This window comes from Limosilactobacillus vaginalis DSM 5837 = ATCC 49540 (genome assembly GCF_000159435.1).
In the GTDB taxonomy this organism is placed as follows: Bacteria; Bacillota; Bacilli; order Lactobacillales; family Lactobacillaceae; genus Limosilactobacillus; species Limosilactobacillus vaginalis.
The window spans coordinates 1-57,671 of sequence record NZ_GG693415.1 but is presented as its reverse complement, the minus strand read 5'-3'; the positions used below and the strand labels follow the sequence as shown (position 1 = coordinate 57,671).

General features: G+C 40.2%; 56 protein-coding genes, 7 tRNA genes and 2 other annotated features (1 of these 65 running past the window's edge). Of the genes, 10 read left to right on the top strand and 53 right to left on the bottom strand.

Annotation, left to right across the window (positions count from 1 at the left end; genetic code table 11):
* Nucleotides 1-1,275, bottom strand: partial view of a M20/M25/M40 family metallo-hydrolase gene (locus HMPREF0549_RS06830; RefSeq protein ID WP_003717539.1) — the 5' portion only. It extends 60 nt beyond the left edge of the window; the window shows 1,275 of its 1,335 coding nt (coding positions 1-1,275); it begins with the start codon at nt 1,273-1,275; the stop codon falls past the left edge of the window.
* Between the two features lie 111 nt (nt 1,276-1,386).
* Between HMPREF0549_RS06830 and HMPREF0549_RS06825 the strand changes: the two genes are divergently transcribed.
* Nucleotides 1,387-2,244, top strand: coding sequence for a LysR family transcriptional regulator (locus HMPREF0549_RS06825; protein WP_040531572.1), 858 nt, complete (start codon nt 1,387-1,389; stop codon nt 2,242-2,244).
* A 131-nt stretch (nt 2,245-2,375) separates the two neighbouring features.
* Here the strand turns inward: HMPREF0549_RS06825 and HMPREF0549_RS06820 are convergent, their stop codons facing one another.
* The 3 genes from HMPREF0549_RS06820 to HMPREF0549_RS06810 are packed head-to-tail and all read right to left on the bottom strand — an operon-like array spanning nt 2,376 to nt 4,073.
* A complete protein-coding gene (locus tag HMPREF0549_RS06820) occupies nt 2,376-3,140 on the bottom strand; it encodes a DUF4097 family beta strand repeat-containing protein (protein WP_003717537.1) in 765 nt (254 codons plus the stop codon).
* Complete coding sequence (locus tag HMPREF0549_RS06815; protein ID WP_003717536.1) at nt 3,124-3,753, bottom strand: DUF1700 domain-containing protein; 630 nt, start codon at nt 3,751-3,753, stop codon at nt 3,124-3,126. Before HMPREF0549_RS06815 ends, HMPREF0549_RS06820 begins: the two co-directional genes overlap by 17 nt.
* Complete coding sequence (locus HMPREF0549_RS06810; RefSeq protein WP_003717535.1) at nt 3,753-4,073, bottom strand: PadR family transcriptional regulator; 321 nt, start codon at nt 4,071-4,073, stop codon at nt 3,753-3,755. The genes HMPREF0549_RS06815 and HMPREF0549_RS06810 overlap by 1 nt, the downstream gene beginning before the upstream one ends.
* 168 nt (nt 4,074-4,241) lie before the next feature.
* On the opposite strand from HMPREF0549_RS06810, the gene mscL reads away from it, so the two are divergent.
* On the top strand, nt 4,242-4,616 hold the full coding sequence (mscL, locus tag HMPREF0549_RS06805) for a large-conductance mechanosensitive channel protein MscL (RefSeq protein WP_003717534.1): 375 nt from the start codon (nt 4,242-4,244) through the stop codon (nt 4,614-4,616).
* A gap of 156 nt (nt 4,617-4,772) precedes the next feature.
* Here mscL and HMPREF0549_RS06800 read toward each other — a convergent pair whose 3' ends face one another.
* The 3 genes from HMPREF0549_RS06800 to rplJ form a co-directional block, all read right to left on the bottom strand.
* The gene (locus HMPREF0549_RS06800; RefSeq protein WP_258409009.1) at nt 4,773-5,804 is read right to left on the bottom strand and encodes a DUF5692 family protein; all 1,032 of its coding nucleotides are present in this window, start codon (nt 5,802-5,804) and stop codon (nt 4,773-4,775) included.
* Nucleotides 5,805-5,995: 191 nt separating this feature from the next.
* Nucleotides 5,996-6,361, bottom strand: coding sequence for a 50S ribosomal protein L7/L12 (rplL, locus tag HMPREF0549_RS06795; RefSeq protein ID WP_003717532.1), 366 nt, complete (start codon nt 6,359-6,361; stop codon nt 5,996-5,998).
* Nucleotides 6,362-6,424: 63 nt separating this feature from the next.
* Nucleotides 6,425-6,925, bottom strand: a complete 501-nt coding sequence (rplJ, locus tag HMPREF0549_RS06790) for a 50S ribosomal protein L10 (RefSeq protein ID WP_003717531.1) — start codon at nt 6,923-6,925, stop codon at nt 6,425-6,427.
* A gap of 31 nt (nt 6,926-6,956) precedes the next feature.
* Nucleotides 6,957-7,074, bottom strand: a sequence feature (ribosomal protein L10 leader region).
* A gap of 123 nt (nt 7,075-7,197) precedes the next feature.
* Between rplJ and hemH the strand changes: the two genes are divergently transcribed.
* The 3 genes from hemH to HMPREF0549_RS06775 are packed head-to-tail and all read left to right on the top strand — an operon-like array spanning nt 7,198 to nt 10,104.
* Nucleotides 7,198-8,133: a ferrochelatase gene (gene hemH, locus HMPREF0549_RS06785; protein WP_003717530.1), complete on the top strand. Its 936-nt coding sequence runs from the start codon at nt 7,198-7,200 to the stop codon at nt 8,131-8,133.
* Complete coding sequence (locus tag HMPREF0549_RS06780) at nt 8,133-9,437, top strand: Nramp family divalent metal transporter (RefSeq protein ID WP_003717529.1); 1,305 nt, start codon at nt 8,133-8,135, stop codon at nt 9,435-9,437. The genes hemH and HMPREF0549_RS06780 overlap by 1 nt, the downstream gene beginning before the upstream one ends.
* 10 nt (nt 9,438-9,447) lie before the next feature.
* Entirely contained in the window at nt 9,448-10,104 is a 657-nt protein-coding gene (locus HMPREF0549_RS06775; protein WP_003717528.1) for a phosphatase PAP2 family protein, read from the top strand.
* A 54-nt stretch (nt 10,105-10,158) separates the two neighbouring features.
* On the opposite strand, the gene HMPREF0549_RS06770 is transcribed toward HMPREF0549_RS06775, so the two are convergent.
* The 15 genes from HMPREF0549_RS06770 to HMPREF0549_RS06700 form a co-directional block, all read right to left on the bottom strand.
* Nucleotides 10,159-10,233: transfer RNA gene (locus tag HMPREF0549_RS06770), tRNA-His, on the bottom strand.
* A 172-nt stretch (nt 10,234-10,405) separates the two neighbouring features.
* Complete coding sequence (gene rplA / locus HMPREF0549_RS06765) at nt 10,406-11,098, bottom strand: 50S ribosomal protein L1 (protein ID WP_040531567.1); 693 nt, start codon at nt 11,096-11,098, stop codon at nt 10,406-10,408.
* Nucleotides 11,099-11,193: 95 nt separating this feature from the next.
* The gene (gene rplK / locus HMPREF0549_RS06760; protein ID WP_003717526.1) at nt 11,194-11,619 is read right to left on the bottom strand and encodes a 50S ribosomal protein L11; all 426 of its coding nucleotides are present in this window, start codon (nt 11,617-11,619) and stop codon (nt 11,194-11,196) included.
* Nucleotides 11,620-11,923: 304 nt separating this feature from the next.
* Nucleotides 11,924-12,469, bottom strand: a complete 546-nt coding sequence (gene nusG, locus HMPREF0549_RS06755; protein WP_040531564.1) for a transcription termination/antitermination protein NusG — start codon at nt 12,467-12,469, stop codon at nt 11,924-11,926.
* A gap of 120 nt (nt 12,470-12,589) precedes the next feature.
* A complete protein-coding gene (gene secE, locus HMPREF0549_RS06750; RefSeq protein WP_003717524.1) occupies nt 12,590-12,766 on the bottom strand; it encodes a preprotein translocase subunit SecE in 177 nt (58 codons plus the stop codon).
* A 16-nt stretch (nt 12,767-12,782) separates the two neighbouring features.
* A complete protein-coding gene (rpmG, locus tag HMPREF0549_RS06745) occupies nt 12,783-12,932 on the bottom strand; it encodes a 50S ribosomal protein L33 (RefSeq protein ID WP_003717523.1) in 150 nt (49 codons plus the stop codon).
* A 179-nt stretch (nt 12,933-13,111) separates the two neighbouring features.
* Nucleotides 13,112-13,609, bottom strand: a complete 498-nt coding sequence (locus HMPREF0549_RS06740) for a sigma-70 family RNA polymerase sigma factor (RefSeq protein WP_050754872.1) — start codon at nt 13,607-13,609, stop codon at nt 13,112-13,114.
* Between the two features lie 567 nt (nt 13,610-14,176).
* Nucleotides 14,177-14,923 carry a 23S rRNA (guanosine(2251)-2'-O)-methyltransferase RlmB gene (gene rlmB, locus HMPREF0549_RS06735; RefSeq protein ID WP_003717521.1) on the bottom strand — a complete coding sequence of 249 codons (747 nt, stop codon included), beginning with the start codon at nt 14,921-14,923 and terminating at the stop codon, nt 14,177-14,179.
* The gene (locus tag HMPREF0549_RS06730) at nt 14,913-15,326 is read right to left on the bottom strand and encodes a Mini-ribonuclease 3 (RefSeq protein ID WP_003717520.1); all 414 of its coding nucleotides are present in this window, start codon (nt 15,324-15,326) and stop codon (nt 14,913-14,915) included. The genes rlmB and HMPREF0549_RS06730 overlap by 11 nt, the downstream gene beginning before the upstream one ends.
* A gap of 15 nt (nt 15,327-15,341) precedes the next feature.
* Nucleotides 15,342-16,760, bottom strand: coding sequence for a cysteine--tRNA ligase (gene cysS, locus HMPREF0549_RS06725; protein ID WP_003717518.1), 1,419 nt, complete (start codon nt 16,758-16,760; stop codon nt 15,342-15,344).
* A 152-nt stretch (nt 16,761-16,912) separates the two neighbouring features.
* The gene (locus tag HMPREF0549_RS06720) at nt 16,913-17,578 is read right to left on the bottom strand and encodes a Fic family protein (protein WP_003717517.1); all 666 of its coding nucleotides are present in this window, start codon (nt 17,576-17,578) and stop codon (nt 16,913-16,915) included.
* Between the two features lie 596 nt (nt 17,579-18,174).
* The gene (locus HMPREF0549_RS06715; protein WP_003717516.1) at nt 18,175-19,833 is read right to left on the bottom strand and encodes a formate--tetrahydrofolate ligase; all 1,659 of its coding nucleotides are present in this window, start codon (nt 19,831-19,833) and stop codon (nt 18,175-18,177) included.
* A 111-nt stretch (nt 19,834-19,944) separates the two neighbouring features.
* On the bottom strand, nt 19,945-21,108 hold the full coding sequence (locus tag HMPREF0549_RS06710) for a PIN/TRAM domain-containing protein (protein WP_003717515.1): 1,164 nt from the start codon (nt 21,106-21,108) through the stop codon (nt 19,945-19,947).
* Nucleotides 21,109-21,129: 21 nt separating this feature from the next.
* Nucleotides 21,130-22,509, bottom strand: a complete 1,380-nt coding sequence (gene radA, locus HMPREF0549_RS06705) for a DNA repair protein RadA (RefSeq protein ID WP_003717514.1) — start codon at nt 22,507-22,509, stop codon at nt 21,130-21,132.
* A 172-nt stretch (nt 22,510-22,681) separates the two neighbouring features.
* Complete coding sequence (locus HMPREF0549_RS06700; protein ID WP_003717513.1) at nt 22,682-23,218, bottom strand: dCTP deaminase/dUTPase family protein; 537 nt, start codon at nt 23,216-23,218, stop codon at nt 22,682-22,684.
* A 104-nt stretch (nt 23,219-23,322) separates the two neighbouring features.
* Here HMPREF0549_RS06700 and HMPREF0549_RS06695 point away from each other — a divergent pair, with 104 nt between their 5' ends.
* Both HMPREF0549_RS06695 and rpiA read left to right on the top strand, forming a co-directional pair.
* On the top strand, nt 23,323-23,616 hold the full coding sequence (locus HMPREF0549_RS06695) for a GNAT family N-acetyltransferase (protein WP_003717512.1): 294 nt from the start codon (nt 23,323-23,325) through the stop codon (nt 23,614-23,616).
* 11 nt (nt 23,617-23,627) lie between these two features.
* A complete protein-coding gene (rpiA, locus tag HMPREF0549_RS06690) occupies nt 23,628-24,320 on the top strand; it encodes a ribose-5-phosphate isomerase RpiA (protein WP_003717511.1) in 693 nt (230 codons plus the stop codon).
* 93 nt (nt 24,321-24,413) lie between these two features.
* Here the strand turns inward: rpiA and HMPREF0549_RS06685 are convergent, their stop codons facing one another.
* Nucleotides 24,414-25,304 (bottom strand): LysR family transcriptional regulator, encoded by an 891-nt coding sequence (locus tag HMPREF0549_RS06685; RefSeq protein ID WP_003717510.1) that lies wholly within the window; start codon nt 25,302-25,304, stop codon nt 24,414-24,416.
* 131 nt (nt 25,305-25,435) lie between these two features.
* On the opposite strand from HMPREF0549_RS06685, the gene HMPREF0549_RS06680 reads away from it, so the two are divergent.
* Both HMPREF0549_RS06680 and HMPREF0549_RS06675 read left to right on the top strand, forming a co-directional pair.
* Nucleotides 25,436-27,055, top strand: a complete 1,620-nt coding sequence (locus tag HMPREF0549_RS06680) for a malolactic enzyme (protein WP_003717509.1) — start codon at nt 25,436-25,438, stop codon at nt 27,053-27,055.
* A gap of 95 nt (nt 27,056-27,150) precedes the next feature.
* Nucleotides 27,151-28,491 (top strand): C1 family peptidase, encoded by a 1,341-nt coding sequence (locus HMPREF0549_RS06675; protein ID WP_003717508.1) that lies wholly within the window; start codon nt 27,151-27,153, stop codon nt 28,489-28,491.
* Between the two features lie 655 nt (nt 28,492-29,146).
* Here HMPREF0549_RS06675 and HMPREF0549_RS06670 read toward each other — a convergent pair.
* The 22 genes from HMPREF0549_RS06670 to HMPREF0549_RS06565 form a co-directional block, all read right to left on the bottom strand.
* Nucleotides 29,147-29,938, bottom strand: a complete 792-nt coding sequence (locus HMPREF0549_RS06670) for a transporter substrate-binding domain-containing protein (RefSeq protein WP_003717507.1) — start codon at nt 29,936-29,938, stop codon at nt 29,147-29,149.
* Nucleotides 29,939-29,953: 15 nt separating this feature from the next.
* The gene (locus tag HMPREF0549_RS06665) at nt 29,954-30,703 is read right to left on the bottom strand and encodes an amino acid ABC transporter ATP-binding protein (RefSeq protein ID WP_003717506.1); all 750 of its coding nucleotides are present in this window, start codon (nt 30,701-30,703) and stop codon (nt 29,954-29,956) included.
* A 14-nt stretch (nt 30,704-30,717) separates the two neighbouring features.
* Entirely contained in the window at nt 30,718-31,413 is a 696-nt protein-coding gene (locus HMPREF0549_RS06660) for an amino acid ABC transporter permease (RefSeq protein WP_003717505.1), read from the bottom strand.
* Between the two features lie 21 nt (nt 31,414-31,434).
* Complete coding sequence (locus HMPREF0549_RS06655; protein ID WP_003717504.1) at nt 31,435-32,577, bottom strand: trans-sulfuration enzyme family protein; 1,143 nt, start codon at nt 32,575-32,577, stop codon at nt 31,435-31,437.
* Nucleotides 32,578-33,121: 544 nt separating this feature from the next.
* On the bottom strand, nt 33,122-33,991 hold the full coding sequence (locus HMPREF0549_RS06650) for an alpha/beta hydrolase (RefSeq protein WP_003717503.1): 870 nt from the start codon (nt 33,989-33,991) through the stop codon (nt 33,122-33,124).
* On the bottom strand, nt 33,978-34,676 hold the full coding sequence (locus tag HMPREF0549_RS06645) for a 2,3-bisphosphoglycerate-dependent phosphoglycerate mutase (RefSeq protein ID WP_003717502.1): 699 nt from the start codon (nt 34,674-34,676) through the stop codon (nt 33,978-33,980). The genes HMPREF0549_RS06650 and HMPREF0549_RS06645 overlap by 14 nt, the downstream gene beginning before the upstream one ends.
* A 168-nt stretch (nt 34,677-34,844) precedes the next feature.
* Nucleotides 34,845-35,804 (bottom strand): beta-galactosidase small subunit, encoded by a 960-nt coding sequence (locus tag HMPREF0549_RS06640; RefSeq protein ID WP_003717501.1) that lies wholly within the window; start codon nt 35,802-35,804, stop codon nt 34,845-34,847.
* On the bottom strand, nt 35,788-37,737 hold the full coding sequence (locus HMPREF0549_RS06635) for a glycoside hydrolase family 2 TIM barrel-domain containing protein (RefSeq protein ID WP_003717500.1): 1,950 nt from the start codon (nt 37,735-37,737) through the stop codon (nt 35,788-35,790). The genes HMPREF0549_RS06640 and HMPREF0549_RS06635 overlap by 17 nt, the downstream gene beginning before the upstream one ends.
* A 201-nt stretch (nt 37,738-37,938) precedes the next feature.
* A tRNA-Leu gene (locus HMPREF0549_RS06630) sits at nt 37,939-38,024 on the bottom strand.
* Nucleotides 38,025-38,081: 57 nt separating this feature from the next.
* Nucleotides 38,082-38,540, bottom strand: coding sequence for a SprT family protein (locus tag HMPREF0549_RS06625; RefSeq protein ID WP_003717499.1), 459 nt, complete (start codon nt 38,538-38,540; stop codon nt 38,082-38,084).
* Entirely contained in the window at nt 38,533-40,710 is a 2,178-nt protein-coding gene (locus HMPREF0549_RS06620) for a Tex family protein (RefSeq protein WP_040531556.1), read from the bottom strand. Before HMPREF0549_RS06620 ends, HMPREF0549_RS06625 begins: the two co-directional genes overlap by 8 nt.
* 20 nt (nt 40,711-40,730) lie before the next feature.
* Nucleotides 40,731-41,558, bottom strand: coding sequence for an NAD(+) synthase (nadE, locus tag HMPREF0549_RS06615; protein WP_003717497.1), 828 nt, complete (start codon nt 41,556-41,558; stop codon nt 40,731-40,733).
* A gap of 11 nt (nt 41,559-41,569) precedes the next feature.
* Complete coding sequence (locus HMPREF0549_RS06610) at nt 41,570-43,036, bottom strand: nicotinate phosphoribosyltransferase (protein ID WP_003717496.1); 1,467 nt, start codon at nt 43,034-43,036, stop codon at nt 41,570-41,572.
* Nucleotides 43,037-43,086: 50 nt separating this feature from the next.
* The gene (locus HMPREF0549_RS06605) at nt 43,087-43,788 is read right to left on the bottom strand and encodes a GntR family transcriptional regulator (protein ID WP_003717495.1); all 702 of its coding nucleotides are present in this window, start codon (nt 43,786-43,788) and stop codon (nt 43,087-43,089) included.
* Nucleotides 43,789-43,941: 153 nt separating this feature from the next.
* Entirely contained in the window at nt 43,942-44,655 is a 714-nt protein-coding gene (locus HMPREF0549_RS06600) for an aspartate/glutamate racemase family protein (protein ID WP_003717494.1), read from the bottom strand.
* 37 nt (nt 44,656-44,692) lie between these two features.
* Nucleotides 44,693-46,342: an aspartate-alanine antiporter-like transporter gene (locus HMPREF0549_RS06595; RefSeq protein ID WP_003717493.1), complete on the bottom strand. Its 1,650-nt coding sequence runs from the start codon at nt 46,340-46,342 to the stop codon at nt 44,693-44,695.
* A 91-nt stretch (nt 46,343-46,433) separates the two neighbouring features.
* A complete protein-coding gene (locus tag HMPREF0549_RS06590) occupies nt 46,434-47,834 on the bottom strand; it encodes an MFS transporter (RefSeq protein WP_003717492.1) in 1,401 nt (466 codons plus the stop codon).
* Between the two features lie 84 nt (nt 47,835-47,918).
* Nucleotides 47,919-48,560, bottom strand: a complete 642-nt coding sequence (locus tag HMPREF0549_RS06585) for a hypothetical protein (RefSeq protein ID WP_003717491.1) — start codon at nt 48,558-48,560, stop codon at nt 47,919-47,921.
* A gap of 75 nt (nt 48,561-48,635) precedes the next feature.
* Nucleotides 48,636-48,707, bottom strand: a tRNA-Gln gene (locus tag HMPREF0549_RS06580).
* A gap of 10 nt (nt 48,708-48,717) precedes the next feature.
* Nucleotides 48,718-48,800, bottom strand: a tRNA-Tyr gene (locus HMPREF0549_RS06575).
* Nucleotides 48,801-49,069: 269 nt separating this feature from the next.
* Nucleotides 49,070-50,566: a peptide MFS transporter gene (locus tag HMPREF0549_RS06570; protein WP_003717490.1), complete on the bottom strand. Its 1,497-nt coding sequence runs from the start codon at nt 50,564-50,566 to the stop codon at nt 49,070-49,072.
* Nucleotides 50,567-50,905: 339 nt separating this feature from the next.
* Nucleotides 50,906-50,978 (bottom strand) — tRNA-Asn (locus HMPREF0549_RS06565).
* Nucleotides 50,979-51,157: 179 nt separating this feature from the next.
* Between HMPREF0549_RS06565 and HMPREF0549_RS06560 the strand changes: the two genes are divergently transcribed.
* Nucleotides 51,158-51,649, top strand: a complete 492-nt coding sequence (locus HMPREF0549_RS06560; RefSeq protein WP_003717489.1) for a flavodoxin — start codon at nt 51,158-51,160, stop codon at nt 51,647-51,649.
* 148 nt (nt 51,650-51,797) lie between these two features.
* On the opposite strand, the gene HMPREF0549_RS06555 is transcribed toward HMPREF0549_RS06560, so the two are convergent.
* From HMPREF0549_RS06555 to HMPREF0549_RS06520, 8 genes are all read right to left on the bottom strand, one after another.
* Nucleotides 51,798-51,870: transfer RNA gene (locus tag HMPREF0549_RS06555), tRNA-Thr, on the bottom strand.
* A 233-nt stretch (nt 51,871-52,103) separates the two neighbouring features.
* Nucleotides 52,104-53,093 carry an SIS domain-containing protein gene (locus HMPREF0549_RS06550; protein WP_003717488.1) on the bottom strand — a complete coding sequence of 330 codons (990 nt, stop codon included), beginning with the start codon at nt 53,091-53,093 and terminating at the stop codon, nt 52,104-52,106.
* Between the two features lie 2 nt (nt 53,094-53,095).
* Nucleotides 53,096-53,956 carry a PfkB family carbohydrate kinase gene (locus tag HMPREF0549_RS06545; RefSeq protein WP_003717487.1) on the bottom strand — a complete coding sequence of 287 codons (861 nt, stop codon included), beginning with the start codon at nt 53,954-53,956 and terminating at the stop codon, nt 53,096-53,098.
* Nucleotides 53,957-53,960: 4 nt separating this feature from the next.
* Nucleotides 53,961-54,692, bottom strand: coding sequence for a GntR family transcriptional regulator (locus HMPREF0549_RS06540; protein ID WP_003717486.1), 732 nt, complete (start codon nt 54,690-54,692; stop codon nt 53,961-53,963).
* A gap of 20 nt (nt 54,693-54,712) precedes the next feature.
* Nucleotides 54,713-55,447: an amino acid ABC transporter ATP-binding protein gene (locus HMPREF0549_RS06535; RefSeq protein ID WP_003717485.1), complete on the bottom strand. Its 735-nt coding sequence runs from the start codon at nt 55,445-55,447 to the stop codon at nt 54,713-54,715.
* A complete protein-coding gene (locus HMPREF0549_RS06530; protein ID WP_040531553.1) occupies nt 55,440-56,099 on the bottom strand; it encodes an amino acid ABC transporter permease in 660 nt (219 codons plus the stop codon). The genes HMPREF0549_RS06535 and HMPREF0549_RS06530 overlap by 8 nt, the downstream gene beginning before the upstream one ends.
* Before the next feature lie 23 nt (nt 56,100-56,122).
* Nucleotides 56,123-56,929, bottom strand: coding sequence for a transporter substrate-binding domain-containing protein (locus tag HMPREF0549_RS06525; RefSeq protein WP_003717483.1), 807 nt, complete (start codon nt 56,927-56,929; stop codon nt 56,123-56,125).
* Nucleotides 56,930-57,144: 215 nt separating this feature from the next.
* Nucleotides 57,145-57,379, bottom strand: a binding site (T-box leader).
* A 213-nt stretch (nt 57,380-57,592) separates the two neighbouring features.
* Nucleotides 57,593-57,665 (bottom strand) — tRNA-Asn (locus HMPREF0549_RS06520).
* Nucleotides 57,666-57,671: the final 6 nt, after the last annotated feature.

The window sequence follows — 57,671 nt, the reverse complement described above, 5'->3', positions numbered from 1 at the left end:
ATCAATTGTTATATTCTCATTTGGTGCATGATTATGCTGATCATAATTTGCCAATGGAATAGTAAATGGCGGAATCCCGATAATATCTTTCCAAATATAATTAGGCACACTGCCAGGCATTACCGGCTCAATCAGTGCTTTACCGGTGGCTTCTGTAATTGTAGAAACCAGCCGAGGGATTAATGGGTTGCTTGCTGCAATTTTTACAGGATCAAGCTTAACCAAGTACTTAATTTGGATTTGTTCTTCATTTAATTCCGCTTTAAGCGTGTTGTTAATTAATTTAATTACCTCATCACATGTCTGGTTAGCAACCAAGCGGCAGTCAATAATTGCAGTTGCTTTACCAGGAATAATTGTTTTTACCCCGTCACCCTCATAGCCGCTACTCAAACCATTAATTGTCATTGATGGTTGAAACATTAGCCGATAATAATAATCAAATTTATCCTTATAAATTGGTGCTGGAATATTGTACGGACTTGGCAGAGAACTTAGCCACTCTCGTTCTTGACTGCTTGGCTCAACCACTTCTTTATAAAATTCCTTAATTCTACATTGACCAGTTAGTGGGTTAATTAGCTTATTTAAAACCCGCATAAGTTCAACGGCCGCATTCTTACTAACATTTCCAAAATTCCCTGAATGCAGAGCGCTTTCGTTAGTTCTTACTCCTAACCTAAACGATAAAACACCCCGGTTTCCTAATCGTAAAACATGGTCTCCTGATTGGCTCATTGATCCATCCATTACAAAAACTGCTGAAAGGTTATTTAGGTACGGATCCTTCAAGGCACGAACTGTTTGAAGGAGGTGCGGACTTCCAATCTCCTCTTCACCCTCAATGAGAATTCTGGCTGTAAAAGGTAACTCCCCATATAATTGCTGATAAACATAAAAACCACATATTTGTGCCACTAATTGGCCCTTATTATCGCCAGTACCGCGACCATACAAGCGGCCGTCACGCTGAGTTAATTTGAATGGCTTTACTTTCCATTCAGCCAATTTTCCTGGCAACTGAACATCATAATGCCCATAAAACAAGTATTCATTATCCTTCTCTGGAGAAAGGGTTGCGATAATAATTGGATTACCAGCCGTTTCAATAATCTCAACTTTCGCATGAATGAATTGTTCTAAAAGTTCTTTCAAGAATTTAACCGTTGCTTGGATTCCTTCTCCTGTTTGACTAAGGCTTTTTTGACTTACAAAGTTAGCTAATAGATTAATAAACTGCTGCTGATTTTCCCTAACATAGTCATCAATCGTCATTTCATCACCTCCAAAATTATAATATAATTAGAATATTCTCATTTATTTTTAAAATTCAATATTACTTTTTATGTAGTTAATAACAAAATTGCTATGAAAGAGGTAACAAAGATGAACTTAACGCAATTAAAATACTTTACCGAAGTCGTCAAAACAATGAATATGACAAAGGTAGCAACTAAATTACATGTTGCTCAACCATCTATTAGTCGCAGTATTCGGGAGTTAGAGAACGAATTAGGCGTTTCGCTATTTATTCGTCAAGGGAAAAAGTTAATCTTAACCGCTCAAGGTAATTATTTCTTTACGGTAGTTAATCGGTCATTCAATCAATTACGGTTAGCAAAGGAAAATGTAAAGGCAATTCACTCACTTAACAATAAAAGGATCACTATTAAGATGTGTGAAACTACTCCCTTACTGGTTTCATTTCTCAAAATCATTCATCACAAATATCCCCAAATTAACCTCCAATTTATCCAAAGTAAAATCGACAATGATCCTCGGCATTATGATTTTCAGCTTGTGCCTCTACCGGTCCCCGAGCAACATAACGAATTGTTACTATCCGAAGAAGTCTTTTTGGCGACGAGTAAGGAAAATTCACAGTCAACATTTCAATTGGAAAAAATTAACCAACTACCCCTAATTGAAATGAACGAGTCACCATTTGCCGACTTTACCCAACGCTTTCTTTCTGCACAAAGAATAGATCCTCAAGTTGTCTTGCGAACAGGCGATCGTAATCTCATGATTAATTTAGTAGCTCAGGGCTATGCTTCATGCTTTGTTCCTGAGTTATCCTGGAACTGTACAACTAACCTTGAAAAGATTTCATTACATAGAATTGGGAAGAATGGCTTTCATAGAAGGATTTATCTTTCCTATCCCTATGGGCCAAGAACAAGCATCCAAGAGCAAGTTGCAACGCTCCTTCTTAATTACTGTCATTCCTTAAAAAAGGCATAATTAAGCTCCCCTTTGCGTTCGCAGAGCAATTCATAATGAATGAGGAACTCACCTCAAGTGATCGTTTGAATAAAATAAATACAAAAAGTCCTTAGTACTAAGAATTTACTAATACTAAGGACCATTTTTACTTATTGGACCGCTTTAATATTAATTACCGAATTATCACCGTCATTTGCCTCCAAGCGAAGAAGGTTCGCTGCTGATTCATTTTGCTGAAGGTCTTCAGCCCCATGGTCAACCCCATCGAGTTTATTATCGCCATCATCAGTATGGAGAATAAAGCCATCAGCGTAAGAAGCAATCACTTTATTGTCCCCGTCATCCGTCTTCACTGTGTAATGCCCCTTAAATGTGACTCCATTACTAGTGAAGTCACCGTCGCCAAGGGTTGTCTTTCCGCCCGTCACAGTAAGATTATTATAAACAACGTCACCATCAGCTGCATTAACATCCATATTATCCATATCGACATTTGTAATGCTCAAATCACCATCAGCAATATCGAGTTCCCCGGATAATTTACTTCCTTTAGGTACCGTAATGACAATGGTGTCATCCCCGTCATTATAAGAGAAGAACGTTCCATGGCTACCGGTTTGACTAATAGTGGCAACCTGATTAGTTACCCTAACCTTAGGGAGACGAGCGTTACTTCCTTGATAGCTAATGGAAAATTTTGAGCCCGTCTTAATCAGAACATTAGCAGTCGAACTAGTCAGATTAATTTTAGTAAATTCCTTATTAGTGCTTAATTCCTTAGTAACTTGTTTTTCAATCACCGGAGTTGTTCCCTTAAAACTGATATTTTTCATCCCATGACCAGCAAAACCAACTATCATCAGTATAATTCCAATAATTAGTATTCCCAAACTAATCTTAAACATTCTTTTCATGCTTTTCTGCCCTCCTCTGAACTAACTTTTGGTAAATATACTTAGCTAAATTGGCAATTGCCTGTGCTAGCCAGCGAATGATCCAATAAACTAACGGAATACAGAATAACAGAATCCCCAGTATTGTTATCCCAAAGCCGATATATAAGATTCCGGTCATCGGAGCCGCAACAACAACCCCAATTCCTGAATAGAGAAGCACTCCAGCGGCGAACACCAAGCCAGCTAAAGTTCCCAAAATACCAACACTAACGCCGAAGACAGCTGCTAAAGCACAGATAAGAACAACTAGCGCTCCGAAACTCAGCGCAAACGTAATTGGTGATGTGACAATTGCAATGATAATTAGCCAAAAGACCCGCCAACTGGAATGTGGAGATGCCGTATGACCGCTTTTAGTTTCCTCATCATTAGCCTTAATCGAATAGTCTGCTAAAATTTTATGGCTTAGCTGCCGCGGATTACCCATCTCCTTAACAATTTGCTGATAGCTATTGTAACCAGCATCTTCAATATACTCATTGTAAAAGTCCAGTGCATCCGTTCGCTCTTCAACAGTTAATGGTGCTAATAATTTCTTTAATTCCGAAATATATTTCTGGCGACCATCCATTATTCTTCTCCACACTTCCGATAAAAGATTCGGTCCAAATTACTCTTATATTCTTCCCATAATTGCAAGATTTCTTGTAGGTGCTGCTTACCAACATCCGTTATTTGATAATATCGCCGGTTTCTTCCCTGAAATGACTTATCATACGTCGTCAGGTCACCATTTTTCTTTAAGCGGCGAAGGACCGGGTACATTGTTGATTCAGAAACATCAATTACGTTTTTTACTTTCTGGGTTAACGCATAACCATAATAATCATCCTGTTTGAGAATCGCTAATACCAGTCCATCAAGGAGTTCAGCAGTTATTTGAATTTTCATTTAATCTTCCTCCTTAACTTCCACAATATTATATCGTGTATAATATTGTATTTAAATATAGTATGATCTTAAATTTAATTAAATTTGATTGATCTTTTCCTAGTTCCTGTAATTTAGTTTGATAAAATATATCTTACCTAAGTAACAGTCCACAAAAAGGAGGCTCACATGATAAAAGAATTTAAGGATTTTATTGCACGGGGAAATGTGGTTGATATGGCAGTCGGGATTATCGTTGGGGCTGCATTTACTTCAATCGTAAAGTCATTAGTAAATAACCTCATCAATCCATTAATTGGTATTTTTGTCGGCAAAATCGATCTTTCAAACCTCGTCTGGACAGTCGGCGATGCTCAATTTAAGTACGGAACCTTTCTTAATTCAGTAATTAACTTCCTGATCATCTCCTTCGTCGTTTTTTTGATGGTCAAAGCAATTAATCGTTTCCGAACAAAAAAGGATGAAGAGCCTGTCAAGCCAAGTGAGGAAGTTCAGTACCTTAAAGAAATCACCGAACTTTTAAAAGAAAAAAATAATAATTAGAAAGATTCTCCCAATAAATTATTTTTATTAGGGAGAATCTTTTATTTATCACTGAATTTATTTGCCGCACTAAAAAAGACGCAACGAGAAGTTTTTCCTCCTCGTTACGTCCCTTTTCACTATTTCAATAATTAAATATTTCCGCAAAAGCTAGTTTTACTTTTGTGCCCGAGCCATAGCTTCTTCGTAATCCTTGGTTCCAACAAAGACTTCGTGAGTATAAGGGTTGATTCCCTTACTAGTAGCCCGTTTCCAAATAATTGCAAAGACCACAACGTTAATTACAAGTGAAAGGATAGTAATTACTCCCATCATTGTTGGATCAGCAGCCCCTGGGTGAACAGCTGGATTCATTACACCATTCTTGTATAGAACTGGTAAGACTGCGAATCGACCACTGTCTTGAAATTCTGGAATCACCTGAGCAAACATACACCAAATTGCTAACGTATTTGCCCGGTTCTGAATCCAAACACCTTTATTCCAAATTGCGGCTGCAAAGGTTGGCGCAAGCAGAAGAGCAACCCCACAATACCATGAGTGGGTTGGAAGGTTGCTGTAGGTATATTCAAAGTTCCAAACATCATAGGCAAGAATGAATAGCCAAATCATGTCAGGCCACAACATATCGTCCTCGTTCTTTGAAGAATAAATTCCCCACCAACCAGTCATACAGAAAACATTAATAATTCCAGCAATACCATTAAGGACATTCCACCAACCACCATAAAGCCAAACACCTTCTGAAGAAAGCCACCACTGACTTCCGGTAGTTTGTAACGCATTCATCCCACGAATAGCTGATTCAAAATCGCTCCCCACAGCGATAAAAATATTAATTGCAACAATTACAAACGGGAAGCATTTAAACCAGTATGCCTTTCCCAATTTGCCCCAATGATATTTAAGAATCATAAAACCAATACAGCCAAACGTAGCAGCGTACAGCTTAGCATAGTGGAACCAGCTATTCATATGAACATAGGTCTGATTATGTAACGCCCATGCCTGTCCATGAGCAGCACCAATATAAATTGCTGTAAAGTAAATTGTCAGCGTAACTGGTAGAATAACGAAGAAAAACAGGCCTCCAGCTTTGCTTCGACGTGCTATTTCATTTGTGATAATCAAACAAGCAAATACTAATACCCAACCAAATAATTGCCAACCTGACTGGCTACCATAAATTTAAAATAACATCCTATCTCCTCCCTATAGTAAATGTTAACGGTTACATAGAACCTACTTTTATTTTATAAAAGGGTAAAAGAGATAGCAAACTCATTTTTGGATATCTGTCTTATAAAGCGACATTTTTAAACAAAAATAGAGGCTGAACAGAATTGTTCAACCTCTTTTGAAAATTATTTGAAGTTAGACTACTTAAGGGTAACAGTAGCACCAGCGGCTTCAAGCTTTTCCTTGATGTCGTTAGCTTCGTCTTCCTTAACGTCTTCCTTGATTGCTGAAGGAGCACCGTCAACAAGGTCCTTAGCATCCTTAAGGCCAACACCAGTGATGTCCTTAACAGCCTTGATAACCTTAACCTTAGCAGCACCTGGTTCAGTCAATTCAACAGTGAAGCTGTCCTTAGCGGCAGCAGCACCACCAGCAGCACCTGCAGCTGCAACTGGAGCAGCAGCAGAAACGTCGAATTCGTCTTCGATAGCCTTAACAAGATCGTTAAGGTCAGAAATTGATGCTTCCTTTAATGAAGCAATGATAGCATCCTTATCAAAAGCCATGATTATATTCCTCCAATATTTAGGTAATTAATTTTGATTTGATAATATATGGTAATACGACAATTATGCGGCTTCGTCTTCCTTGTCGGCAACGGCCTTGACTGCACGAGCAATCTTCCGCATTGGGTCTTGCAATGCAGATGCAAGCATTGACAACAGATCTTCACGACTAGGCATAGTAGCGTATTCGTTAATTTCATCGAGAGTCTTAACACTCTTTTCAATGAAACCACCCTTGATTTCAAGAGCGTCGTGGTCATCGGCAAAGTTCTTCAAGATCTTTGCTGGAGCAATTGGGTCTTCGTCAGAGAAGGCAACAGCAGTTGGTCCAACAAAAGTACTCTTAAGATCTTCGTAGTCAGTACCTTCAACGGCACGGTCAAGAATCTTGTTCTTGATAACTGACATCTTAACGCCGGCATCACGAAGTTGCTTACGTAAATCAGTAACTTCGGCAACGGTTAAACCACGGTAATCAACAACGATAGCTGATTCAGCATTGTTGATTAATTCAACAGTTTGCTTAACAACTTCAGCCTTTTTAGCAATAGCTGCTTCACTCATGAATTTTCACCTCCTGCAATGTAGTTTGACCGGATTTATAAAAAAATCCCTATGACCGCAGACATAGAGAAGGAACTTAATTTCTTCCTCGGCAGGCATATTATTAAGGCTTTCGCCACCTGAGTCTTAGGCAGAGTCATATTTAATCAACTTTGACAGTATAACATTTCCCATTACACTTGTAAAGAACAATTTAACTTGATTCGTCAGGTTGAACTAACCTTCTTTGTTGTACAATTAACTTATTAATTTATCTCAAGGAGCACCAATTCATGAAAGACTATGGCCTATTACTTGTCAATCTTGGTTCACCTGCCGAGCCAACAACACCAGCTGTTAAGAAATATCTCCGTCAATTCCTCGGGGATCGAAACGTCGTAGAAATGCCGCCTGCACTTTGGAAGCCGCTTTTAAATGGCATTATTTTACCAATGCGTTCATGGCGTTCCGCAACTTTTTACCGCGACTGCTGGTTAAAAAATGGTTCTCCATTAATTGTCAACACAAAAAATTTAACTACAAAAGTTCAAAAGTTTCTCCCTAAATGGTCAGTTAAAATGGCAATGACCTATGGTAAGCCGAGCATTGGAGACACCCTCCGGCAAATGAAACAAGAATGTAAACAGATTATCGTTCTTTCTCTATTCCCACATTTCACCAAGAGCACAACTCAATCCATTATTGAACAAGTCCAGGCTGTCGATCCGAATTTGCCAATTATTGATCGTTTTGCCGATGATCCACGGTATCTCACAGTTCTTAGTCATCATATTCAAAAGTCTTGGGATAATGGTAACTACGATATGCTAATTATTTCTTACCACGGCATCCCCGTTTCAATGGTTAACCACTGTGATCCATACCAGGATGAAACTGAACGGACCACAATAGAACTAAAAAAGCGACTCAACATTCCCGAAAAGAAGGTTGAAATGGCTTATCAATCTAAATTTGGCCCAATGCCTTGGTTAAAGCCCTATTTAAAAAATCGCCTTCTCCAATTAGTTCAGCTTGGTAAGCGAAATATCTTAATTGTTGCTCCATCATTCGTTACCGATTGCTTAGAAACGATTGAAGAAAATTCGGTTCAAAACTACCAAACATTCCGTGAAAATGGGGGTAACACCCTTGATGTCGTTCCATCCCTCAATGATGATGCCAACTTTGCTGAGTTCATCGCTGATCTTGCTAAGGAGCGACTAAACTGATGAAGAAAAAAAGCTTAGATGAAATTAACGGAAGCGTTAATGTCCCCACTGTCTATGAATCGGCATTTTGGCAAAAATTTCTTGCATACAGTGGGCCAGGAGCTCTAGTTGCCGTTGGTTATATGGATCCTGGTAATTGGCTAACTTCATTGGCCGGCGGTGGACAATATGGCTACACGTTGTTAAGTGTCCTCTTCGTGTCAATCATCGTTGCCATGATCATGCAATCACTCTCAATCCGCCTCGGTGTCGTTACTCGAACTGATTTAGCTCAAGCGATTGCTCAACGGGTTCCTAAGCCTGTCCGGATAGGACTATGGTTATTAAATGAGCTTGCAATGATGGCAACAGACCTAACTGGAGTGGTCGGCACTTCGATTGCTCTCTACCTGCTTTTCCACCTTCCGCTGATTGTGGGTGTTTTCCTAACCGTTGCGGACGTCCTAGTTGTTCTTGTCTTTTTGCGGTTTGGAATTCGTCGAGTTGAATTTATTGTTCTTACAACGATTCTTGTTGTTGGCGCAATCTTTACAATTGAAGTCTGCCGTGCTCATCCGAGTTGGCTAGCAATTCTTAACGGCATTATTCCGCAATCAAAAATTATCACTAACCATTCCGAGCTTCTTCTTAGTCTCGGGATCATTGGAGCAACAATTATGCCCCATAATATTTATCTTCATTCGGCCTTAGCACAAAGTCGGCGCTATGACGAACATGATCCAGCACAAGTTACTGAAACCCTTAAATTTGCTAACTGGGATTCAATCATCCACCTTATTGCTGCTCTAATCGTTAATGCACTCCTTCTCATCCTTGGCGGAACCTTGTTCTTCCATACCGCATCGCTAAACAGTTTGGCTGATGTTTTCTACGGGCTGAAGAATCCCCAAATTGTTGGTACGTTATCTAGTCCCGTTATGAGCTGGTTATTCGGCTTTGCACTTCTGATTACGGGGTTAATTTCATCAATTACAAGTACTTTAGCCGGTCAAATCGTTATGGAGGGGTATATCAACATCCGTCTTCCATTATGGAAAAGACGGCTGCTTACGCGGTTTGTAACCCTAATTCCAATCGTCATCATTGGCTGTCTAATTCGGTTTAACGAACAACAATTTGAACAATTAATTATTTATGCTCAAATTATTCTTAGCATTGCACTCCCATTCACCCTTTTTCCACTGGTTGCAATCACCAGTGATCAAAAATTAATGGGGAACCATGCTAGCCCTCTCTGGCAAACGATTATTGAATACGCTCTTGTTATCCTGTTAACCGGCTTAAATCTTTCAGCATTGTTCTAAGGAGAAAATAATGAAGAACAAAACGTTAACATTAATTGGTGGGATCATCTGCTGGTTACTATTTGGTGTATTTTTAATCGGTGTGATTCATAACATGGGTTGGATTAATCAAATAGATCATTTTGGTTACCAATTAACTCAACCTACTTATCACTTAAAGACGCACATTATGATCATCCTTACCCATTTTGGTGATCCAATCATCATCCAAGTTCTTACTGTCCTCCTTGCCCTCTATCTTTGGTGGCAAAACAGGTTCAATGAAAGTCTGTGGTACGTTCTCCTTCAATTTGTTGGCTATTCATTGGTCATTTTAGTTAAGTATAACGTGCTCCGTGTCCGTCCAAGCAACAAACTCTTCCCGGCTAACGGCTACAGTTTCCCTAGTGGCCACACTTTTGCTACGGTAATCTTTGTTTTTACTCTCCTTGCCGTAATTCTTCCCTACATTCACTTTCAAGGAGCAAGAATCGGACTAACCTTAATAGCTTTCTTGTGGATTGTCGTAATTATGGTTACGCGAGTTTATCTCCGCGATCACTTTACTAGCGATGTTATTGGCGGCTTTCTCCTCGCAAGTGGTTGGTGGCTGATCACCAATACATTCCGTCATCGGCTTTCTCAGTGGCTGATTAAACCAATTACAAAAATTCATAATAGAAATTAAAGCAAAAAAAGAACTCAAGAGAGAAAATTCTCTCCTGAGTTCTTTTTAGGTCAGGGCGGTATGTGGGATTTGAACCCACGCGTGCCGGACCCACAAACCGGTGTGTTAACCAAACTTCACCAATACCGCCATAATGACTCCACAGAAAATAATATCACATCTCTACTGAATAATACAATAGAAATTAAAAGACTCTGTTAAAAACATTATTAATAGATCGACGTATTAGTAAAATATCTGATAACACAAAAACCAGATAGAATAACTAAATCCTATCTGGCGTATCTTCTAATTATTTAATTTAGAAGCTTTCCAAATCAAGTGTAACACTTGGTCCGAAAGTTGAAGCAATTGAAGCATGTTGTACATAAGTACCACGTACAGAAGCTGGACGAGCCTTCATAACAATATCTTCAATAGTCTTTAAGTTTTCAACTAACTTGTCAGTGTCGAATGAAGCCTTACCGAATGGAACAGCAACATTACCATCACGGTCAGTCCGGTAAGTAACCTTACCAGCCTTAGATTCTTCAACCGCCTTGGCAACATCCATAGTAACTGTACCAGTCTTAGGGTTTGGCATTAAGCCCTTAGGTCCAAGAATCCGACCTAAACGACCAACAACTGGCATCATATCTGGAGTTGCGATTGCAACATCAAAGTCTAACCAGCCATCTTGGATCTTGCCAGCTAAGTCAGTGTCACCAACAAAGTCAGCACCGGCATCCTTAGCAGCCTTAGCATTGTCTCCCTTAGCGAAAACAATAACAGTTTGATCCTTACCAGTACCGTTTGGTAAAACAACGGCACCACGTAATTGTTGGTCAGCTTGCTTAGTGTCAACGTTTAACTTAAATGCAACTTCAACGGTTGAGTCAAAGTTAGCGAAATCAATATCTTTTACTAATTGAACTGCGTCGTTAACAGCGTACTTCTTCTTGCTGTCAACCTTTTTAAGCGCATCTTGGTACTTCTTACCACGATTTTTAGCCATCTTGTGTTTTCCTCCTTGCAAATGTGGTCTAGCGGAGTTAATACCTCCCACGGGATGTACTACTTTAATAGTGCATCCGGCCTGCTACTCAGCAATTAGTCTTCAACAGTGAAGCCCATGCTCCGTGCAGTACCTTCGATCATGCGCATAGCTGCTTCAACGTCAGCAGCGTTTAGATCTTGCATCTTAGTTTCGGCGATTTCCTTAACTTGAGCCTTGGTTACAGAAGCAACCTTGTTAGTGTTAGGTTCACCGGAACCGTGTTCAACACCAGCGGCCTTCTTCAATAAGACAGCAGCAGGTGGCGTCTTGGTAATGAAGTCGAATGAACGGTCCTCATAAACAGTAATAACAACTGGGATCAACATACCCTTTTGGTCTGCAGTCCGAGCGTTAAATTCCTTAGTGAAGCCCATAATGTTAATACCTGCTTGCCCAAGTGCAGGACCTACTGGTGGAGCTGGTGTAGCAGCACCGGCAGGAATTTGCAACTTGACAACGTTAGCTACTTTCTTTGCCACGAGACAAAACCTCCTTAGTCCGTGTTGTGGTCATGATGAGGCAGTAAATTTACCTCTCCCACAGTATGTCGAATAGCATACTTAGGTAACTTACCACATTTATAATTAAAATTCAAGATAAATAGTGTAAAAACAAGATTATAACGTGCTTATCAGTAACTTGATGGAAATATGAATCAACACAGTCAAGAATAGCTCACCGCGACCGCCACCTCCGTCTAAATAGTCCAGACTTGATTGTAAACAATCATCGTCTGAACTCCCTTAGTACTCGGTGGCTAATCCGTCGCGGTTCACCCTCTCTTTATTCCACCGTATCAATCTGGTCGAAACCTAATTCAGCAGACGTTTCACGACCAAACATTTCAACGTTAACCTTTAACTTCATCTTTTCATGGTCAACTTCTGTAACCTTACCAGTTAAGTCGGCAAATGGTCCGGCAATAACCTTAACGCTATCACCAACACTAACGTCAATATCATGTTGAACGGTTTGAACACCCATCCGCTTCATGATCCGGTCAACTTCTTCTGGAAGTAATGGGGTTGGCTTTGAACCACCACCGTGAGAACCTAAGAATCCTGTAACGCCAGGTGTATTTCGTGCAATATACCAGGCTTGGTCAGTCATAACCATTTCTACCAAAACGTAACCAGGGAATGTCTTTTCAACTACTTCCTTAGCTTGCCCATCCTTAACCTGACGAACCTCATCTTCAGGAACAACTACTCGAAAAATGTAATCTTGCATCCCCATTGATTGAGCACGTGACTCCAGGTTACTCTTAACCCGGTTTTCATAGCCTGAGTATGTATGTAAAACGTACCAGCGTTTTTCATTTGATTCCACGATGAATCCTCCTTAATTAAAATTAACTCTCATTTTCAATTTCAAAATAAAAAACCTCGCGGATCCCCCACGAAGCTCGTTGAATTTAGTATAACAAATCTCTTATGGTTTGACCACTGCTTAGACAAATAACTTCATCAAGAGTTGGATTAGCCAATCAAACAGGGCAAAGAATAATACGAAGAAAAGCGTTAACGAAATAACAATGGTTGTATCACGCCGGTTTTCACGGGCAGTTGGCCAAACAACCAGCTTCATTTCGTGATTTACACTTTTAATAAAACGAAACAGATGCATAATTTCCTCCAGCTAACTAACGGGTTTCACGGTGAAGAGTATATTCACCACAATGTTTACAAAACTTTTTTAATTCTAATCGTTCTTGTCGTTGAGGATTAGCGGTAATTGTATAGTTATGAGCACCGCACTTCGTACATTCCAGTGCAACTTTCTTTTGGGACATACTTTCACCTCCACACACAATTAAGATTAGCATGTTCCATTTACTAAAACAAGTCTTTACGTCATGTCGTCATTAGTCAGAAAATTATATTTCTTACGTTTGCGGACTAGAAAAAGGCTGATGAAATTACCAGCCTTTTTCTTAATAAATTAGAACAAATTATTAATGCCTTACTCCGATCATTCACCCGCCAAAATCTTTATTAATTTTGTCCGGGTTCGTGAAAGAGCACTCTGGACTTGTCGCTTGTTACATTGAAGCTTTCGGCATATATATTCAACCGATTTGCCAGTAACGGTCAGTGCTAAAACATCCCGTTCAAAAGACGAACTAACTCTGATGATCTCTTCAATACTCTTATGACAATAGACAATATCTTCTAGTAAAATTTTCCCACCAAGGATTGTCTCACTGTCATTTTCTCCCAAAGAGTCTAATTGTTCAACTGGGATCCGCTTATCTGCTTGTCTAGCACGATATAAATCAAGAAGTCGATTGACCAAGCTTTGCTTATAAAAACCGCTAAATTGATGAATATCTTTTCCACTATAAGAGTAAATAACTTTTAGCAGTACTAGTTGTGCCTCTTGATCCCAATCTTCAAACTCTAAATCAGCAATATAAAATTTTTGCCAAAGCCGCTTAACAAGTGAAGAGTAACAATCAAATAATGCCATAAATTTATCCTCGTTGCCGACTTGTGCCTGAATGAGTAATTCGAGATCAGCTGAATGATTTTTTATCATTGTTTCACCTTAACTTTATTAAGGATCACCTTTCTTGAATTTGGCTCCTTCACCCATTCATTGATTGCCTGGTCGAGGGGTTCTCATTCCCATCGTCAGGAAGATTTCAATTCCTAGTACCGGTTCCTTATACTAAGTCTCTCAACCTTGGTGACTAATGCCTGAAAATAATCTACCAAACTTTTAATAGTTTGAATAGTACTTTCTTGTGATTTGTTGAACAACTATTCAAACGATAGTTAATTGAAAAGTTTTTCTGCATAAAAATTTGTTTTCCTAGAATGAACACTACCGCCAGAATAGTCTTTTAATGCGACAAGTGTCTCAATATACCAATTATTTATTGTTATGGGATATTTTATAATTTGAAAAAATTTTGTTTTTTGAATACTCACTTAAGCATGTAAGGTGAATCCCACATTTTTTTACTTTCAAAAATCACCCAAACAAATAAATCCTCCCTCCTGCTTTAATTAAACAGGAAGGAGGATTTGTTTTCTATAGCGGGTGCCGGGAATTAAATCCTTGGTAGATTAACAGACTCGCCGCCACACTTGCATTAAGACTTTGAACGTGACCAATCATTGGAATTGTAAGCATCTCATCACAGTTCTTTTTCAATAATGAGGAGATTCCCTTTCCTTCATTACCGATAACTAACGCTACTGCTCCCTTTGCATTCCAGCGACGGTAATCAGTTCCTTTCATATCGGTTCCGAACAGCCAAACTCCCCGGTCTTTCAATTCTTGAGCGGTTTGAACCAGGTTAGTAACACGGGCAACCGGAACGTGTTCAATTGCTCCGGTAGAGGTTTTAGCAACAACCGAAGTTAAACCAACAGCGCGGCGCCGGGGAATAATAATCCCATGAACCCCGGCTGCATCGGCCGTCCGGATAATTGAACCAAGATTATGCGGATCCTCTAATTCATCAAGGATCAGGAAAAATGGGTCTTCATCATGTTTAGCGGCATTTTCAAACAAGTCATCAATGGTTGCATAGTGATAAGCGGCGACTGCCAAGGCCACTCCCTGGTGATTTTGGTGATCACTCATCTGATCAAGTTTTGTCTTGGGAACGTTGGAAATTACAAGCCGCTTTTCCTTTGCTAATTTAATAATTTGTGAAATGGCATCAGACTTTAATCCTGATTGGATAAAAACCTTATTAATCTCCTGATCGGACTTCAATGCCATCACTGCCGGATGACGACCAATAATAAAATCATTGCTTTCAGTTTTCATGCTTCGTTCTCCCTGCTTCAACTTGCTGAATGCACCATTCTGCTAATTCTTCAATTCGATCTTGTTTTCCTGCTAATTGCAGGTAACCCATCATTGCTTCAAAACCAGTCGATATCCGATAAGTTAGAACAGAGGTATGTTTTGCGTGCGTGTGACTATTGGCATTTCGCCCCCGCTTAAAGTAACTCCACTCATCCTCAGTCAAAATATCATCCTGCTTCATCAGATCAATCAATGCCGCTTGCGCTTTTGCAGAAACATAGTGAGTCGCTATGTGCTGAAGCTTAGTCGGCTTTGCTAGTCCCTGACTCAAAAGATGTTGACGGATAAATACTTCATAAACGGCATCCCCCAAGTAAGCAAGGGCAATCCCGTTTAATTGTTGATAATCTGCTTGTTCCATTAATTTCCTTCCTGTCTACTTCTTTACTCGCTTGAACCGTGTTCCTTGCGGCGTATCTTCAAGAATGATTCCCTGTGCCTTTAATTCATCACGAATTTGGTCACTCCGGGCAAAGTCTTTATTCTTCCGCGCTTCATTTCGTTCATCAATCAACGCTTGAATATGTTCATCGTTAAGCTCATTGTCACTTGATGCTAACTTCACACCAAAAATACTAACTAATTCAGAAATTAGATCCTTCATTTCGGTTAATGCAGCTGCTTTAACCGCTTTTTGTTGGGCGTATACATTTGCAAACTTAACTAGTTCATAAACAACGGTAATCCCATTTTGAACATTAATATCGTTATCCATTGCTTCCGTAAATGATTGCTTAAAATCAGCTAATTTTTGAGTAACTACCGGATCAGCACCATCTTGAGCATCTTTTTGACGATAAGTTAAATTATCAAATGCTGTTTGGATATGTTCCAAATTATTTTTAGCATCAATCAAATTATCCTCACTGTATTGGATTGGCCGTCGATATTGAGTAGTCGCCATAAAGAACCGCAATACTTGAGGATCAACCTGCTTAATGATGTCGTGGACAGTGATAAAGTTGTGCAGTGATTTGCTCATCTTCTCGTTGTCCTTGCCGATAGTAACAAAACCATTATGCATCCAGTAACGAACAAATTTCTGGCCAGTTTTCGCTTCACTTTGAGCAATTTCATTTTCATGGTGGGGAAATTCTAGATCCTGGCCGCCACCATGAATATCAATCGTCTTTCCCAAGTACTTAGTCGACATCACTGAGCATTCAATATGCCAGCCTGGTCGTCCCTTGCCCCATGGCGAATCCCAGTTAATTTCGCCTGGCTTAGCAGCTTTCCAAAGAGCAAAATCCATTGGATCCTCTTTTTTATTAATTTCATCATCACTAACATGTTCACTTGCCCCAACTTCAAGATCATCAATTGATTGGCCTGACAATTGACCATAGTCCTTGAATTTTCGGGCACGATAATAAACATCCCCATCTTTTTCGTATGCATAGCCCTTATCAATCAACCCCTGAATAAATTTGATAATTTCAGGAATGTTTTCGGTTGCTCGCGGGTGCATTGTCGCTGGTTCGATATTAATTGCCTTAGTATCTTCCATAAATGCTTGAATGTATTTATCTGCTAATTGGGGAACGGTGATTCCTTGTTCATGGGCGGCTTTGATCATCTTATCATCAACGTCGGTAAAGTTAGAAACATAGTTCACCTTGTACCCCTTAAATTCAAGGTAGCGCCGTACGGTATCAAATGCAATCGCTGAACGTGCATTACCAATATGGATATAGTTATACACCGTTGGACCACAGACATACATGTTAACAACTCCTGGGGTTTGCGGTTTAAATTCTTCTTGTTTACGAGTCAATGTATTATAAATTGTTAGCATGACTGTCTGCTCCTTTCATATCTATACCCATAATACTAACATATCTAGTTAATTGACTGATACCTGTCCTAATAAAAAAAGCTAACTGCTCAATAATCCTGATTAGTTAGCTTAATTTCTCTTTACGTACAGCAGATTACTATTCTTTTTATCTAAAGCTCAACCCCTTGAATTCCATTATCATAGGTCCACTGCTTTAACTCTTCCATGTCACCACTAAAATAGAATTCTGAAATTAACTGATTCCACTTTGGCCACCGATCAAGCGGAACATTAATCAACCCTGCACCGCTATTAATCATTATTTTATTAGCAGCTAAAGTTGCCGTTCGCTTATTTCCGTCCCAAAAAATCTGATTCCGCATTAAGTGATACATTAACGTCAATGCTTTATCAGTATTTGTTCTGTTTTTATCTAAAAGTAATTGAGTTAAAAATAATTCTTCTTGCTCTTGATTAACCTGCGGAGGAATATACTCACCCTTCATCGTGCTAACCGCACCATTTCCAGTTCGAAGTTCTCCTGGAGCCAGCGACTCGTTCAGAGCAACAATTTTATTAGCCTTTTTAAGAAAATCAAGATTAATCCCCTCATCCGAATTAATAGTATATTGCCACCCTCTCTTCAACTGAATAATGATATTAATATCGTCAATTGAGACACCATCAACTCCTAGGCCATCAATGATTGTTTGTGTTTGTTGCAAGGTCGTTGTTAAACCCTCAAATCGAGAATTAACATAAACTAATCGCGTCAAATTACTCCTAGCTAAACGCTTATTTTGCTCAACACTTAAATGATATTTACCTCTTAACATGGAAATATGCTCTTCAATATTTTTCAAATTATGCAAAGTTATTGAACTACTCAACTATATATAACTCTTTTACACCAACGATTATACTATAATTTAATTCACTCATATAAGTCATTTGACGATAAAGCGGCGACACCTCATCATGTCTCAAAAACTTTTTTCACTTGCTTCAAAAGTTTTTTTACTTAATAGTCACAATTTCTTCACATTCTCCTGGTAGTATATAAAGCGTAGTAAAGATACAAGCTTTACTACTAATGAAACCTATTATTTTTCAATTACTCCTCCCAATAGTAACCGAAAAAATAATTAATATGAGGATACCCCAAGTCCTCATATTACTCCTCAAGAGATAGCTTTCCCTAGGCTATCTCTCTTTGGATCATAAAAAGCGGGAACGGCTAAGATTAGCTGTTCTCGCTTTTTTATTGTGGGGAAAGTTGTTGTTCTTGAGCTATAGTTCTACTGCAGCTGAGTCTAAATGTGCTCGCCCTAACCTTCCTCGAGCTAACGACCTCCGACTCCGACGACAAGACGTCGTCCGCCGGAGAAATCGTTAGCCACCGGAAGGTTTTAACGGGCTCGCACTCTTTTCACTAAAACAACCCCTTAATCCTACCCTGCGCATCGATGGACATGTTAACGGCAGCGGGAGTCTTGGGAAGGCCGGGCATGGTCATCATGTTACCTGAAAGGGCAACGATAAAGCCGGCACCGAGCTTAGGAACAAATTCCCGAATATGGAAGGTAAAGTCTGTTGGTGCTCCAAGCTGAGTTTGATCATCAGTAAAGGAGTATTGGGTCTTGGCAATGCAGACAGGAAGATCATTCCAGCCTAACTTTGCAAACTGCTTCAATTGCTTCTTTGCCTTTTTACTAAACGAAACTTCCTTAGCTCCGTAAATTGTCTTTGCAATTGTATTTACCTTTTCTTCAATCGAATCACTAGCATCGTAAAGGGGCTTGAAGTCACTCTTTTGGTCAGCCAAGCGAACAACTTCCTTGGCAAGATCCTGAGTTCCCTTACCGCCTTTAGCCCAACTATCAGCTACAACAACGTTAACGCCGAGCCGCTTACAATTATCTTCAATAAACTTAACTTCAGCATCAGTATCATTGATGAAGTGGTTAATGGCAACTACTACTGGTAAGCCATAACGTTGCATGTTCTTAATATGACGATTCAGGTTAGCAATTCCCTTTTCTAGTGCTGGCAATTGTTCTTCCTTAATTTCGTCTAAACTAGCGCCACCATTGTATTCAAGGGCACGAACCGTAGCAACAATAACGATTGCATCTGGGTTCTTTCCTAATACAGGCCGTTTAATATCAAGGAACTTTTCAGCCCCTAAGTCAGCACCGAATCCGGCTTCTGTAACAGTGTAATCTGCTAATTTCAATGCCGTTTGGGTAGCCAAAATACTGTTGCATCCGTGGGCAATGTTAGCAAATGGACCACCATGAACAATCGCTGGAGTATGGTCAAGGGTCTGTACAAGGTTAGGCTTAATAGCGTCCTTCAAAAGAATCGTAATTGCATCTTCAAAGCCAAGTTGACCAACAGTTACTGGTTCCCGATCATAAGTGTAACCAACAACGATCCGGCTGATACGCTTCTTCAAGTCCATCAAGTCGGTTGAAAGGCACAAAATGGCCATTAATTCTGAAGCTGCAGTAATGTCAAAGCCGGTTTGCCGTGGAACACCTTGCATAATTCCGCCAAGACCAGTAATAACATTCCGCAATGCCCGGTCATTAACGTCTTCAACCCGTTTCCAAATAATCCGACGCGGATCGAGGTCCAATTCATTCCCCCGCATTACATAATTATCAATTAAAGCAGCTAGTGTGTTGTTAGCGCTAGTCAATGCATGAAGGTCACCGGTAAAGTGCAGGTTAATATCTTCCATTGGGATTACCTGACTGTAACCACCACCGGTTGCCCCGCCTTTAATCCCAAATACAGGACCCATAGAAGGTTCCCGCATTGCAATAATTGTTTGGTGGTTCAATTGGTTTAAGGCATCCCCTAAGCCAACCAAAATAGTTGATTTTCCTTCACCGGCTGGAGTCGGATTGATTGAAGTCACAAGAACTAGCTTATGCTTCTTCCCTGGCTTTTCAGCAACTGGCAATGAAATTTTAGCTTTGTACTTCCCGTATTGTTCAATTTGGTCATCGTCAAGGCCAATTGATTCAGCAATCTTATTAATCGGTTCGAGTGTGGCTTGGTCAGCAATCTCTATATCTGTCATTTCAATCCGCTCCAATCTTAAATACGAACTTTAACTAAAAAAACACCGTTAAAGTTAAGAATTAACTTCTACGGTGTCTAGGATAAAAGATTCTCAGTCATTTGTAAACAACTATTTAGACTCTTTATCAGATTTTGCTGATTTTTTTTTGTTGTCCTTTGTGGATTCACTATTCTTTTCGTTGATCCCCCGACGAGAATGGAGCGGTCGAGCAAAAATCATCCGTCCAGCATCGGTTTGTAATGCACTAGTGACCTCTACCTCAATCCGTTCATTCATGAAGTAACGGCCATCCTCAACGACAACCATAGTTCCATCATCAAGGTACGCAACCCCTTGCTGACGTTCGGTTCCGTTCTTAACAACAACAACTTTGAGTGTTTCACCAGGAATTACCCGTGGCCGTAACGATTTGGCAAGGTTATTGATATTCAAGACTTGGACATTTTGGAATTGGATAACCTTATTCAGATTATAGTCGTTAGTAACGATGACTCCATTAACCTTTTTAGCTAACGCAATCAGCTTACTATCAACTTCCGGAATATCTTCAAAGTCGCCATCGTACATTTCAATCGGCACGATCTTTTCTTTCCGTAATTTGTTTAGGATATCCAAACCTCGCCGTCCCCGAACTCGCTTAATACTTTCACCGGAATCGGCGATGTATTGAAGTTCATACAAAACAAAATTAGGAACGAGCAATGTTCCTTCCAGGAAACCGGTTTTTACTAAATCATAAATTCGACCATCAATCAAGATGTTCGTATCTAAGATTTTATAGTGATGATAATTCTCATCTTTTTGGTCAATTACTTCGGTATTCGAATTTTTTGAGCGTACCCGGTGTCCAGAAAGCAAATTCTTCCAATCATCAAGACGGGTCGTTCCGATACGGTAACCAAAATAACTAAAGATAACCATTAACAGGATTGGTAAAACGTTGTTAACAACCGGAATTCCGGTTCGCCAAAGCGGGATTGAAATCAACACCGCAAGGACTAGCCCAACAATTGTCAGTAACGTACCAAAAAACAGGTAAACTGGGCTTAAACTTGTTAGACTCTTTTCAATTCGTGCGACTAACTGTTCAGTTGGTTTGGCAAGTGGTAATGAAAGGATCAGAAAAATCAAAGCACCAATAACGATATCCATAAAGACAAATAAGGCACTATTTAAATGAAAATTAATTAAGTCCCAAAATAATGGCAAATAATAGAAACCAATTGCGGCACCAACAATAACGTAGATCAATCGAATAATTCGTTTTCGCATATTACATCCCTCCTTTATAAATTAACCTAGCGCAAGACGCAATGCCTGACGTAAGGTGGTTACCCCGATAACCTCGATCCCGGTTGGTGCTTGCCACCCTTTCAAGTTATTTTTCGGAACAAAGATCCGTTTGAAGCCAAGTTTCTGGGCCTCGGCAACACGCTGTTCAATCCGGTTAACCCGCCGAATTTCACCAGTTAAGCCAACTTCACCAACAAATGCATCTGTAGCTTGTGTCCCCTTATCCCGGTAACTAGATGCAATACTAATTGCGATTGCCAGGTCGATTGCCGGCTCATCCAATTTTACACCACCAGCAGCCTTAAGGTAGGCGTCCTGGTTTTGGAGCATCAAATTGGCGCGCTTTTCAAGAACCGCCATTATCAATGATACCCGATTTCGGTTCAAACCAGTAGCAGTTCGCTGAGCATTTCCATAGACGGTCGGTGTCACCAAAGCCTGAATTTCGACAAGAATTGGCCGCGTCCCTTCTAATGATACAACGACAGCCGAGCCAGTGGCATCTTTTAATCGTTCTTCGAGGAAAATTTCTGAAGGATTTTTCACCTCTGATAAACCATTCGTATGCATTTCAAAAATTCCCAGCTCATTAGTTGACCCAAAACGGTTTTTAACTGACCTGAGGATCCGATATGTGTGGTGAAGATCTCCTTCAAAGTACAAGACAGTATCAACCATGTGCTCCAAAATCTTTGGTCCAGCGATTGCACCGCCCTTAGTAACGTGACCAACAACAAAGATCGTAATATTATTACTCTTTGCAATTTGCATTAACTGAGCGGTTACTTCACGAATCTGCGAAACACTCCCGATCGCTGAAGTGACATCCGTAGCCTGCATTGTCTGAACAGAATCAATCACCACGTATTCTGGTTTTAGTTCACGAATCGTGTCTTTAATACTGTCCATATTGGTTTCTGGGTAAATATAAAAGTCATCTGCTGCCACGTCAAGCCGCTCTGCCCGCATTTTTATTTGAGTGGCGCTTTCTTCCCCAGAAACGTAAAGAACCCGGTGATGTTCACTTGATAGTTGTCCAGAAACTTGCAGGAGCAACGTTGATTTTCCAATACCAGGATCCCCACCAATTAAGATTAACGACCCCGGAACAATTCCGCCACCAAGAACCCGGTTCAATTCGTTCAGTTTGGTTTTTACCCGGGGAGTTTCGTGACTATTAATTTCACCGATTTTCTGTGGCTTAGCAACCAAACCAGTTAACGTCGTGGTTGGTCGTTTCGTGGCTGCACTGGAACTTGAGGATTGGATTTGTTCTTCAACTAACGTATTCCACTCACCACAGTTAGGACATCTTCCTAAATATCGTGGTGAATTATATCCACAATTCTGACAAACATATTGTGTTTTAACTCTGGCCATTCATGCCATCCTTTCATTACCTAAACTTACTTACTAACAACGATCCTGAAATAAAAGTGCGCCCTACCAATCACTTTTAAAAAAACTATTGGACCGTTCCACCAGCGAAAATCTGAGCTTTTTGAGAGAAATTTACCCAAAATTATTCCGATTTTATTCAAGATTTGCTATATTACTTTTTGGTTGAACCGAAGCCACCAGTCCGCCGTGCGATTGGTTGTTTCTCATCATCAGCGACAAGGAATGGCATAAAAATTCCTTGGCCAATTCGTTCACCTTTTTTTATATGATAATCTGTTAATCCATAGTTAATGAGTTGGAAGAAAATTTCTCCTTCATTACTATCATTATCATAATAATCAGCATCTACAATTCCAACACCATTCGGAAGAATTAATCGACGCTTTAGCGGGCCGCTAGAACGATTAGCTAATAGCAAGAATTCATTATCCTGCATGTAAGCCTTGATTCCGGTTGGGACTAGATATGGTTTAAGGCATTGATCAGCGTGTTTAAGGTCATCAGGACTTAGCTTTGATTGCTGATGGATTTTCCAAAGGGTCTTTAAGAAGTTCCCTTTCCAAATTGATGGAAGAACAAAATCTTCCGCAGCTTCAAAGTCGTAACCAGCTGCATTGGCAGTTTGCCGACTGGGTAAATGAAGCCCCTGATCCTGTTTGCTTGAAACAATCTTAAATCCGCGTTTCATTTATATCACCTAATCCTTTTTATAAACTATCTACTTATTATAAAATAGATATAGGATTTATGGTATTGCTTTACACTGAATAGATTTGGAATGGATGTGATCAAATGGATTATAAGGTTGAAGAAAACCGAATTATCGCTAGTGATGATCAACAACCCTTCGTGGGCGAGATAAGCTTTCCAAAAGTAACTGGGGTACCTGATCGGGTCGTTGTTGAACGTGTCTTTGTTCACCCCGATTATCGTGGCCAAGGAATTGCGGCAGAGTTGGTTAGCCAATTCGTTAAGTATGCCACTACCCATCAACTAACCGTAAAATTAATGTGTCCTTATGCTGTAAAGCAGTTTAAGGCGCATCCCGAATACCAACAATTACTATTACCTGAAGATCGTTTCTAAGGAGGAAACTCATGAATCAAGATGAGCTAAAACAACAAGTTGGCCGTGAAGCAGTTAAGTACATTCATCCAGGAATGGTTGTCGGCCTAGGAACAGGGACAACCGTTCATTGCTTGGTGGAAGCACTCGGTGAGCATGTTAAGAATGGTGATTTATCAGATGTTGTTTGTGTTACAACCTCAAACAGAACTACTCGCCAAGCTCAAAGTCTTGGGATCAAGGTTGAAGAAATTGACGATGTTGATCATATTGACCTTACTATTGATGGTGCTGATGAGATTAGTGACGATTTCCAAGGAATTAAGGGTGGCGGTGGCGCTCTCCTTTGGGAAAAGATTGTTTCCAACTATTCTGACCACGTAATGTGGATTGTTGATGAATCAAAATTAGTTCATCACTTAGGAGCTTTTCCGCTACCAGTGGAAGTTACCCCATACGGAAGTCAACACCTCTTTACCAAACTAGCTCGTCGTGGCTATAACCCAACATGGCGGATGCTGCCTGATAACAGTGATAAGTTCCGGACACACCAGCGAAACTTCATTATTGATTTGCATCTTGAGGACATTAACGATCCCTTCGCCCTTCACGAAGAATTAATCGGGATGGTTGGTTTAATTGAAGATGGACTGTTCTTAAACCAAGTTAATGATGTTCTTGTTGGTACCCAAGACGGTCCAAAGTTCCTTCATGCCCGTCCATAATATAAGAACGTAAAATTTAATAATTGATCTTAAAGAAGCCGAGAAAGAACAAAACGTTTTTTCTCGGCTTCTCTTACTATTACCAGCTTATTTCTAGTTTTTCTTGCCACCATAATCAAGAATTAGCTCCCATAATTTTTCTTTGGCAGGTGAAAGAATCTCATTATGTCGCGCAGCCAGTGAAAGATGGAATACGGGTTGTTGCGGATCGGCTAAGGCTAAATCAACCAGTCGATCGTTGGCGGTAATTGCTAATTCAGTCAAAAATGAAATTCCCAAGTTTTCAGCCACCATATTCTTAATGATATGAATATCATTTGTTCGATAAATAACTTTGGGACGAATATGGGCAAGCCGACACATTCTACGAAATGCCTTCTCATGAATAAAATCAGTATCTGGCAAAATAAACGATTGTCCCTTAAGATCAGCGAATTGTAAATCCTGTTTTTTAGCCAATTGGTGGTCCCGACTCATGATAATATGAAATGGGTACTGAGCAAACTCCTTCACTGATAGTTCTGGTTGTTGAAGGGGACTGGCGGATCCCAGAAGAGCCATATCCAGTTCTCCCCTCAATAACATCTGTAGTAAATTTTCTGACCCTTCTTCGGTAACCTCCAACTTGTCAATTAAATTAGAACGAAGTAACCGTGGAGTAAGCGGTGGAAAGTAGTAATTACCGATAATTGGCGGCAACCCAAAGCGAATTTTATTTAGCTTAGCGTGGTCAATCTCCCGGCGTGCAATTGCTAGTTCACGTAAAATCATGCGGACATGTTGAGCGTACTGCTGGCCGACCTTAGTGACGGTTATCTGGTGGTGAACGTGATCACGAATAAAAAAGGTTGTCCCGTACTCTTCTTCTAACCGGTTAATTGCCATTGTAATTGTCGGTTGACTGACCTGAAAATGATCGGCAACTACCGAAAAATTTTTATCTTTAACAAGTTCAATAAAATATTCTAAATCCCTAATTTTCATTTTTTACCTCAAGAATGGATGATTGTCTTTAGTGTATCAATTTTATTTATAGGATAGCACAAATTTGACTATACGCTAATTTGCTTCATATCATTGCAATATCAATAATAAATTAAAGGAGATCCTTTGCAATGACAGACGCAATGTCAATTCTTAATAACCCCTTTAAAAACAAGGGAACTGCATTTACATTAGATGAACGAAAAAAATTAGGGTTAATTGGTACTTTGCCACCCCGGGTAAAGACAATTGAAGAACAAGAAACAGATACCTATGCTCTCTACCAGAGCAAAACCTCTCGAATTGAAAGGCGTCACTTCTTGATGGAAGTATTTAACGCTAACCGAACGCTCTTCTTCTACTTAATGGAAAAGCACATCACCGAAATGATGCCAATCGTTTATGATCCGGTAATTGCTGAATCAATTGAAAAGTATAATGAACGGTACCTTCGTCCTCAAGACGCTGTTTACCTCTCCGTTAAGCATCCGGAAGACATCGAGCAAAGCCTTCAAAATGTTAGTGCTGATCGTGACATTCGCCTAATCGTTGTTACCGATTCTCAAGGGATTTTAGGGATTGGTGACTGGGGTGTTGATGGTGTTGACATTGCTGTCGGTAAGTTAATGGTTTATACTGCCGCCGCTGGAGTCGATCCTTCCCAAGTTCTCCCCATCTCAATTGATGCAGGAACCGATAACGAAACACTCCTTAACGATCCAAACTACCTTGGTGAACGTCACCACCGGATTACTGGTCAAGAATACTTTGACTTCATTGACCGGTTCGTTGAAACAGTTGAAAAACTATACCCAAAGAGCTTGTTGCATTTTGAAGACTTTGGCCGGGGAACGGCAGCCCGAATCCTGGATAAGTACCATGATAAAATTTTAACCTTCAACGATGATATTCAAGGAACCGGGATCATTGCCCTAGCAGGTGTTCTTGGTGCGCTGAACATTTCTAAAGAGAAATTAGCTGACCAGAAGTTCTTAACATTCGGTGCCGGAAGTGCTGGAATGGGAATTGCTAAGATGCTCTTTGATGAATTGGTCCGCCAGGGGATGGATCCTGCAGAAGCCAAGAAGCACTTCTATCTCGTTGATAAGCAAGGATTATTGTTTGACGACACTGAAGGACTTACACCAAAGCAAAAGCCATTCACCCGGAAGCGGAGTGAATTTAAGAACGCCGATGAACTAACTAACCTAGCTGCTGTTGTAAAAGCAATTCACCCGACTGTCATGATTGGGACTTCTACGCAACCCGGAACCTTCACTGAAGAGATTGTTAAAGAAATGGCAGCTCATACTGAACGGCCAATTATTTTCCCACTTTCTAACCCAACTAAGCTTGCGGAAGCTAAAGCAGCGGACTTATTAAAGTGGACTGATGGTCGCGCTCTGGTTGCTACTGGGATTCCCGTTGATGATATTGAATACAACGGGGTTACCTATAATATTGGTCAGGCAAACAACGCCTTAATCTATCCTGGAGTTGGTTTTGGTGCAATCGCAACAGAAGCAAAGAAGATTAACAATACCATGCTAGCAGCGGCTGCCCACTCCCTTGTTGGGTTAGTCGATCCAGATAAGCCTGGGTCTGCGGTACTTCCGCCAGTTAGAGATATGGCAAAGTTCTCCAAGACAGTTGCCATTGCGGTCGCCCAATCTGCAATTGACCAAGGCTTCTCTTCAGCAAAGGACGCCAAAAAAGCGGTCGAAAAAATGACCTGGGAAGCAAAATACTAATATTATTAACGACGATCAAGTAAAGTTACTTGGTCGCCTTTTTCTTGAGGAACCACTATAATAGTAAGTAACTATTTTAAGGAGTGTGACCAATTGTGAGTTTTGAAATTGATAATTCCGCAATTAATTATTTCCACGAAGATTATGATCAACGAAAAGAATCCGCTGTCCTCGAAAATGCCGTTACTAAGAATGGGGTTAATGCCGCAAGTTTTAACTGGCACTCAATTGCTGACAACGCTCCCCACTTTTCAATTGACTTGAAGACTGGTGACGTTGCCGACCAAAAGCAATCAGGACGTTGCTGGATGTTCGCTGCCCTGAACACGATGCGTCACGACATGCAACATAAGTTTAACTTACCTGATAACTTTGAACTTTCTCAATCCTACCAATTCTTCTGGGATAAATTTGAAAAGGCTAATTACTTCTATGAAAATGTGATTAAGACTGCTAAGTTACCTACCGATGACCGCAAAGTAGCTTGGCTAATGGCTGCCCCACAATCCGACGGTGGTCAATGGGATATGCTCTGTGCCCTCATTCAAAAATATGGGGTCATGCCTAAGTCAGCAATGCCCGAATCATTTAACTCCAATCGATCTAACGGGATCAATAACCTCTTAAACAATAAGCTGCGTCATGACGCTGTAATCTTGCGGAAGATGGTTAATGATGAACACGCTAATGAAGATGCGCTTAACATTAAACGGAAAGAAATGTTAAATGACGTTTACCGGATGCTTGCATATGCCTTTGGTGAACCAGCAAGTCACTTTGACTTTGAATACCGGACAAAGAAGGATAATGAATTCCACCGGGATGAAAACATTACCCCACAAGAATTCTTCAAGAAATATGTCGGCTGGAACCTTGATGACTACATTTCGGTTATTCAAGCACCGACTGCTGATAAGGAATACTACAAGACTTACACAATCGATATGTTAGGTAATGTTGTCGGTGGTCGGCAAATTAAACACTTAAACTTACCAATGGATGAATTCAAGAAGTTGGCGATCGACCAACTTAAGGCTGGCGAAAGTGTTTGGTTCGGTTCTGACGTTGTTAAATATTCTGAAACTAAGCTCGGAATTATGGCCCTCAATACTTACGACTACGCTAAGCTATTTGACACCGACCTGGAAATGACAAAGGCCCAAGCACTGGACTATGGTCAAAGCATGATGGATCACGCAATGGTCCTTACAGGTGTTGATCTGGTTAACGATCAGCCAACCAAGTGGAAAGTTGAAAATTCCTGGGGACCAAAAGTCGGTACCAAGGGTTACTTTGTCATGAGTGACGACTGGATGGACAAATACTGCTACCAAATCGTCGTTAACAAGAAGTACCTTAGTGACAAACTCAAGCAAGCCCAAGCCCAAGAACCAATCGTCCTAAAGCCTTGGGATCCAATGGGAACGTTGGCATAGGAAGAGAGTGCCTTCGCCCCAAAGAGTTTCCGGAAAGCTAGCAATTTCTCCTGACGAAGGCGACTTGCGCCTAGGAAGGAGGTTGCTAGCTCTAGGAAACTCGGGCGAAGCACGTTTAAACTAGAGTGCGAGCCGTGACGAACTAGCAACTGAGCACTAGAAAATCCCGGACGATGATTGTCTTGCAATCAAGGACGGGATAGCTAGGCGGAAGTTGCGGTCACGGCGAGCCGATCTCGACTCGGTTGCCTGGAAAGACAACAATTTCTCCCGACTGGATGCTGAAAGCATCTGGGAGGGAGTTTGTTGTCTATAGGGGCTTCCCCGCGAACATATTTTGATTCAGTTGCAGTAAAACATCTCGAGGAAGGTTAGGTCGAGCAGATCTTGGCTATGCTGCAGTAGAACGTCCCCATCAGTAAAGTCGTCCTATTAATCAACAAATTCCCCTAGTATTCAGGGTTTTTCCTGAGTATTAGGGGAATTTTCGCTTTATATAATTACTTTAATCTTTCTTAAACCGATATTCTAGGCAACATAGTCAAAATGTGTTCGCCAGGAACTTGCTAGAGATAACACCCTCCCTCCTAGGCGCAAGACGCCTTTCTCGGGAGTTAGTGTTATCTTTCCGCAAGTTCTTTGCTGGCTCACACTCTTATTCCGTAACATCCTCCCCAAAGTATTTTTGGGAAAGTTTCTTTACGGTACCGTCTTTTTGGAGCTTCTTGAGAGCATCATTGTATGAAGATTGGATTGCTGAATCCTTTTTATTGAAGAGTGCCGAGATTTTAGTTGGTTTAGCTTCGCTGGAAACGTCAATCATCTTCAATCCCTTTGTGCTGTTCTTCTTACTGTAAGCATACCAAGCTTCACGGGAATTAACTGTCCCTTCAGCACGACCTTGTTTTACCATTGCCACTGAATTGCTAAATTCGCCATTAGGAACAAGGGTACCGTGGTACTTCTTAACAACATCAGCATTGTTTGTCCCTGTACCGGCAACAATCTTCTTGCCGCTGATTTGCTTCAAGTTCTTAATCTTACTATCTTTAGGAACAATTAAAACATACCGTGACTTGATATATGGGGTCGAGAAATTGTACTTCTTTGCCCGTTCTGGAGTCTGCGTAATATTATTCATTACTACATCATATTTTCCAGAACCTAATCCCGCTACTAAAGAATCCCACTTACTCGGGACAAACTTTGCCTTTAGTCCCATTTCCTTGGCCACTGCTTTTCCTAAGTCTACTTCAAAACCAGTTAGCTTATTATTCTTCCGGTATGAATAAGGGGAGTAAGTTCCTTCAAGACCAATCGTCAACTCACCTTTTTGTTTTAATTCTGAATTTACCTGTGATGACGCAGCGTGAATGCTACTAATTCCAGCGGTTGTTCCGACCGTAACTGCTGCTAATGTTACTAATACCTTTTTCCAAATCTTCATTTTATCTTTCTCCTTCTACTTTAAATTTTCCATGGTCATTGAAGCAATAAAGTTCCTAATCCGCTCATTCGGATTTTCCGTAGAAAAGAATTTTTCTGGTGCCCCGTCGTAAATGATTTCGCCATTTTCTACAAAAACAATCTTGTCAGCAATTTGTTTGGCAAACGCCATGTTATGAGTTACAAGAACCATTGATTGTTTCTCCCGTGCTAACTGTAAAAGAACTTTTAATACACTCAATTCTAATTCCGGATCGAGAGCGGAAGTTGGTTCATCCAGAAGAACATACCGTGGCTTCATTGCCAGTGCCCGAGCGATTGCGACCCGCTGTGCTTGTCCACCTGACAATTCACTTGGATAAGCGTCGCCATAATCAGCCATCCCTACCTTTGCCAACACTTCTCTGGCTAATTCATTAGCTTGTTGCCGACCACTTTTTAGTACCTGAGTTGGCCCTTCAGTAACGTTGTTAAGAACTGTCTTATGAGGGAACAAATTATAATCTTGAAAGACCATCCCTGTTTCTCGTCGGATTGCCAACTTTTCCTTATTGCTAATGGGCTGACTAAAGTCAATCTGGTGGCCATTAAAGTCATACTGACCACTATCAGGCATAACAAGAAGGTTTAGCGAACGCAAAATTGTCGACTTTCCTGAACCTGATGGCCCAACAAGAACCGTAATCTGACCTGCAGGAAATTCTAATGTAATATTTTTCAAGACATGTTTATTACCATACGTTTTATTAATTTGGGTTAATTTCATCAGTTTTCACCTACTTAACTAATTTCAATCTGACTACCAAAGCGTTTTTCAAGATAGTGCTGAAGAACAGAGAGAACCGTTGTAAATACTGCATAGATTAATGCAACTAACGTGTACATTAATAGCGGTTGATAATTAGCTGCTGCAATTTGTTGACTAACTTCAAACATTTCCATAATGGTGATTGAGGCAGCTAGTGAGGTATCCTTCACTAAGCTAATAAAACTGTTTGAAAGTGGCGGCAAGGCAACCCGAAGAGCTTGAGGGATAATAATCCGCCATAAGATTTGCAGGCGAGTCATCCCAATCGCCGCTCCAGCTTCCCACTGACCATGATCAACAGAGCTAATTGCAGCCCGAATGGTTTCCGAGGCATATGATCCAGTATTAAGCGAAAAGGTAATAATTCCTGCTGTAAATGGTTCAAGCTTAATCCCGTGAGGCAATATTCCCCGGATCCTTAAATACGGGAGGCCAAAAAAGACGATAAATAATTGGACCAGTAATGGTGTCGACCGAAACAGCCAAACGTAAAATTGAACAAACCACTTAAGAATCATAAAAGGTCCCCGTTGATGCGATAACCGAATCAATGCGGTTACCAATGCAATAATCAAACCAAAGAAAAATGAAATTAACGCTAAGGGGATTGTATATTTAAATCCCGCTGCTAGAAGTTGAGGTAACGATGTCCTGATTATTTCCCACATGGTTCACTAATCCTTTCTTAGTTAATCTAATTGATCTAACGCTTGTTTTAAGTCAGCAATAATATCTTCAGGATCTTCAATTCCTACAGATAGCCGAATTAGTTCATCCTTAATTCCGTTCTTCAACCTAATTTCTCGTGGAATTGAACCGTGAGTCATTACTGCAGGTACTTCAATCAAACTCTCAATTCCGCCAAGGCTTTCTGCCAGATCAATTAATTGAAGACTTTCAACGAACTTTTTGGCATCAAGGCCAGCCTTTAATTCAAAGCTAATCATCGCGCCAAAGTTTTTCATCTGCTTTGCTGCGACTGAATGTCCTGGAAAATCGGTTAACCCTGGGTAATAGATTTTTCCAATCCGTGGATCCTGTTGTAAGAACTTAACTACCGCGGTTGCGTTTTCCTGGTGAACTCTCATTCGTGCACCTAAGGTCTTGATTCCCCGTTGCAATAACCAGCTGTCATCTGGACCTAACGTGCTACCAATTGAGTTCTGCAAAAAGGCCAACTGCTCAGCGATCTGTTGATCCGTCGTTACAACTAACCCAGCAACAACATCACTATGACCGCCAAGGTACTTTGTTGCGGAGTGAACTACGATATCTGCCCCCAAGGTTAATGGCTGCTGATTGTACGGTGTAGCAAACGTATTATCAACAATTGTTCTTACGCCATGTTTTTTGGCAATCTTCGCAATTGCTTCAATATCAGCAATTTGAAGGAGCGGATTAGTCGGTGTCTCAAAGTAAATGGCAACCGTATTATCTTGAATTGCGTTTTGCACTGCATTCAAATCTTGCATGTCAACAACCGTAAATTCAAAGCCAAACCGCTTCAGAACTTTATTAATCAACCGGAAAGTCCCGCCGTAGACATCACTCCCAACAACGAAATGATCACCTTGAGAGTAAAGTGAAAAGACAGCGTGAATCGCAGCTGAACCAGATGAAAACGCAAAGCCGGCAACCCCATGTTCCAACTCGGCAATCAATTTTTCTAATGAAGCTCGGGTTGGGTTTCCTGTCCGTGAATATTCCCATTTGGGGTTGCCGCCTAATTGATGCTGGTGAAAAGTCGATGAACGGTAAACTGGTGTTGATACGGCTCCGGTTGTTTGATCTTCGCTATTACCGCCGTGAATTAATTGAGTATTGAATTTCATGAGATGTTTTTCCTTTCTTAAACGCAATGATTATTTCGAATAAATGATCCAAAAAAGGCACAACCTCAAGTTAAACTTGAAATTTCGCCTTATGTACTTACCCCGACAATATTAGCAGGCCAAATTAACTTTGGGTACGCCAAAACGTGGGTCGCATAAGACGCGATCCACTGCAACAAACAACTGTGTTAACAAATTGAATGTTTTTCATGACGTGTTCCTCCTAATAAAGTATGGATAAAATATAACTTATTTATTGTAAGTTGTCAACATAAAAAATTAAAGTAATGGATCATAGCGGACTGAATCGGGATTCTGCGTATCGTTAAGGTAAGTTCTCCAATCGATTCATCCTTTTTTACATTCTTTTACATTTCGATTTTATTTTACATTCTTTTACATTTTGAAGTAAATAATTTACGATAGCACCCGGCTTATTTTAAGTCGAGTGCTATCGTAAATTATCATAGTATCTTTCCAATTTAATTAGGAGTACTTGTAATGGATTCGCATTTTTAACATAATCATTAATTTTAGCATTTTCCTAAGATTTCAAAACTTTATCCAAGAATGCCAACACGTTATCATAGATTGCTTGGCTCCAGAAGTCGCGCTCGTGATTGGCATTAGTAACCCGGTAAGCTTCGACCTTAGCACCAACTGATTCCAGTTTTTGCGCCATCTCTTCCATTTGATGGTATGGAACTACCTTATCTGCATCCCCATGGAAGAGTTGGAATGGCGGATACTCTTTTCCGTCAACCACCCGGTAAAGTGGACTCATTTCATGCATAATCTCCGGCCACTTCTTTTTATCCATTCCAAAGAGGCAGTATTTCAAAATATCATTCCCCGGAACCTTATCGGTATACTTAAACGTCTCTTCAACGTCCATTGGCGCAAAACAAGAAACAACTGCCGAAACAGCATCTGACTGATCATCATAATCAGCCGCCTTATACTTTGGATCATCCCCCGTAAGGCCAACTAACATGGCTGCATTGGCTCCTGAAGAAGTTCCCCAGATTGCCACTCGTGAAGGATCAATCGCGTACTTCTTGGCGTTTGCCCGTAAAAAGCGGATTGCCGTTTTAACGTCTTCGAGAAATGCGGGGAACGGATGTCCATCTAAAGAATTACGGTGTTGCACCGTTGCAACTATATAGCCGTTCTTTACAAACTGGACTAATTGAGGAATCTTTTCCCCGAACGTTGGTAATCGCCATGAACTCCCCTGAACAAACACAATCAGTGGTCGGGGCTCAGTAGTGTATTCTTGAGGGTAACGTTGTGTCCATGGGGTTAGCACTTCAAGTTTTAATGCTTGACCATCTGCTGCGGCATAGACGACATTTTCAATTAAGCGAACTTGACCACTAAGGGTCGGGTTATTCTTAATCTCATGAATTGCCATTCTCTTCACCATCCATTGTAATAAAAGTCTTCTTAGTAATATTTAGTGCTGGATCAAACTCATACAGGATCGGCTTCCCATTCGGAACTTCCACTTGGTCGATTTGATCATCAGGAATTTGATCAAGGTACTTAATTAATGCCCGTAACGAGCTCCCATGAGCAACAATTAACTGATTCTTACCATCCATTAATCGTGGCGCAATCTGGTCTTCCCAGTATGGTAACAACCGTTTTTGGGTCATTGCTAGGCTTTCACTGTACGGCATCTTGACGCCAAGGCGATCATACCGCCGCTCGTGTTGCCGGTGTTTCAATTTTGGCGGAACTTCACTGTATCCCCGGCGCCACCGATGCAACTGTTCTGCACCAACTTCTTCCTTGACCTTGGCTTTATTTAAACCGCTAAGAGCACCATAATGACGTTCATTTAGCCGCCATGTTTTATGAACCGGAATGTAAAGCTGATCAATTCTTTCCAGAATAATGTTCATTGTCTTGATCGCTCGTGACATATAAGAAGTATGGGCATCATCAAATTGAATCCCCATTCTTGCTAATTCATCACCAACCATCTGTCCCTGTTCAATTCCCTTTTCAGTTAGCGGAACATCTGTCCATCCTGTGAAAATATTATCGCGATTGGCCTGACTTTGGCCATGACGAACTATTACTAACTTTGCCATTCTTAGCCACTCCTTTGCCTCTATCTATGATACAGCAATTGTGTACAATTGAACAGGATTGGGCAATGGCGTTTTTTAGTTTAATTCAGAAATAGAATAAAAATAAGGGAAAGTGCCCTTTTAGCCGTTAAATCAACGTTGAGTCGCACTGTCCCTTATTTTTTATCGCTAATTCAAACTGAACGAAAATTCAATATCACGGTCAGCTGGAATATGATATTGCTCCTCAACATCTGCACCCCAGCTATCAATTCCACCGACACCACGAACTGCTCCGGCAACTACTAGAACTGTCCGCCGAGCCAATGGCAATTCTTCAATGTGGGTTGCCGATTCAAGCTCTTCTGCGGTGTATGGTAAGCAACTGAAATTAAATGGCTTATCTGCTTGACTGACCTTCAAGGAGAACGGTGCTGTTGAATGATCAGCATTATTTTCGGTTATTTCCCGGGTAATAGTAAGGTGCTCAGTTTCCATATGCATCCCGTTTTCCTGAGGAACTAAGTACTTAGCAACAGGAAGACCATCAACATGATATTTCCCGTGTTCAGCACCAGCCATTCGGTCAGGATAGGTTTCACCAGATAGCCCTTCATAGTCAAAACCAGTCGCTGCGGTTGGCATAATGAAACGAAGACCAAAGACAGGTAAACTAGGAAGATCCTGATGACCAAAGTAATGAGCCTTAATCTTAATTTGACCGCCAGCAGTTACTGTATAAGCCACGGTAACCTTGGTTGCAGGAATAGTTAACGTTTCGTAAGTGAATGTAATCGTTACTTCACTAGCAGTTTCGTTATTCGTAAATTTATTTGTCTCTGGGGCAATTGGTAAGTGATCAAATTGCTGACCGTCAACAGTTAACTGAGTTTGATCACTGAGACACTTCGTAAAGGTATCCGCAGCTAACCATTGTGCTGACTTAATATTAAAGCCGCTTCCTCGATCATTATCAGTGGTTGCTCGCCAGAATGTTGGGGTCGGTACCCGATAAAGCCACTCCTTACCATTCAACTTTAGTGATTCCAGGCCGCCCTTTTCGTAACTAAAGAGATAGTGGAAGCCTTTGCCACCAAGTCCCAGCGTTCCGTCACCGTAGATCACGTGTAATTTATTTGTGTAAGCCATAGTAATAACGTACCTCCTGCATTGCTGGTTTTGGTGTCCGGTCAGCAAACATTAGACCATCACCAGAGAACTCATAATCTGAATGGCGATCATCAAAGTCGCCACCATACCGCATAACCATTTGTCCACTAATTGGGTCCTTTACTTGGAGTGCTTGGTCAATGAAGTCCCAAATGAAGCCTCCGAAGTATTGCGGATACTTATCAAGAAGCTTAATGTAAGAACCCATTCCACCAGCAGAGTTCCCCATATCATGCATGTATTCACATTCCATAAATGGCTTGTCTGGATTATTCTTCAAGTATTCTTCAACCTGCTTTGGTGGCAAGTACATCCAACTTTCAACATCTGAGATTTGATCCCGATAATCCTTAGTACCACCCTTTGGCAGGTAGTTAGCTGGATCCAAACTTGGAATTTGCTCACTATAATCATGCGTATGACAAACACCTTCATAGTGAACTAGACGGCTATCATCATGTTCCTTATAGAATTGTTGCATTGCTACCAAATTATCCCCAGCAAAGGATTCGTTACCGAGAGACCAGAAAAGAATTGCAGTATGGTTCTTAAAGTATTCATAGTTGCTTCGTGCCCGATCAACAACCACTTCTTTCCATTGAGGAACCGAACCTGGAACATTATATGATGGTTCAATTGCGCCCATCTTTTGCCAAGTGGCGTGTGATTCAAGGTTATTTTCAGCCATCATGTAAATCCCGTTTTGATCACAGAGATAGTACCACGGAATCTGATCTGGGTAGTGACATGTCCGAACAGCATTAATATTATTTTCTTTAAAGGTTTGAATATCGCTAAGCATGTCCTTCATCGTTACTGAGCGACCACGGTGATCATCCCACTCGTGACGGTTAACCCCATTAATAATGAGCCGTTTTCCATTTAGCAGGACAACATGTTCAGGACTAATTTCAATCCGCCGGAAGCCAAATTGATATGGAACTAATTCAACTAGATTGCCATTTTCATCATGGATTTCAATCAATAATTGGTAAAGGTATGGATCGTAATTATCCCAAAGATGAACATCCTTGAATTCATGCGGTTCAATTGCAACCGACTCGTCAATCGGCTTAGTTTTATCCATCAAAGTAGTCCCATCATGATCCTTAACCATGACATGGACGCTTCCAGCTTGTTCACCAACAAGATTAAGGTCCATTGACAATTCGCCATCACGGTAATTATCAGCAACCCGCGGCTTCAACGTAAAGTCTTCCAAGTGGGTTACGGGTTGGGCTAATAGTTCAACGCTTCTAAAAATACCAGAGAAGCGGAACATATCCTGATCCTCAATCCATGACGCGGTACTGTGCTTAAATACCTCTACCGCAATCACGTTGTCCTCATCCTGAATATATGGGGTGAGATCAAATTCAGATGGCGTAAAACTATCTTCAGCGTAGCCAATAAAGTGACCATTAAGCCACAAATACATTGACCGCTCTACCCCTTCAAAACGAACCCGAATTTGCTTGCCCCGCAATTTATCATTCAGGTCAAAATGCTTCAAGTAAAGGCCGACAGTGTTATCTTCACCCTCGCTAAAGGAACCTTCTTCAGGATCGTCCTGACTTAATGCGTATGCTGGGCGACGATAAATTTTACCTTCCCATGGAATTAAGGTGTTGATGTAATTATTCTGTACATAGTCGCTTAACTCAATTTCACTTGGAACTTCAATTTGATCAAAGTTACTAGCGTCAAAATCGACCTTGTAAAAATCCTTAATCCTTTCCTGAGGCGTTTGGGCAAACTTAAATTGCCACTGACCATCAAGGCTCTGTTCAAAACTACTCTTGTGGCGTTGCCATTCCGCATAATTGCGGTAAAAGTGGTGGTCACTATGTGCTGGCAATTGATTAACCCGAAATGTCTCCGGATCATCCAACCATTTTATCTCTGCTTCCATCGACGAAATGCCTCCTCAAAAAATCATTACAATCTAAGTATAGCGTTTTCATCAGTGTAAAGATAGGCTTTGCTAGACAAGAACAGCTGATAATGACCAATTTCTATGATGAAAGAAGCATTAACTAGCCATTTTCAAAAATGCTTAAAATTTTTAAAAACAAAAAAAGCACTTAACCAAACAGTTAAGTGCTTTTAGTAGTGCGGCCGAGAGGACTTGAACCTCCACGGTCATAATCGACCATAAGATCCTTAATCTTACGCGTCTGCCAGTTCCGCCACGGCCGCATATCAACCAACGAATATTATTATAGCAAGATCTCTATTCGTTGGCAACAACTTTTTTTAATTTTTCAAAACAAAATGATGACCGCACCGTCTGCAAACATAGCGGTTAGTGTTAAACCGCCGTTGACGCGCGATCCGAATTCCACACCCAGTACACTGATAGTACCAATAATGGTGGGTCCTCCGTCTGGCTTTCGCTTTACTGGTTGCCGGTGCATAACGTGAACCACCAACCTTGGCTAACAACTGACGGAAATCAGCGCTTTGATGACGATAATCACGGCTGGTTAAGTGAAGGTGATAATGACAGAGTTCATGGAGCACTACTCGCCTTAAATTAGCTAAATCAAACTCGGTGTACATCAGTGGGTTAATATCAATATGGTGATCATTTAAGTGATAACGACCACCAGTTGTCCGTAAGCGTGAATTAAAGAAGATTTGATGCTCAAATGGTCGGTGGAAGCTTTCCATCGACCATTTTTCAGTTAACTTTTGTAGTTGTTGATTATCCATTAGCCTCTTCTTGAGGAGCAATCATCGTTAATTGGATCCGTTGACGCTTAAGATCAACGTCATCAATCCAAACATCAACAATGTCACCAACAGAAACGGCTGATCGTGGATCCTTGATGAACTGCTTACTCATTTTAGAAACGTGAACAAGGCCGTCATGCTTAACACCAATGTCAACAAACGCACCAAAGTCAACAACGTTTCTCACTGTTCCCTGGAGTTTCATCCCCGGCTTTAGATCGTCAATCTTCATTACATCTTGGCGAAGTAGCGGTGCGGGCATCGAATCACGTAAGTCACGACCCGGCTTTTGAAGCGATGCGATAATGTCCTTAACCGTTTCTTCACCAGCATTTTCCGTAGTAAAGTCGTCAACATCAATCTTCTTTAACTGCTTTTCAGCAGCGTCGGAGCCGAGACTATCAACATTAATCTCAGCGGTCTCCATAATCTTCTCTGCAATCGGATAACTTTCAGGGTGGACATCCGTATTATCAAGCGGATTATCACCATTAACAATCCGTAAGAACCCAACCGATTGCTGATAAGCCTTAGGACCCAATCTTGGAACATCCTTCAACTGCTTTCGGTTAGTGTATTTCCCATGCTCATCACGGTATTTAACAATGTTCTTCGCAGTAGTCTTGTTTAATCCAGAAATCTGGGCTAACAGTTGGTAACTCGCGGTGTTCAGGTTAACCCCAACTCGGTTAACTGCCCGCTCAACAACTGCATCAAGCTCACCAGCTAGTTCCTTCTTTGGCAAGTCATGTTGGTACTGACCGACACCAATTGCTTGTGGTTCAATTTTCACTAGTTCAGCAAGTGGATCCTGAAGTCGCCGGCCAATACTAATTGCACTCCGTTGTTCAACATGAAGATCAGGGAATTCATCCCGGGCTTCCTTACTTGCCGAATAAACGGATGCCCCTGCTTCATTCACAATCACATAGTAGACCGGCCGTTTTATCTTCTTGAGAGTGTTCACAACAAACTGTTCAGATTCACGGCTAGCAGTCCCATTACCAATTGCGATCATCTCAACATGGTATTTTTCAATCAAATCAATTAATTGCCCTTCAGCTTTTGCCCGATCTTCTTCTGGAGCTGGCTTATGCGGATAGATAACTGCCTTAGTGAGAAACTTCCCGTTTTCATCTAATACAGCCAGCTTACAACCAGTCCGGTAAGCAGGATCAAAGCCCAGAACAACTTTCCCCTTAATCGGTGCCTGCATTAATAGGTGGTAAAGATTTTCACCGAAGACCTTAATTGCTTGTTGATCCGCATCTTCTGTTAATTGACGCCGAATTTCTCGTTCAATTGCTGGCCCCAAAAAGCGTTTGTAGGAGTCTGTATAGGCATCCTCGATCAATTTAACCGCGGCATTTTCCTTGCTCGTCCGAATTAACCGGAAATGAAGATAATTCAAGACTGCATCATCATCGACGTTAACCTTAACGTTTAAAACGCCTTCCTTTTCTCCCCGGTTAATTGCTAACACTTGGTAAGAACTTAAATCCTTTACGGGACTTGTAAAGTCATAGTATTGTTCATACGTTTTTAGTTCGTCCTTTTCCTTACCATTGCGCTTTACAGCGGTCATTAATTGGCCGTGTTGTCCCATAAAGTTCCGCAACCAGCTCCGCACAGTTGACATTTCACTAATTGCTTCAGCCAAAATTTCTTGAGCACCATTCAATGCATCCTCAACAGTCTTAACGTCATCGTTTAGGTACTTCGCGGCTTCAACTTGTGGATCAGTATCGGGATAAGTTAATAACCAATTAGCAAATGGTGCCAGGCCATGCTCCCGAGCAACTTGAGCCTTTGTTTGCCGTTTTTGCTTATATGGCAAGTAAAGATCTTCAACGGTCTGCAGCTCAGTTGCCGCTAAAATTTGCTTTTCCAGAGCAGGAGTCAGCTTACCAGCTTCCTTGATTTTATTAATAACGGTTTGCTGACGCTCAAGCAGTGTCGTAGCGTGCCGATATTGGTCATGAATTTCTTGAAGCTGCACTTCATCCAACGTCCCGGTCGCTTCTTTCCGGTACCGGGCAATGAATGGGATGGTGTCCCCCTCATCCATTAACTTCAAAGCTGCTTTAATTTGTGATTCATGCAGTTTTGGGAGTTGCTTGCTTACTAATTTAATCGATTTTTCGTCCATACAATCCTCCGTCAGTAGTTTTACCGCCACCAAGTATCAGCGGGGTTAATTGGCTGGTGACGCTTATGTTGTGTTCGCTTGTACCAGTTTTCAATTGTCGTTGCTGCCTGTGAGTCAACATTTTTCCCTTCCAGGTAGTCATCAATTTCCTGATATGAAACCCCAAGAGCCTTCTCATCAGGCAGCATTGGCTTATCGTCTTCCAGATCAGCAGTTGGTACTTTCTCGTACAGGTGTGCTGGCGCATTTAAGTATTCCAACAATGCTTTCCCCTGGCGCTTATCTAACCCGGATAATGGTGTGATGTCAGCACCGCCATCCCCAAATTTAGTATAGAAACCGGTAACTGCTTCAGCTGCGTGATCCGTACCAACAACCGCACCACTGTGTTCACCAGCAATTGCATATTGAACAATCATCCGTTCACGAGCCTTAATATTGCCCTTATTAAAATCACTGATGTTGGCGCCGGCCGCTGTTAATGATTCAAGCAATGCATCGGTTGACGGCTTAATATTAACCCGCACCATCTTATCAGGATGAATAAACTGGTCAATTGCCATCATCGCATCAGATTCGTCCGCTTGTTCACCATATGGCAACCGGACCGCAATAAATTGGTATCCCTGATCGCTAGTTTCTTGACGAAGCTTTTCCACTGCTAACTGTGATAAACGACCAGCTAATGATGAGTCTTGACCGCCAGAAATCCCCAGAACCAAGGTTTTCATCCCCGTCTTTTTGAGGAAACTAGCTAAAAAGTCAACCCGCCGTTCAATCTCAGTCGCTGGATCGATTTTCGGCTGGACATGAAGAGTTTTAATGATTGTTTCTTGTAAACTAGTCATCTTTTTTCCTCCTAATTACCAAGAGTCTTTACATACTCATGGATGCGATGAATCATATTAAGCTTATTATCATAGCACTTCTGTGAAAGATCTACTGGATATACTTCTGGGTTAAGATCCCGCTTATATTCATCCCACAGGGCATCAAGGTTCTGCTTCCGCCGTTGTCGAGTTTCTTCCAGACTTGGTTCATCGTAAACAAACTGACCATCCTTCCAAATATCCTTCAACATTGGTCGTGCCTTAAAATCATCCACGTCTTTTTGCTGGAGAGGAAAGTCGGGATTAAACATGTTTAACGAGCGTTGTTCACGAGGGTCCTCATCTGCCAAAGTGATGTAGTCACCCTCGCTCTTATTATCCGCACAGTCATTAATCCGCCAAACCTGCTTCTTCCCTGGGGTAGACATCTTGCTAATGTTATTTGAGAGCTTAATTGTGTCAACCATCTTGCCATCATCGTCTTCAATCGCAACGAGCTTATAAACTGCTCCTAACGTTGGTTGGTCATAAGCGGTAATTAATTTTGTCCCAATTCCCCAAACATCAATCTTGGCACCCTGCATTTGAAGATTTTGAATTGTCTTTTCATCAAGACCATTTGAGGCAAAAATTTTAGCATCCTTAAAGCCGGCATCATCAAGGAGCTGCCGTACCTGCTTTGAGAGGTAGGCCATATCGCCACTATCAATCCGCACACCAAGGAAGTTGATTTTATCGCCGAATTCCTTAGCAACCTTAATTGCAGCTGGAACACCACTCTTTAACGTATCAAAAGTATCCACAAGAAATACACAATCATGGTGCGTTTCAGCATAGGCCTTAAATGCATCATAATCGTTGCGGTAGGCTTGAACAAGCGCGTGGGCATGGGTCCCAGAGATTGGGATTCCAAATAGCTTGCCGGCACGAACATTACTAGTTGCATCAAAGCCGCCAATATAAGCAGCTCGGGTTCCCCACAAGGCCGCATCAAATTCCTGTGCTCGGCGTGTTCCAAATTCCATTACCGGTTGATCACCAACAATCGATTTAATCCGCGAAGCTTTAGTGGCAACCATAATTTGATAATTAATAATATTTAATAGTGCTGTTTCAACTAATTGAGCTTCTATCATTGGTGCATCAACCTGAAGAATTGGCTCGTGGTTAAACACTAAGTCACCTTCTTCAAAACTCCGAATTGAACCAGTGAACTTAAAGTCTTTCAGGTAATCTAAGAAGTCATCAGCAAACTGACCAGTTGACCGGAGATATTCAATATCACTTGCTGTAAAGTGAAGACTTTTAATATAGCGAATAATATGATCCAGACCAGCAAAGACTGCATAACCATTTTGAAATGGCATTTTACGGAAAAAGGCTTCAAACACGGCCCGGCGGTTTCCTTGCCCTTTCTTCCAATATGTTTGCATCATGCTAAGTTCATACGCATCGGTATGAAGAGCTGTACTATCATCTGGATAATTAAATTTCATTGTTCAGTATCCTCTCACTTATGTTAATAACCAACATTGTAGCACGATTTTTACTTTTCCAAAACGAACTCAAATCGCGAACCAACGTATTGAGTATGAACGTATTCAAATGGTGTCCCATCCTGCAAATACGATAATTGTGTCATCCGTAATAATGGATCGCCACGCTTAACATTTAAATAGGTTGCAATTCGTTCATTCGCTTTAGTTGCGGAAATATGCTGAACTGCATGTCCAGGATAAAGGTGCGCCTTATGCTCAAGAGTCTCCCAAAATGAAGTTGTTACTTCTTCTTTGCTTAATCCCTTTACTAAGTTAGCTGGGATGGTTGCCACTTCAAAACAGATTGGAACGTCATTTCCTGACCGAATTCGCTCCATCCGGACAACCTGATCCCCTTCCTTGAGAGCTAATTTTTCAATTTCAACTTGAGAAGGAATCGTTAAATGATACGAAATAGTGGTACTGGAGGGAACCTTCCCTAAGGACTTCATCAGGTCCGTAAAACTTGTTACTCCAGACATCCGTTCTTGAACTTTTCGGTTGGCAACAAATGTTCCAGACCCAACCCGGCGTTCAAGAATCCCTTCATCGACAAGTTCTTGAATTGCTTGCCGTAACGTCATCCGGCTGACATTAAATTGACCAGCCAGTTCCCGTTCAGCAGGAATCTTTTCGCCAACTTTCCATTTGCCATCCTCAATGTTCTCCCGTAATTGATTATGGATCTTAATATATATTGGTGAACTCATGCTGCTCGTCCTCCTTACACCATTTAGAACAATAATTAGCTATTTACAATTGTAACATCAATTAATAGGATTAGACCAATTTCAAAACAATTATTAAGAAAAAAGGTCCTAACGTTTTATAAAGCAACTGCTAGAACCTTTTCAGTAAATTTATTAATTTTCGTTGCGAATTTTCATTGCCCGGTCAAGGGTCCGGTCAACGATGATTGACTGTGAATCAGCAACGGGATACTTAGTTTCAGGATTCATTTCTTCAGCATAGGAAAGCTCCGTGCAGCCAAGGATAACAATGTCACAGTGTTCTTCCTCAATCATCTTTCTGACAAGCTCATGATACTTCTTGCCATCAGAATGGCCGCTCTCCTTAATATCATGGTAAATTAAGTCCTCAGTCATTTCCTGAATTTCAGGAGTAGCTTTAACTTCCTCATAACCAGCATTTTGGATATAAGAATCGTAAATCCCAGATACCATCGTTCCATCTGTTCCTAAAAGGCCAACCCGCTTAGCATCAGGCTTTAACCGCTTAATTTCGTTAACGGTTTCTTGAAGCATGTTAAGAATCGGGACATCAGTAGCCGCTTGTAACTCATCAAAAGAATAGTGGGCAGTATTACAAATGAGGACAAAGAATTCTGGCTTAAGGAGACTTTGTTGTTTAATGTCTTCAATTAAAGCCTTGGTTGGACTCGGCTTACTATGATCAAGGATCCAGCTTGTGCGGTCAGGAACCGTTGCGTGGTTAACCACGATGTAATCTAAATAATCCTGATCACGCTTTGTTGGTGTCCGTTGATCTAAAATCCGCATATAACTTTCTGTGGCTAATGTTCCCATCCCACCAAGAACTGTAAAAAACTTTTTCATGATTATAACCTCACTTTATGGTTTCTGATTTCTTATCCTAAGCTAATAAAGCAACAAAAATTGGTCCTAGTAAGGTAATCCCGACATTTCCCATGATATAGGCCGGCGTTAATGCAGCGGCAAAATATGCTCCACCTTCTGAACCAGCTTGGTCAGCAATCTCTGTCATTACTGCCGCACAAGTCCCTGAACCAGTTAAGCCACCAATCAATGCTAAGGGTTCCATATGTAATACATAACGACCAAATAGCAGCGTTAACAGGTGAGGAGCAATCGCAATAACCGCACCGATAAACAGCACACCGATCCCTAAAGACTTAATCGCACCAGTGAACGCTTGGGCTGACTGAAGACCAACTGTCCCGACAAAGAGCGTTAACCCCAGATTTTGGAAAAAGGCGGTCACTGTTGGTGGAATTGAATCATGATCACGGTGTCGGGAAATCCACGTACTCAGGGCTAATCCCATTAATAATGCAGCAACACCGTTTCCTAGTTGTAACGGAATTCCATTCAATTTTACCCCCAGGATTCCTAAAAGCGAAGCACCTGCAATTCCAAGTGAAAAGAGCGAATAGTTAATGGCTAACGCACTGGTATGCCACCGCCCCATTTTCTTTAAGATTGCCGATGTTCGTGACGTGTTCCCGGTCAGTGAGATTACATCCCCAGGACGCAGTTGATTAAATAACTGTTCATTCCCTGTATCTGGATCTTGAATATTGATGAAGACTCCGTGTTGCCGCAGGTGGGCTAACTGAGTCGGCTTGAAGTTCTTTCCTAAGACAAATTTTCGTTCTCGTGGTGCTTTAGTCGGTGTTAAGACTTCGTTAATTCCTTTAATGCCGTGCATTCGGTCAAAGTGAATTGCATACCCAATTACCGTTATCAGATCGCCAGGTTGTAATTTGTATTCCAAGTGGTCAGTCATTTCATCGCCATGAAAGGCAACTAATGCAATTAGCCGATAGTGACTCCACTTGTTAAAGCCACCAATTGTTTTTCCAACCAGTGGCGAATCAGCGTTCAAGCGATACGTCCGTCGCCAGGTCGGGTTAGGGTTTTTGGCATGAAAATGATACTTCCGCGCCATTAGCGGGCCTCGTGTGCTGACCTTAATTCCAAGGAGCTTGGGAGCAATATCACGAAGAAAAATAATAACCCCTAACGTCCCAAAAACATAGGTTAATGCATAGGCAACGGGTAATTGTGCTTCGTACGTTGAACGAACGGCACTGCTTACCGGCAAGGCGCCAATTGTTCGCAACGAACTGGCAACGGTTGAGGACTGAGTCAGCGAACCAGCAATAATCCCCGAAGCTACTCCTGGTCCAATATGGAATACTACAAACAATCCCCATGAAACAAGAAAGGCCGCTACCAACCAAAAAATACTAATAATCAAGATCCGTGACCCGAAGATCTTCAGACTTGTCATCATCTGTGGCCCTATGCGGTAACCAACAGAAAACATAAAGGCACCAAAGAAAATTGTGCCAAGCATCTCATCACGCGGGAAGGCCCCAATTTGACCAACGATTAACGTAACAACCAATGTTGCCACCGTTGCGCCAATGCTAAACCGTCCCCCGATTTTATAATCCCCAACCGCAAAGCCTAAAGCCATGCAGATAAACAAGGTGAAAACTTGGTTATGAACCATAAAGTGAATAATTGTATCAACCATAAGAATTTCTTTTTTTATCCCTCAAATAATTCCTTGAATCTGTTCATTACAGTCATTCATTTTAACATTATCCACGGCTTAAGGCTATCAACTAGTTAAGCTTATTCTTTTCCTGAATTCGATAATTCAAAATAACGGTAATAAGAGTCACAAGAGCCAAACAGGTTACGATTAGGTAATCAATCCGTCCCCCGATCATTGTCCGGTTAATTAACGAACCAGTTGATTGATTTTGGAAATAAGCAACCAAGGATGCCAGCAGGCCGGTTCCCATCGAGCCAGCAAATTGCTGAACCATATTGAAAACCGAATTAACGTCAGAACTATTTTCTTGTTTAACCAGCATTGAAGCATTTGAAATTGTACAGGAAAACGAAAGGTTAAACCCAATTCGTAAAATCAAGAAAAAGGTAGCGACGGTTAACGCAGTCAGTCTCGCTTGGAAAAGAATGAAGCACGATACTCCAATAACCAGTAAAGCACTCCCGGTAATAACCGGCTTAGCGTACCCTTGTTGATCAGCCCACCGACCTCCAAGTGGTGCGATAATTGCCCCAATGGCTGAACCGGGAAGCAATACTAGTCCAGCAACCATTGCAGACGAATGAAGAACATATTGCATGTAGACCGGAATAACCAGTGAAATTCCAATATTAATAAATTGAAGATTAAAGTACGTAATGGTCGAAAGGCGAATGGGAACTACCCGAAAAATTGAAAGATTCAATAGTTGAGAGTGCCCCGAATTATTAACGTAAATAAACAGCAAAGAGAAAATTATCCCTAAGCATAAACTAAACCAGAACCGGCCCGTTAAGCCGCCATTACCGATTAATGAAACTGAATACACAACCAGAATTAATGCCAATCCTAACAAGAATAAACTCAAGTAACTAAATCGCTTGGGATTGCCAATTGGCTGAGTATCAATTGTTAGTTGACCAATCACTAAACTGATTAAAGCTAACGGTAAGATCAACCAAAAAATCATTCGCCATGACATTGTTTCTGAAACAATTCCACCGTATGTCGGTCCAATTGCGGGGGCAAACGATATTACCATTCCAGCAAACCCGGTCATAATCCCCTTCCGATTAGCCGGAATTTCCGTAAAAATCAAATGGAATAGGATTGGTGTCGATAACCCCGTAGCCATTGCCTCGATTAACCTTGCAACCAGTAATACCGGAAAGTTAGTTGCGCAGGCACCAATTACATCCCCAACAATAAACATTCCCACAGCAACAAGTGCCAGCCTTTGTTCAGGAAATTGGCGTAAGAGGTATGCCGTTGTCCCCATAACAATTGTTACCATTAATAGGTACCCGGTAGTGATCCACTGAATAACATCAAGAGAGACGCCAAAAATCTTTACTAGTTCCGGGTAAGTAACGTTCATTGCGGTTTCGTTTAAGATCCCCACAAAGGTTAATAATGCCATTGAAAAGATCGCCGCATAGGTATGCTCGCCCCGTCTTATTCTTCCTACCATCTTTTCACCTCAATTTAAAATTTAGCTAAAAAAAGCCATGGCGATAAACTCCGCCACAGCATCCTTCATTATTCTAACAGCTGCTTAGTCTTTTTCCAATGCCATTAACCACTCTTTTGTTCCCTGATCTAATTGCGGATCGATTGTTAATGGAAAAGGTTTGAACAAGGTTGCAATCTGCTGCCAGTTAATTTTATTCCCCTGGTAAACAGCCTGGAGAAGGCGACTTTTCGTCATTTCTTGAATTTGCTTGCTAACTGGACGATTTAAAAATGTCATTGTGGTTGCCTTGGTCGCTAATTCTTCCGCCACCATTTTAGTTAAATCTTCTTTAGTGATTGTTCCAGATACGAGAACCTGTTTTTTCAGTGGTACCCTTGGAAGTTCACGACGGATAAACTGCTGAAGGACTTCCCATCCAGCAATAATTTGTCGATAGAATTGCCAGGGCACGCGACTATTTAATTTTTTCAGTAGACCTGGAATAGTGGAATTAAGATCTAGGTTCCGTCCTTGACAAGCATCTAGGATTTCAATCAGGAACCGTTGATTACTTTCTTGGATGTTTTTTTTCAATCTTTTCTTACTTGTTAAATTAAATCTTAAAATTACGTAGTCTACAAACTGTTCATCATCAATTACGTTCTGTTGAGAATGCCGTTTTACTCTAAATTGATTCAGTTGTTTCAGACGACTAGACTTGGCAAACTGCCCTTGCTTAGGCATTATAATTTCCCCTTCATATAATCAATTAAATATAAACAAAAAAGCCACCAACCAAACAGTTGGTGACTTTGGCAGTTGGGCTAGCTGGATTCGAACCAGCGCATGACGGTACCAAAAACCGTTGCCTTACCGCTTGGCTATAGCCCAATAATAAAAGTGGAGGAGGGTGGATTCGAACCGCCGAACCCGAAGGAACGGTTTTACAGACCGTCGCGTTTAGCCAGACTTCGCTACTCCTCCATAACAACGTGATAGTTAAGTAGTAACAATCAACGTTTATTATAATATCGAACTTCGCCTAAAATTGCAAGGACTTTTTTGAGAAAAATCAAAAAGGGAATGTAACATAAATACTTTTACTAAGTTCAAATACGAACAGCGCGGTCCCTGGGAGCATGTTCGACCTTAGCTCTATCTTTAGAGTAACAAAAAAGTTCAGAACGATTGTTTTTTCGTTCTGAACTAATCTTAGGTTGTTTCATCTTAAATAATTGCAATTTACAAGCAGGTTAATTTACACCATCCATCAAACTGTGAATCTTCTTAACAAAGAACATCAGAATGATACCAAAGACGATACTTACGATTCCGACAATCATGAAGTAAGGTACTTCAGTTGCGGATGAGTAGTACTTAACGATTTGGGCATTCACAGCTTGACCAGCTGAATCAGCCAAGAACCACATACTCATCATTTGAGACTTAAAGGCCTTTGGTGCAAGTTTAGTCGTTACTGACAAACCAATTGGTGAGATTAACATTTCACCAATTTCAACGATAAACCATGAACCAACTAACCAGAATGGACTAACACGACCTGCTGTTCCGTACATCATTCCTGGGAAAGCCATTAAGATGTATGATAATCCAGCAAAGACAAGCCCTGCAGAGAACTTACCAGGAGCACTTGGTTGACCCTTCCAGTGATCCCATAGAGCAACGAATACTGGTGTCAGGATCATAATGAATAATGGGTTCAAAGTCTGGAAGTTGGCAGCTGCAAAGTGCCAGCTACCAATGTGAAGAACTGTCCGTTGTTCAGCAAATAATGCTAAAACAACTGAACCAGATTCTTCAATTGCCCAGAAGATTGCGGCTGCAATGAAAAGCGGAATATAGGCAATAACCCGTGACTTTTCAGGCTTAGTAACCTTCTTGGAATTTAACATCATAATGAAGTAGTAAATTGGCAGTGCAATTGCAATAAACGTAATGATGTTAATAATGTTCGTAATATTAAGCTGACCCATAGCGGCTAACAATCCAAGAACAACTACTAAGACTGCAACACCAACAAGTGTCCAGATAATAATTGGCCGTAAATCATCTTTTTCAATTGGGTCATTAGGATAAAGGCTATCCTTAGAAAGGTACTTCCGACCATCAAGGGTATATTGCAGTAATCCGAAGAACATTCCGATTGCGGCTAGTGAGAAACCAGCATGGAAGTTCATTTCATTGCCCAACAAGTGGAAGCCAAAACCATTAGCAGCCCACGGAACAGCCCATGGAGCAACAGCAGCACCCAAGTTAATCCCGAAAACAAACATACTAAAACCAGAATCACGCCGTTCGTCATCCGGACTGTACAAGCCACCAACCATTTCAGAAACGTTGGGCTTTAATAAACCAGTACCAACAACAATCAAAGCAATTGAAACATACAATGCAGCAACGCCAGCTGGCAATGACAAGGCAATGTGCCCAAACATAATCAGCACACCACCAATGAAGACAGTCTTTCGAGAGCCCCATACACGGTCAGAAAGCCACCCACCAACAACACTTGACAGGTAAACCAATGAACCATAGATCGCCATAATCGAAGCAGCCGTGGCTTGGTCCATGCCCAAACCACCCTTAGTTACGGCATAGTACATGTAGAATAGCAGGATGGCACGCATCCCGTAGTAACTAAACCGTTCCCACATTTCAGTGAAGAACAGAGTAGATAGCCCTCTTGGTTGTCCAAAGAAGGCTGTATCCAAGTTTTTCTCTTTACTCATACAATTCCTCCAAATAATATCTTCAGGAGATAAAATAAGATGTGAAGGTTAATTATTTTTTAAAAACTTTCACATTAAAAATTCAGAATATAATTATTATAGGCGTCTAATTTGAAAGCGTCAATTCAAAAATAAATTTTTAATGAGAATAAACCGCGATAAATAGCCATTTATAGTACAATTATTTAAATTTAAGAATCAGGTTATTAACGGTTTCACTACCATTTAGTTAATAATTTTAAGTTAGCTGTTATTCAATGACTAACTTTATAAAGTTGTTCTCATTTTCACTGCATAAAAAAAACTGGAAAGAAATAATCTTTCCAGTTTCGCTATCAACTCCGGCAGTCAGACTCGAACTGACGACAACCTGATTAACAGTCAGGTGCTCTACCAACTGAGCTATGCCGGAATAATATGTTATTGTTATCTCAACAACGAAATTTATTATACAGGAAAATACCGTAAGTAGCAAGCAGAGATTTCAATTTACTAATTAACTTTTCTCATAATGATGAATTATTTGCTGCTGAGCGATCTATCAACTATAATACTTATGAAAAGTAAGAGAATTTTGAGGAGGCTTTTAATATGACTAATACACTGGTCCTTTATTTCTCCGCTACGGGAACGACAAAGAAAGTGGCAGAAAAAGTAGCAGAAAAGCTTAATGCTGATATTGCCGAAATTCATCCAGTAACTCCATATAATGATGATGACCTTAATTGGCATGATGAATCAACCCGTGCGACCGTTGAGCAAAAGCAAGAACATGATGGTCGGGTTCCAATCAAAGATGACCTGCCATCACTTGATAATTATGACAATGTGGTAATTGGTCACCCAATCTGGTGGGGAATTCCGCCACGCTTAATTGCTACTACCATTGACACCCTTAATCTTAACGGCAAGCATTTGGCAACCTTTGGAACATCAAGCAGTACCGGTTACGATCGAGCACAATCTAATATTGAACGAACCATTAAGGAAAATAACTATAATGTTGAATTGAATAAAGGTAACGTCCTTAATTCACAATCAGCAATTGATAGCTGGTTGAATTCACTATCCTTAGCTCGTTAACCATCATTAAAAGATCCGAGATGCTAGTTCATAGCACTTCGGATTTTTTAGTTATTACTTTAGTCTCCGCCAGCTCTTAATTAAGATCAAAAAAGCTTTCAACAACGTTTATAAGACTCGCTGTTGAAAGCTTTTATAATGATTCAAATGCTAACTAGAGGAGTCGAACCTCCGACCTTCTCTTTACGAGGGAGATGCTCTACCAGCTGAGCTAAGTTAGCAAAACCAATCAACGAGTACTATTGTATCATGCTAATTAGTTAGTGAAAACACTTAATTTAAATTAAACTATATTCTCCTACTCAAAATCCAGCTACTTAGAAAAAATATTTATTCAATTTTTCCCATTCCTCTTTTTGACTAAGTAGATTAATTCATCTCCTCTTTTGTAACTTAGCAAAGTACCACATAATAGTTAGAAAATAATCTAACTATTATGTGGTACCTCTTTACTTTAGTAATTTTCTAGTTTCCACATATAGCGACGCTTTGATAATGGATGTTTTCGAGCTTTTCCCAGATACTCTGCAAACTTTCTCATTACTGAGGTAAGCACCAGTGGATCAAAGTAATCAACAACTGAAGCGTCCATTTTACTATTGAGCCAATAGTCTTTAGCATCAATAACCGTATACTTAGTGCCAAAACGTTGCAAGAATTCTAGTGCTCGAGAGTCTAGATGACGTGTTCTTCCATCTGACATAAATAGTAGGAATGGTGCTTCTTTTACTGCTAATTCAAAAGGCCCATGAAATAGTTCTGCACTATCAAGATTAACTCCTGTAATCCATTGCATTTCCATAAAGATAAAGTTAGCAGTTGAATACCCTACTCCTCTATTAGAACCTGATGATAATGTAAATACCTTATCTTCGTCCTTATATCTTTCTGCAAATTTTTGTGCATCATTATCCACACTAGCAGCTGCATCATTGGCAACTTCATCAACCACTGATAATCCTTGTACCATTTCATTATAATTATTGCTTTCACCTAATGCATGCAATAATTCAACCGCAAAGGTTAGAGCTACCTTCTGTTTAGAAGACTTTGTGGCATAACTTTCAAAAAACTTATGCTGTAAAACATAGTCAGTCTCTTTAGTTAGTGGTGAATCAGGAGCAAAAGTTAATGCTAGAACTGTTGCGCCTTTTTCCTTAGCATTATGTACTGCTTTTAATGTTTCCTTAGTTGTACCACCTAGGGAAGCTATGACAGCTACTGTATTTTCTCCAAAATAATTAGGAACATCATAATTAAATTCGTTTGCTTCAAGCAAATGACTACCAAGTTCCTTTGAGTTTTGTAATGCATAATAATATGCGCCAAATAATTCTGAATAAGATGCTCCACATCCCATAAACACTAAAGACTTAACATCTTTAGTATCAACAATTTTTTTTACTAATTCTTGTACTTCTTGACGAGTTGTTTCTTTTTCCATAATTACCTCTCCTTACATAATTCTTTTAGTCGCAAATCAGGGATCTTAAAACTTACTCCTAGTGATCCATCTATTTGTAATTGCTTAGCACTAAATAAACTAGCTGATTTCAAAATATTAGGAATAGAGCTTATATCCCAATTTTCTCTTAGCAAACCTGTACTAAAGTAAGTAATAAAAGAATCTCCAGCACCCATGGTATCTTTGATATGATTAGTCAGTTGAGCCGACTGGTAATAGCAACGGTTTCCTGTAAAAACCATTGCCCCTTGTTTTCCCATAGTAAATAGTAGAATAGTATGATAATTTCCCATGCTTTGAAGCTGTCTTGCTCGTTCAACTACCTTATCTTTACTTATATTCCCCACTGAGAAACAAGCAAGATCTACATTATTAATAGTTAAAGTTATTTCATCCTCATTAGAGAAATCGGAATAGTCATAGACAATTTTAGGTTTATTAATATAATTAATTATTTCTTTTCCTTTACCATTAACACTTAAATGAATTAAATCCATTGCATTAATATAGTCCTTGTCATCTGAAATCTTAATTCCTTGATTCAGAACGCCGCCTCTATTACTAGCTAGAAATTTTCTATCGCCATTAACAACTTTAACCAACGAATATCCGGATTCACCTTTCAAATTTCTACAATGATCAATGTTAACATTAAATGTTTTTAATGTACTTTTCATTAATTCAGCCAAATTATCATTGCCAAAATTACCAAGATACCCACTAGTAATTTTTGGTATTCGAGTAGCCATAACACTGAAATTAACCGCATTGCCACCAGGAAATATTCTCTTGCTATCGAGATAAATGTCCATTACATTATCGCCAATGGCTAAGACCTTCATAGAATCATTCCTTTCTTTGATTTCCAGATGTAATGGCAAAGTTGGTAGTAGATGCGTCGTAATAGTTGAAAGTCACATAAATAACTTCTTTATCCATTACTTGACGACGTAATTTGAATAGAGGATCTCCTGGAACCTTATTCATATATTGAGCTAACTCACTAGTAGCTGGCACATAGCTCAATAATTGGTTACTACCCAGTTCCTTATATCCATATTGAGTAGACAATAGGCTAGTCATTGAAATATCTGGGGTGATTTTTTCTCTTAATTTTGGAAATTTATTTGAAGAGTAGTAAGCACTTTCTAAGCCACTTACTGCCTTATTAAACTTAACTAGTCGCTTCAAATTTATAACTGGTTCTCCAGGGAAAATATTTAGTAATTCTGCTATTTTATCTGTACTTGCTATTTCTTGTAGCTTAACTATTTGTACAGAAGGATGCTTACCACTGTTTTTCATAAAATTTGAATAGCTTCCTAGATGTAATAAATTACGTTCAACTATGTTTGCTTGAACAAAAGTTCCTTTTCCCTGTTTTTTAACCAGATAACCTTGATCAACCAAATCACTAACAGCCCGTCTAATAGTGATTCGACTAGCTCCAAACTCTCTGCAAAGTTCTGATTCAGAAGCAATTAAAGTACCTTGTTTATATTTACCATCATTGATTAAGCGTTTTAATTCAATCTCAATTTGCTCATATAATGGTGTCTTAATATTTTTTTCTAACATAATTAGATACACTCTCTATTCTAGGTATATAGAATTTTAGAAATAAAGTTCTTTGTTCGTTCGTGCTTTGCATGATGAAAAATCTCATCTGGTGTGCCTTGTTCCAAAATGTGACCTCTATCTACAAAAACTACGCGACTACCAACTTCCTGTGCAAATCCCATTTCGTGTGTAACAACAACCATGGTCATGCCACTCTTAGCTAGCTTTTTCATTGATTTCAGAACTTCTTCTACCATTTCAGGATCTAAAGCAGATGTTGGTTCATCAAAAAGCATTACTTTAGGGTTCATTGCTAAAGATCGAATAATTGCAATTCTTTGCTGTTGTCCACCACTAAGTTGATCAGGATAGGCATCAGCCTTATTTTCCAGATCCATTTCCTTTAGTAATTCCGTCGATTGTCGATCAGTCTGAGATTTTGATAAATGCTTTACCACTCTTGGAGCATACGAAATATTTTGTCTAACAGTAAAATGAGGAAATAAGTCAAAATGTTGAAAGACCATTCCAATATTTTCGTGGACCCTTTGTTGAGCTTTTTTAGAAATACTCCCTGAAATAATTTTATCCTGGAAAAGTACTTTACCGCTAGTTGGCTGTTCCAAGAGATTCATATGTCTAATCAACGTACTTTTTCCTGATCCAGAAGGACCAATGATCACTACAACCTCTCCATTATGGACTTTAAGATTAATGTCATGTAAGACAGTGTTATTTCCAAACTTTTTTGTGACGTGACGTAATTCAAGCATCGTGACGCATCCTCCTTTCAAACAAAGCAAGAATCTGATTCAGAATCAGACAAATTACCAGGTAAAGAGCAGAAGCAATAATCATGGGTTCCAATCCTAAGGCTGTTGAACCACGAACTGTTTGAGCAGCAAACATAATATCGGTGATACCTAATACTGATACCAATGATGAATCTTTAACGTTACCGATAAGTTGATTTCCTAGTGCTGGAAGAATATTTTTGAATGCTTGTGGTAAGATGATATTCAATAAAATACGATATGATGGAATACCAAGGCTTTCTGCTGCCTCTGTTTGCCCTACCGGTAAAGATTGGATACCAGATCGAATAATTTCCGCAATATAAGCACCAGAATACAAGGTTAGCGCCACTATACCTGTTACAAAGTCATTTACGGAGAATCCCAGTAATTGTGGAAGACCAATATAAACGATATATATTTGAACCAATAAAGGAGTATTACGAATGAAGCCAATGTACGTTTTTGCGATTAAGCTTAGTAAGTTTGCCTTTGACATTTTCATCACAGCTAAGGCAATACCTAATAGTAGACCCAAGACAATTGAGATAACCGCAAGTTCAATTGTCGTTACAAGGCCATGCATAAATAATGGCCAATATTCTGTAATAAATGAGTAATTTGAAAACATAAAATCACTCCTTCTAATCCTTGTTAGTTGGTTCCTTTCTGTGCATATTGATCAACCCACTTGCTATATTGTGCCTTGTTTTGGTGAATTACTTCATTCAAGCGATTTACAAGGTCATCCGAAGTCCCCTTAGGAAGAGCAATAGCAGCACCTTTTGATCCATCGTTGTGTCGCCATGAAGTCATAGTTAATTCTGGATTCTTCTTCAGCAGGATAGTTGCAGTCGGTTTGTCAATACAGAAGGCATCAGCTTTTCCATTATTTACTGCTAAAGCTAAATCGGTAACCTTTGATAGATCCTTAGTGGTAGCTTTAGGGAATACCTTATGAATCATTGGTTGTTGAGATGAATTGTTAACTACAGCAATGGTAGCATGCTTGAAATTATTGACATTTTTGTATTGAGCTAGTTTAGCTTTTGGAACAACCAAGACATTGGTACTCTTGTAATACGTGTCAGTAAACTTAGCCGCTTTTTGTCTTTCTGGCGTTGGAGCCATTGATGTAACTAACATATCAACTTTCTTAGCTTGTAAAGCAGGCAAAAGTCCATCTAAATCCATTGTCTTTAATTCATATTTAACACCTAAGTTCTTGGCAATTTTCTTTACTAGTAGAACATCAGCACCCTGCATTTGCGTTTTGCCATTTTTTTGAACCTGTGATTCGTATGGTGGATTAGCAGAGACCATTCCCACTCTAAGAGTACCCCGCTCTTTAATTTGTTGAAGTGATGATTTATTTGACTTTCCACATCCAGTTAAAAGAAGCAAAAGTGTTCCTAAAAGAGTTAATACATAAAATAGACGGTGTGCTTTAAGCTTTTTCATAGGTAAGTCCTCCAATTTTTATTAAATAAGACGTTATATAACGTCATAAATTAAACAACGAATTAAATATTAATCAAAAAAGGACACACCTTTCTATGATTAATAGAGTTTCTTAGTATACTTTCTTTAATATTAATAATGTCACTATCTGACATTTACACCACCACCTTTAAATTTTAAATAAAAAAAGCCTTACCAACCCCAAAGCTGAGATTGAAAAGGACGTTTTCACGTGGTACCACCTTTTTTCGTAGTGAAATCACTACCTTCACCAACAGTTACAAAGCAACAATTAGCTGGCACGATAATGGGCGCCTACCAGTACATTCTACTTAAGTTTCGATATACGACTCACAAGCGATAGATTTTTATAATACTGTCCACCAATTCACACCAAACATTGGCTCTCTTAAGTAAGTATTACTAATCTTTCTTGATCAACATCTTTTTGTTAAATTGATTACCAAAAGATTAACACCCTAAAATTAGAAAGTCAACATTTTTCTTTAATTTAATTTTAATTAATAATAAATTAACAATACTTTTACAATAAAAATAGTTTTCCATAATAAAATTCAGAAAAGTACTTTAAAATAAACTATCTAAATTTTCTTCTTTTAGTACAAAAAAAGGCACTGATTACAATCAGTGCCTTATTATCAACTCCGGCAGTCAGACTCGAACTGACGACAACCTGATTAACAGTCAGGTGCTCTACCAACTGAGCTATGCCGGAATAATC

Bases quoted from the DNA above. Each gene is read 5' to 3' on its own strand.
- HMPREF0549_RS06525 (WP_003717483.1), bottom strand. From the start codon at position 56,929: ATGAAAAAGCTTAAAGCACACCGTCTATTTTATGTATTAACTCTTTTA.
- HMPREF0549_RS06625 (WP_003717499.1), bottom strand. From the start codon at position 38,540: ATGGATAATCAACAACTACAAAAGTTAACTGAAAAATGGTCGATGGAA.
- cysS (WP_003717518.1), bottom strand. From the start codon at position 16,760: ATGCTAACAATTTATAATACATTGACTCGTAAACAAGAAGAATTTAAA.
- HMPREF0549_RS06600 (WP_003717494.1), bottom strand. From the start codon at position 44,655: ATGAAAAAGTTTTTTACAGTTCTTGGTGGGATGGGAACATTAGCCACA.
- HMPREF0549_RS06610 (WP_003717496.1), bottom strand. From the start codon at position 43,036: ATGAAATTTAATTATCCAGATGATAGTACAGCTCTTCATACCGATGCG.
- radA (WP_003717514.1), bottom strand. From the start codon at position 22,509: ATGGCCAGAGTTAAAACACAATATGTTTGTCAGAATTGTGGATATAAT.
- HMPREF0549_RS06605 (WP_003717495.1), bottom strand. From the start codon at position 43,788: ATGAGTTCACCAATATATATTAAGATCCATAATCAATTACGGGAGAAC.
- HMPREF0549_RS06815 (WP_003717536.1), bottom strand. From the start codon at position 3,753: ATGGATGGTCGCCAGAAATATATTTCGGAATTAAAGAAATTATTAGCA.
- HMPREF0549_RS06780 (WP_003717529.1), top strand. From the start codon at position 8,133: ATGAAGAAAAAAAGCTTAGATGAAATTAACGGAAGCGTTAATGTCCCC.
- HMPREF0549_RS06810 (WP_003717535.1), bottom strand. From the start codon at position 4,073: ATGAAAATTCAAATAACTGCTGAACTCCTTGATGGACTGGTATTAGCG.
- HMPREF0549_RS06680 (WP_003717509.1), top strand. From the start codon at position 25,436: ATGACAGACGCAATGTCAATTCTTAATAACCCCTTTAAAAACAAGGGA.
- HMPREF0549_RS06720 (WP_003717517.1), bottom strand. From the start codon at position 17,578: ATGTTAAGAGGTAAATATCATTTAAGTGTTGAGCAAAATAAGCGTTTA.
- rplA (WP_040531567.1), bottom strand. From the start codon at position 11,098: ATGGCTAAAAATCGTGGTAAGAAGTACCAAGATGCGCTTAAAAAGGTT.
- rpmG (WP_003717523.1), bottom strand. From the start codon at position 12,932: ATGTCCCAAAAGAAAGTTGCACTGGAATGTACGAAGTGCGGTGCTCAT.
- HMPREF0549_RS06660 (WP_003717505.1), bottom strand. From the start codon at position 31,413: ATGTGGGAAATAATCAGGACATCGTTACCTCAACTTCTAGCAGCGGGA.
- HMPREF0549_RS06560 (WP_003717489.1), top strand. From the start codon at position 51,158: ATGACTAATACACTGGTCCTTTATTTCTCCGCTACGGGAACGACAAAG.
- HMPREF0549_RS06550 (WP_003717488.1), bottom strand. From the start codon at position 53,093: ATGGAAAAAGAAACAACTCGTCAAGAAGTACAAGAATTAGTAAAAAAA.
- nadE (WP_003717497.1), bottom strand. From the start codon at position 41,558: ATGACTAGTTTACAAGAAACAATCATTAAAACTCTTCATGTCCAGCCG.
- HMPREF0549_RS06775 (WP_003717528.1), top strand. From the start codon at position 9,448: ATGAAGAACAAAACGTTAACATTAATTGGTGGGATCATCTGCTGGTTA.
- hemH (WP_003717530.1), top strand. From the start codon at position 7,198: ATGAAAGACTATGGCCTATTACTTGTCAATCTTGGTTCACCTGCCGAG.
- HMPREF0549_RS06650 (WP_003717503.1), bottom strand. From the start codon at position 33,991: ATGGCAATTCATGAGATTAAGAATAACCCGACCCTTAGTGGTCAAGTT.
- secE (WP_003717524.1), bottom strand. From the start codon at position 12,766: ATGCATCTGTTTCGTTTTATTAAAAGTGTAAATCACGAAATGAAGCTG.
- HMPREF0549_RS06545 (WP_003717487.1), bottom strand. From the start codon at position 53,956: ATGAAGGTCTTAGCCATTGGCGATAATGTAATGGACATTTATCTCGAT.
- HMPREF0549_RS06820 (WP_003717537.1), bottom strand. From the start codon at position 3,140: ATGAAAAGAATGTTTAAGATTAGTTTGGGAATACTAATTATTGGAATT.
- HMPREF0549_RS06730 (WP_003717520.1), bottom strand. From the start codon at position 15,326: ATGGAACAAGCAGATTATCAACAATTAAACGGGATTGCCCTTGCTTAC.
- HMPREF0549_RS06530 (WP_040531553.1), bottom strand. From the start codon at position 56,099: ATGTTTTCAAATTACTCATTTATTACAGAATATTGGCCATTATTTATG.
- HMPREF0549_RS06645 (WP_003717502.1), bottom strand. From the start codon at position 34,676: ATGGCAAAGTTAGTAATAGTTCGTCATGGCCAAAGTCAGGCCAATCGC.
- HMPREF0549_RS06590 (WP_003717492.1), bottom strand. From the start codon at position 47,834: ATGGTAGGAAGAATAAGACGGGGCGAGCATACCTATGCGGCGATCTTT.
- rplJ (WP_003717531.1), bottom strand. From the start codon at position 6,925: ATGAGTGAAGCAGCTATTGCTAAAAAGGCTGAAGTTGTTAAGCAAACT.
- HMPREF0549_RS06695 (WP_003717512.1), top strand. From the start codon at position 23,323: ATGGATTATAAGGTTGAAGAAAACCGAATTATCGCTAGTGATGATCAA.
- HMPREF0549_RS06665 (WP_003717506.1), bottom strand. From the start codon at position 30,703: ATGAAATTAACCCAAATTAATAAAACGTATGGTAATAAACATGTCTTG.
- HMPREF0549_RS06700 (WP_003717513.1), bottom strand. From the start codon at position 23,218: ATGAAACGCGGATTTAAGATTGTTTCAAGCAAACAGGATCAGGGGCTT.
- HMPREF0549_RS06540 (WP_003717486.1), bottom strand. From the start codon at position 54,692: ATGTTAGAAAAAAATATTAAGACACCATTATATGAGCAAATTGAGATT.
- mscL (WP_003717534.1), top strand. From the start codon at position 4,242: ATGATAAAAGAATTTAAGGATTTTATTGCACGGGGAAATGTGGTTGAT.
- HMPREF0549_RS06710 (WP_003717515.1), bottom strand. From the start codon at position 21,108: ATGCGAAAACGAATTATTCGATTGATCTACGTTATTGTTGGTGCCGCA.
- HMPREF0549_RS06715 (WP_003717516.1), bottom strand. From the start codon at position 19,833: ATGACAGATATAGAGATTGCTGACCAAGCCACACTCGAACCGATTAAT.
- HMPREF0549_RS06595 (WP_003717493.1), bottom strand. From the start codon at position 46,342: ATGGTTGATACAATTATTCACTTTATGGTTCATAACCAAGTTTTCACC.
- HMPREF0549_RS06685 (WP_003717510.1), bottom strand. From the start codon at position 25,304: ATGAAAATTAGGGATTTAGAATATTTTATTGAACTTGTTAAAGATAAA.
- HMPREF0549_RS06635 (WP_003717500.1), bottom strand. From the start codon at position 37,737: ATGGAAGCAGAGATAAAATGGTTGGATGATCCGGAGACATTTCGGGTT.
- HMPREF0549_RS06620 (WP_040531556.1), bottom strand. From the start codon at position 40,710: ATGGACGAAAAATCGATTAAATTAGTAAGCAAGCAACTCCCAAAACTG.
- HMPREF0549_RS06585 (WP_003717491.1), bottom strand. From the start codon at position 48,560: ATGCCTAAGCAAGGGCAGTTTGCCAAGTCTAGTCGTCTGAAACAACTG.
- rlmB (WP_003717521.1), bottom strand. From the start codon at position 14,923: ATGAAAACTGAAAGCAATGATTTTATTATTGGTCGTCATCCGGCAGTG.
- HMPREF0549_RS06570 (WP_003717490.1), bottom strand. From the start codon at position 50,566: ATGAGTAAAGAGAAAAACTTGGATACAGCCTTCTTTGGACAACCAAGA.
- rpiA (WP_003717511.1), top strand. From the start codon at position 23,628: ATGAATCAAGATGAGCTAAAACAACAAGTTGGCCGTGAAGCAGTTAAG.
- HMPREF0549_RS06670 (WP_003717507.1), bottom strand. From the start codon at position 29,938: ATGAAGATTTGGAAAAAGGTATTAGTAACATTAGCAGCAGTTACGGTC.
- rplL (WP_003717532.1), bottom strand. From the start codon at position 6,361: ATGGCTTTTGATAAGGATGCTATCATTGCTTCATTAAAGGAAGCATCA.
- HMPREF0549_RS06535 (WP_003717485.1), bottom strand. From the start codon at position 55,447: ATGCTTGAATTACGTCACGTCACAAAAAAGTTTGGAAATAACACTGTC.
- HMPREF0549_RS06655 (WP_003717504.1), bottom strand. From the start codon at position 32,577: ATGAAATTCAATACTCAATTAATTCACGGCGGTAATAGCGAAGATCAA.
- HMPREF0549_RS06640 (WP_003717501.1), bottom strand. From the start codon at position 35,804: ATGGCTTACACAAATAAATTACACGTGATCTACGGTGACGGAACGCTG.
- HMPREF0549_RS06825 (WP_040531572.1), top strand. From the start codon at position 1,387: ATGAACTTAACGCAATTAAAATACTTTACCGAAGTCGTCAAAACAATG.
- HMPREF0549_RS06740 (WP_050754872.1), bottom strand. From the start codon at position 13,609: ATGGCATTATTTGATTGTTACTCTTCACTTGTTAAGCGGCTTTGGCAA.